Here is a 57,671-nt window from a genome sequence, read left to right as displayed (position 1 = left end):
TTGAAGTTTCTCCTGTCCCGAGATGCGTATCCCGCTTACGAACCGGCTGCGAAATGCAACTCGGCCTCCCCAAGACCGTCGACACTTGCCACAATTCTGGCAGGCCCATCAAGGCCCACACGCGGGGCCAGCGCCCCAAGCAGGATTACGTCGCCGCGCCGATGTTCCCATCCTCTCGCTGCCATGCGATTCACATGATCGGTGAGCAATTCAGACGGCAACGCAACCAACTGCCTGACATCACCCTCCTCCTTCACGACACCGTCAACAATCAGCCGACCCACACGATCACGATCATCTAAGCTATCGGCACCCTCTACGCCCTCTCCGGCAACCGCATAACCTGCTGCACCATTGTCCGCGACCAGCGCCAGGCCGCCATGGATTCCCAGCGCAGAGAAGCGGGTTTCGGGAACCTCGATAGCGGCAATGGTTCGCGCCACCGCGTCCAGCACCTCAGTGCGGGTATATCCGCCGGGCTTCAGCGGCAGGTCAGTCCCCAGGACGACCGCCAGTTCACATTCCGCGCCGGGCTGCCTGAAGTCGGTCATAGGCCGAGTGTTACCGGACGAGATCATGTTCGTCGAAGGGATCAGTCCCGAGAAAGGCCGTGCAAGCCCGAGCCCGTCGCGCGAACCCTGATTGCTTGCGCCCAGCTTCCAGTGGCCGCCTTTCAATCCCAACGCCCTCAGATAGGAGTCCTGCACGTCTTCGGCGGACTCGTAATCGGCCGGCAACTGGTGCGTTGGGAAGGAACAGATGGTGCCCGTTCGGGCTGCTGAGACAAGCGCGTCGGAAAGATTTTCGAAGTGTTTCATGAAATCAGAATGCCTGAATGAGTCATGCCGTTTGCTCCTGCATTACGCCTTGTTCTAGGGGAGCAACTACCCTATCAAAAGCCCCTCAGGTCAGGGAACACCTCACGGCTTCGAATTCCGTACCGAATTGATACGCGAGTAGATAATCCAGCTATGTCCATCGTGATCAATTACGAACTCTTGCTGGCGAGCGCCAAGGCAAGCGGCGACTTCCTCCGCTCACGATTCGCAGACGCCGCAATAGACACCGCGCTGGCGCGAGATGTGAAACTTGCCGAAGATCGCCAATCAGAAGAAATGGTGGCCGCCGGACTGCTTTCCGATAGTCCGTGGGGCGTCATGTCTGAAGAGGGCGGATGGCTCCGAGAGCCAGCGAGCCCGGATGACCCCTATTGGGTGATCGACCCCTTGGATGGAAGCTACAATTTCATGCGCGGAATCCCCTTGTGCGCTGTTTCCATTGCGCTTTGTCAGGGAATGACGCCGCTAGCGGGCGCGGTATATGATTTTGTCCGGGACGAACTTGTCCACACGAATGAGACAGCCGGGCTGTATCGCAACGGCGAACGCATTGACCGCGCGGCCCTTGGCGGCCCGTCGTCCCTCTCAACAGGTATCCCCGCCGCCACACGCTCCAATGCCGAAGCCGCGGCAAAGAATGCCGAGGCACTGAACGCCTGGGGCAAGGTGCGGATGATTGGCTCGGCCGCCCTGTCCCTCTCATGGGTCGCTCAGGGGAAACTGGACGGATACCAAGAAAAAGGGATCAGATGGTGGGATGTCGCCGGCGGCCTCGCATTGGTGCGGGCCTCTGGCGGAAATTTCACCGTTGCAAACGACGATATATGGTCACCGCTGGAAGTTTCGGCCAATGGCCGTTAGCGACGCCCAGCGTAGAGTTTTAGGAGTGAAGAAATGTCAATGAATGTTGGAATTTGCGGATTCGGCAAAATGGGACAAATTCGTGCCGATGCGATCGAAACGCACGGCTTCGCCCAGATCAAATCCGTCTTCGACGTCAACATCCCCGATGACTGCAAATACCCGGTCGCCAATTCCATTGACGAGATCATCGAAGACCCGGACATCGACATTGTCTTTCTTTGCCTGCCCAACTATTTCAACAAGCCGAAAACGATCATGGCACTGAAGGCTGGCAAGCACGTCTTCTGCGAAAAGCCCCCCGCTTTCAGCGCTCAGGATGTGCGCGATATTCAGGAAGTCGAACGCGCCAGCGGCAAAGTACTGATGTACGGTTTCAATCACCGTCAGCACGGTGCAATCGACAAGATGAAGAGCATCGTGGACTCCCGCAAGTTCGGCTCCATTCTCTGGATGCGTAGCCGCTACGGCAAAAGTGTGGATGGTGACTATCTGAACACATGGCGAGCCAAGAAGGAACTGGCTGGCGGCGGCATTCTGCTGGATCAGGGCATCCACATGCTCGACCTCCTGCTCTACCTGACCGGCAAGCCGTTCGACGAAGTTCACGCCATGGTCTCCAACATGTACTGGAAAACCCCCGGCATCGAAGACAATGTCTTTGCGATCATGCGCAACACGCAAACGGGCGTCACTGCGTCAGTCCACTCCACCATGACGCAATGGAGACACCTGTTCTCGCTCGAAGTCTTCATGGAGCGCGGCTATATGGTGCTGAACGGTTTGAAGACGTCGTCAGGGACCTATGGCGACGAGATCCTTACCATCGCTCAGAACCGCACAACGGCGCCAGCGGCAACATGGGAAGACGAAGAACGCCTGACCTTCCACATCGACCAGTCATGGGCACGGGAGATCGAGCTCTTCTTTGACAGCGTCCAGAACGGTGCCCCGGTTAAATTCGGGTCCTCTGATCAAGCCCTTGAAGTCATGTCCCTGATAGACATGATTTACGAACATGATCTGCATCAGGCACCAAACCTCGCAGACCAACTCAACATGACCGTCAAGGAACTGACCTAGCCCGGACGCTCCGGCTTCGGCGTCTTTTCTGCCGCTTTCAGCATCTGATGGAGGGTGTCGATCAGTACGGCGTAAATTTCGGCGGTTTCCACCAGTCTCTGAATCCACTCACCCATTGTGAGCGGTCCGTTGACGGGATCATAGGTTGCCTCGTTCGGCATCGAGGTCAGATGGCGTTTGTCTTTCCAGTGCCGGGCGTAACCGTCCAGTGTGAGCGGGTCATGTGAACCGCCGATACGCGCCACAAACCGGCGCGCTGGCTCGTGATGGCGGGCAATTGCCGCTGCCGGGGGAACATGCCGGTCTGGCGTGCGCGCATCCCACTTGTTTATATCCACACGTCCGTCGATCGCCTGATCCAGCACATAACAGCTCAACAATGCGTTATCATCATATAGAGCCTCGGCGTTGATCGTGCCGGCGCCCTTGTCACCGCCGGTTGGCGACCCGGCAACGATGCCGCCGGCAAGAACATTCAACCGCGCCGAGGGATTTGATGTCCCTATCCCGACCTGGCCATCCGCATCGATCAGAGCCCGCCGTGTAGAACTGCGTGTTGTCGCCAGTGCGTGCGAACAGGATCGGACCATTGCCAGTTGAAGTGGTCGTGTCATCCTGCATCTGAAACACAATGGTCGGATCGGTTCCCTCGAGCTTGAAGGCAACATTCGCCAAGCCCGCATTGACATGGAAAGGTGTCGCTGGCGCATCCGTCCCGATACCGACGAAGCCGGTATCCTTGTCGACCGAAATTGCATCCCGCCACACGCTTCCATCATTGCTGACCTTTATGTGGAAATCGTCATCACCCGTCAGACCAATCTCCGCGCGCCCTGATGCGCCCGATTGCATGAGAAGAGAGGCAGTCGCGGCCGGGGCACTCTTGTTGACGTTTAAGCGACAATCTCCGTTACCGGGTGTGACGTCATCATGCTGCAACAGGACAGAGTCAGATTTCACAGACAAGCGATTGGAAAGGTCGGCTATCGTGTTGATCCCCAATACCGGGCTCTCTTCCGATGGCGCGGCGCCCGCCATAGCCACCCAGTCAGCGCCATTGAAAACGCGCATCACCGCTTCATCCAGAATGTAAGCCCGCATACCCGCCAGTGCCTGGAATACGGCCCATGCACCATCCTGGAATGTGGCGATTGTATTCACGGCATAGCCGGACCAGTTCTCGCCCGTCGCGCTGGCAGGAATGATGTAGGCCTCGCCGTCCAAAGGCGCCTCGGGCTGGATCGAAATTGCTTTCGATTGCACGCACAGCTGAACCATCTGGTCCAGCTTGCGGAACGCCTCGTTTACGGTGACATGTTTCTGGGCCTGATTGGGTATCAGGTATGGCAGACCAAGACGTGCAGACTCGTCCATGTGGAGCTCCTTTGATGCTTTTCAGACATCTATAGCTCCGTGCGGTTACGGTCGGATTGGCAGAGTTTAGTCCTCGGGTTGGGAGTTGGACCGCAGTTGTTCAACCAATCCTTTTCCGATCACGCGACTGTGCTGAATCTGGCACTCCTCCTGCAAATGCTCACGGGAATCAAAAAAGCATGTGTACGGATATTGTAAGTTGCCCTTGAACTCCAGGAAGCCTCCCTTTTCTGCCATCCCAAACCAAGCACGCATCTTGTCGAGCGCCTCCGGAGACAGCTCGCCCGAGTCAACGGAAGGGCTGAGCAAACCATATACGGTAATGTCATTGGCGTTGGCCCACTTGATGAATTCCATCAAGCCGGCAGGAGGTTCGACCATCTCTGCAATCCTTCGCGTTTCCGCTGCAGAAGATCCGGCCGTTTCGACTTTCTCGCGGTATTTGGCAGCGACCTCCGCAGTGTGTCCGCGATAGTCCCCCTGCAAAGTCATACGTCCTTCCTTGTCGAATCCATGGCGTTTGCCACCGACATAGTTCTCAGTTTCCAGCAGGGCGGCGAACAAATAATCGAGGTCGAAATAGAATAGCGCGTCCAATGAACGCCTGACACCCAGCCCCTTCAGAAAGCTTTTCTCATGACGCACAATGTAGGGATATGAAATGCGAGCCCGCATATCCTCGGCATTCAGGAAGTAGAGCCGGTACTCCCACGGCAGCAGAACGATATCGCCAGGTTCTGCAACTTGCTTTACTTGCTGAAGAATTGTCTCGCGCCCCAATGCCAGCGCAATGGACAGATTCACACATGGTATTCCGGATTCCTCGGCAATCGTCTCGCAGCGGTCGCTGTAAAATCCGCTACTCCCGGCAGCGAGGACAATTTTCGGCTTGTCCAGCGCTTGGCCGTAAGCTCTCTTCTGTGAATATACGCGGTCGAAAATCCCGACCGACAATGGCTTGTCGATAACCACACCGAACAGGCCAAAATACAGCACAAGTCCCAGAAGGCTGGCGGCAATAACACTCAGGATAGGTTTCATTTACGCGCCTCCCTAAAACTGGAAGTAGATGAATTCTTCAGACGCTGTTCCGAAGAACACCGCCTGAATGACGAAGCCGATTACCAGCGCAACTCCCACGAGGCGTGCGCGCTGACCGCCCCGTTCCTTCGTCTGCGCGAATGCCACGACAAGCCCGAGCAGGGAGAAACAGAACGCCTGCACCAAGCTGGTCCATTGGGCCGGATCGGAGAAGAGGGTCGAACCGGCAGGGGTCAAGGACGCATACTTCACGGGGAGCCCCAGCAGCGCATTGAGATGAGGCGGCATATGGAATCCATTCATGCCGAGGAAACCGGCCAGAACATTGTTTGCCGCTTCCAGGCTTTCTGCGCGGAAATAGATCCATGCCACACAGACCGCAAAGAACGTGACAGCCCAGCCAAACACCCTGCCCGGCAGGCTTCCAACGGCGGCCTCAAGCCCGCTCCCCTTGATCACCGAGTTGAACAGATGGTTCACCGTCAGATATGCTCCGTGCAGCCCTCCCCAGATCACGAAAGTCCATGCCGCGCCATGCCAGAGACCGCCAAGCAGCATGGTTGTCATCAGGTTGATATCGGCGGTTACCGCCGAGAGGGATGTACAGATAGTCGCGCAGGAAGTCAGACAGTGTGATGTGCCACCGGCGCCAGAAATCGATAATACTGGATGCGCGATAAGGGGCTGCAAAGTTCTCAGGCATCTTCAAGCCTACCAGCAAGGCAAGCCCAATGGCGATGTCCGAATAGCCGGAAAAATCAAAATATATCTGTCCGGCAAATCCAAGCGTTGCCAACCACGCCTCGATCAAAGTTAGTTGCGCACCCGCAGCAGCTTCACCGAACAGCTGGTTCACCGCAGGTGAAATGCCATCTGCCAGGACGGCCTTCTTGAACAGGCCGATGATGATAATTGCGAGCCCGCTTGCGAACATGGCGGCGGTGGGGCGCGCAAACAGCCTGGTCTTGAACTGGGGCACCAGATCCTTGTGATGAACGATCGGGCCCGCAATCAACTGCGGAAAGAATGAGATGAACAGGGCATAGTCTACAAAGCTGTATTCTTCACCGAGCTTGCGTTTGTAGGCATCTACCAGGAACGCGATTTGCTGGAATGTGAAGAACGAAATTCCCAGCGGCAGGATGACCTTGAACACCTCGATATCGAAACCGAACAAGAATTCTATATTGCCGATGAAGAAGTTGAAATATTTGAAGACAAACAGCAGGCCGAGATTGAACGTCACGCTACAGATAAGCAAAAAACGCCGCTGTCCAGGCGGACGGTCGTGCGCGGAAAGCGCCCTGCCCACGAAGTAATTGACAATGATAGTTCCAAACAACAGGAACAGGTACCGCCACTCCCAATACCCGTAGAAAAACGCAGAGGACAGCAGTAGCCAAATCTTAACGGCATCCTTCTGTCCGGCACGTCCAAGCAGCAAAGCAACAACCAGCACGACCGGTAAAAAATAGGCGAGGAACGGGACAGAATTGAACAGCATGGCGCAGTGAGCCCTTTATGACGAGCGCAAGCCGCGCCGCTTTAGCAGTGGCGGGATTACTTCATGAAAGAATTGGCGCCATGACAACAGGCGCAACTTTCTGAGCCGTGTTCCTGCCGACCCCTTGATTTGGTCGTGCTTGATTCCCAGCCCACGCGACGGCCGGTCGAATATGGCCAAGTTCACATGGCCCACACCCAGTTTCCATAGCTTGATGCTCAATGCGTGCTCATTGAGTATGTTGCGCACCTTGTTCTTGAAGAGCGGAAAGGTTGTTTCGTTCAGGACATAGCCCCGCTTGTCTCCTCGTCGCCAGACTTTGGTCTGGTGCGTGTAGAGAAACTCCTGATAGTTCTGCGAAAGCGGAGCGCTTTCCCGAAAAGGTTTTTCTGGACAATAGCGCGTGAATACTTCGTTTGCCGTCGAGAAACTGGTCACAGGGTATAGCTTCTCAAATACGGATCTCGGCGCCATGAAGAAGGTCGTGCACAACCATTTCCGACAGGCCTCCCCGCCGATACGCATTGGCTGGGCCAGCGTATCAAGCGGAGCCGGATTGACTCTGGAGAATGTATCTACCCATCCCAACACGGTATTCTGTGCTGGCAATTGGCGAATAAGGTCGCCGTCGATCGCTGCCAGCGCCTCCAGCGGCTTTGAATTGGCCAAGGCATCATTGACCATCAATACGACGTCGAAAGTTTCCGGCAGCCTCGTCCGCACTTCCCGCCAGCCGCGATCCCAGCCGGTAAACTCATGAGCGGTATTATCGCCGCCGACCGCAAAGGCGCGGCATGGCCAGCCCTCATTCGATACCGATTGCCACTCGCGTTGTTCGTTCGCATTGTCGATCTCGACAACCGTGAACTCTATGCCTTCGCGCGCCCTGAAGAAATCTCCGAGAACTGCACGCACGCCTTTGGTTTTCTCTGGATCGAATGTCAGGAACAGGACAAGCACCCTGAAGGCACGTTCCCCTGCCCCCTGCAGACGGTCGTCGCGGCTGGGCACACCATTAGCGCTCATTGAGCAAGACCTTGAACATACTCAACTATTCTTCGTCTCTTGAAATTCCTCAGCAATCTGAGAGACGGAAACTGCCTCTTTCTCGCGAAGGCTGGCCAACACTTCAGGTAACAGTTCCTGCGCTTGTGGTGAGAGCATGAGATGCTTGAGGAATCCTGGGTTACGCCGAATAGCCAGCGTAAGCGCTTTCCTGTTCTCGAACATCAGCGTCGCCATCGCCCGATCTTCCAGAAGAAGAGAAAGATTGTGATGGGACAAAATCGCCTGACCGAACAGTTTCCTCAGGACAGGCACACGGCGGAATGTTCCAGCAAGCAAGCGGACGAAGTTCTGCTTGATCCTATGCTTCAGCGATGGCGTACCGCTGCGTCCGACTGGTTTCGCAGTCGCTTGGTCGATGGCGACGAGTGTTTTGCATGTTGCCTGCAACTCGTCTTCGGAGGTCACGTTCGCCTTGGGTGCATACTCGGCCTCGCGTCCGAGCAGGTCGTCGATCAGGCGGACATAAGCATCAAAGCCCAAGCTGGAATAATCATGCTGCCGGATTTCGGACTGACGTGCAGGCAGATTGTCGAGCACATCGGAGATAATGGGCGCAAGCTCTTCTGGCTCGTCCATTGACGCGTAAATCAGCTTGTCTCCGCTGACCTCTCTCAACACAGGAAGATCGTACACGACACACGGTACACCACAATAGAGCGCCTCGACCGGCGGATAACCAAACCCCTCAAACCTCGACAGAAAGAGCATCAAATCTGCTTCGTACAGCAATTTGAACTTCTCGACATCAGTCACACGATGCTGGAAGTGGACCTCCACATCGTGCTCTTCGCCCCATGCATGGTAAGCTGAAGCAATGGATTCATCCATCGTCGCTGTTCCGACAATAAATGTCAGCCGGCATCCCGACAGGGCGGGTCCAGCATGATCGAGCAATTCCATACCGCCCTTGTATCCGAACGCGCCCCCGAAACGCGTGATACAGATGACGGATCGGCGATCATCGGACTTTACTGCAAGGGCTTTGGCCTCCGCAGCGGCCAGATCATTGATGGGTGGATTGATGTGATGAAAGCGGGCACCTGTATCAGCAAAGTATTCTTCCGCATGCGTCTCACCTTCCAGTGTCGACGCGAGAACCACATCCAAGTGCGGCCCAATAGCCTTCCACGCGTCCCAGGGCTTCTGGTTTGTGCCGTGTTCTGCGGTCTTCGCAATCCAGTTGGGGGTCTCGAAACTCAGCATTCCGAGCTTCGCCTTATTCGCGACGGAAATGTCCAGCGCCCGCCGGAACACTTTCACTGGCGGATGCTTGTGCGGAATAATCCAGACAAAATCCCACGGCCCATCGGGTGTGTCCGAAAAATCCCGCGTCAGCCGCAACGCAAACCGGTCGCCGAAGTCGAAATCCTCGAAGTCGTCAATGAAAATCGGCGTATTGTTCGTCCAAAACGTGACCTGGTGACCAAGCGCGGCAAACGCCTGTGCCATCATCCACGCATGGTAGCGCCCGCCCGAATAGGCACCTTGAGGCATGATGCTGCAAATAAGGATTTTCATGCCAGCCCCTGAACAAGCACGTGCGGACAAGCCTACTCTTCAGTCGACTTTTTCTTGCGCCGAAGCCAGATACTGGCCCCTTGGTTCTTCAGGCACAATGGCATGCGCTCCTCGAAAAACTCGCGGTGGAACCTCTGCATGAATGTATTCGTGTAGACGATTTCGAAGTCGCTATTGAATTCGAGAAACGCCCGAAGGAGATAGGTCTCTGTCCACCAGCGGCCCTGATACACCCAATGCTCGGGATACTCGAACGGATAGTGGATATCGTGGAAATGAACGTACACCCCCTCATTGATGTGCGGGAGTATCTCGAAGAACATGTGGTTCACATCACTGCCCACGCGAGAGACGTGTGTCGAATCGACAAACAGAATGTCGTTTTCCTGCAGCGAGGTGAAGACTTCGATATCGACGTCCTGAACCCGCTTTTCGATGATTTCACGGGTCTCGAGATCGGAAGGACGCACCAGCGATTTCAACAATTGCGGATAGGGTTCGACGAAACGGATATCGATATCACCATTGAAGAATGCGTCATTGGTATCGAGCATACAGCACGAGGAATACCCGGACCCGACCTCGACGATGCGCTTGGGTTTGACGCGGCGCATCATGCTGTAAAGCGAGATGGCATCGGAGTAGGAGTAGCCCCCATTCAGGAAGCCGTAGCGCATCTTGTCAGAAGGCTCGTCGCCAAATGGAATATCGTCATAGAAGGACGCAAACTCTTCAAGCACGGCCAATTGCTTGTCTTCGTTCAGGCCGATGCCAGGCAGGGTACGCCGATCACGATTGAAAATTCGCGCTTCGTCGGCCTTGATGTCTTCAATGTTGGCGACCGGAGAATAGAAATGCCCGAGTGCGCGCCACAGTGGGCTCTTCTCCTCATCGACGCCGACCTTGTTGATCTTGTCTTTCAATGAGCGGACTATCTTTTTCAACGCAGCATTTTCCTTCTGCAGCACCTCAAGTTCATCCTTGTTGTCTTGTACATCCGTCACTGGATACCCCACTTGGTTCAAGCCTTAGGAACGTGCGCCTGCCATCATCTTGTCGAGCAGGATGGCAGCACTTTCTCCTATACGTGTCGTCTCATAGTCTTCGCGCGCTTTGCGGCGAGCAGCAATTGCAAAAGCTGCTTTTGCCGCGTCATTCGCCAGTATGCTTCGAACGGCGTCGGCCATGTCAGCTGCGCTGAAATCATCCAGCACAATCCCGGCATCATCCAGCACGAATTCTGCCGCGCCGCCTGAACCCTTGAAACAGATAATTGGCGCGCCAAACGCAGCCATTTCCATGACCGAGCGTGGAAAGGGGTCATCGCGCGATGTCATCAATCCAATTTCAAACAGTTTCAAATATGGATAGGGGTTCTTGCGCGCGCCCGGGAAGACGACCCGACCGGAAAATCCCGCATCTTCCACTTTCTTCAACATATCCTGCCGCATACCGCCATCACCTATCCAGACGAAGTAGACGGGCCGCCCCTTCGGTTCGGAACGCAGGACATCCAGGGCGGTATCGACGAAATAATCGACCCCCTTCCGGCTATCGACTGACCCCAGACCGCCAATGATCACAGCATCTTCAGGCAGTGCGAGTTCCTTGCGCATCTCGCCGACGGTGAGATCTTCAGCCTTCTTGTCGAAAACTTCCGGCTCCATGGAGCCGGGCACGATCCCGATGCGCTCATGTGGGATGGAGAATGTATCTTTCAGATAATTCCGAACAAATTCGGAAACGGCGAAATATTTGTAATCCGGCTGCTTGAACGCATTCAATTGGACCTGATTGTACAGCGCGATCGTCGTCCATAATTCCCGCACATGGATGAGCGTCGGTGCCTTGATGCCTAGCTTGGCCAGCAAGTCCCCGTTCACAGTCGTGTTGGAATACACAAGATCAGGCTTGAATTGACGCAGTTTCAGCCGCAGGCGCTGTTCATGTCGCCACTGGCGGAATTTTCGCCGCCGAACGTCTTCTGGCAGAGGCGGTCGTTTCGCCCCTTCCGGGCGCATATCGGCCGGATCCAAAAAATGCTGGTAGTAGACATGAGTTGGCGCGAGTTTTTCAAACTCACTGCGCAGCGGACCTTCCTTGCGCATCAGAACCTGGAATTCCCAGTCCCGATTGGCGGCAAAATGCTTCATCAGCGTAAGCAGGCTTATGGGCGCGCCACTCATCGTGCCGTGATGCGATATGAACAGGATGCGTTTCTTTTCGGTCATGTCTACTTTTTGAAAATGCTGTCAAAATCTGTTCGGGGAAATGCATCAAGGAAGCTGTTGACGCCGGCATTGTAGATTTCGCGGCCAGCCTGCTTGTAGGCGTCGGCGGCCACTTCATAAGCCTTGTCCTGAAGTGAGGTGTTTGGCACGCCGATCACGTCTCCGATCTGGTAATAATCGGGGTTCATGTGGCACTGCCGAACGAGTTCGTAGTTCTCCTTGGTCACCTCGATCTTGCCGGGCGGAAAATTCTTGGCCAGCGCACCATAACTGTGATCGACGCCAATCAGGTAGACCGGATTGCAGCCCAGATAGTAGGCCAGCTGCAACGCGATATAAGTGATGGTCGAGCCCAGATACACGATGTTGGAAAAGTCACGGGAGAACTGGATTCCCATTTCGTCGAAATAGTACGGGTCTCCCCGGCGCGCATTGAAAAACAGCGTGTCGTTGAAATTCTTGAAACAGTACGCGTTGTAGATCGCCGCCATTTTGGTCGGCCCCACAACATTGTGGATTTCCTTGCGGCGCAACTCGGTCTGCTCTGTATCTTCGAACAGGAGATATTTGGTGTGGAAGCCCCATTCGTCGAACATCTGGTAGATGCCATTGGCCCCGAACGTGATCTGGTCGCGCAGCGGCGTCAGGTCCATTTCCTTCAGGCTCGGACCATTCCCGATAATGAATCCCGGCTTGCCCTGGTGCTTGTTGCGCATGTGGCGCAGCGTCGTCTGGAATCCCGGCCGGCGATAAAACCCGAACTTGCCAGCACCGTTGCGACCCGGCTTGATCTGGTCAAAGAAATTCATGCGCGCCCGCACGAGACGCAAATAACCGGCAGCCTTTTCCTTTTCAGGAAACCTGTTGGTCCAAACAATCATTTTCTCGGAAACTCCCACCGACGTAAAACGTCGCTCAATATGCACGAAACAGCCCCGCACGTGTCTTGCCAGTCAAAGGCAAGCAATTAGACTCCCTTAGGCAATAAACTCTAGACGGACAACATTGACAGCGGTCATTTCTTGGCAGCGACCTCATGAGACCGTACCAAGACTTGAAGCCAGCGAAACAAAGAAATCATATGAAGCGAACATATCTTCCTGCGGTTGACGGACTGCGTTCCGTCGCCGTCATGTCTGTGCTGTTATTTCATGCCGGATTCTCAGTATTTTCCGGCGGTTACGTCGGTGTCGACGTCTTCTTTGTAATCTCCGGCTACCTGATCACAGGTCACCTTCTTACCGACCAGGAGAGGGGCGAATTCAGCTTCGGGAAGTTCTATCTTCGCAGGGCAAGGCGGCTCTTGCCGGCGGGATTCTTTACCTTGGCCGCATGCCTTCTGATAGGATCTTGGTTGCTCTCGCCTGAGCACCTTGAAGAATTGGGCATCTCATCAGTCTATTCTTTATTCTCGCTCCCGAACATATATTTCTGGCTGCAAACAGGCTACTGGGATGCTGCGGCAGAGACTAAGCCGTTGCTTCATTTTTGGTCGCTGGGTGTTGAAGAACAGTTCTACCTTGTCTGGCCTGCAATGCTTGCCGTATCACTGCGATTCGGAGGACGTCGAACGGCGCTGAGCATTATAGCCATTCTGTCGATTGGCTCCCTCTGCGCGTCCGAAGCGATGCTTCCGGATCATCCTACAGCTGTGTTTTACCTAACCCCGTTTCGAGCTTTTGAGTTCTGTATCGGCGCGGTTTTGGCATTCTTTCCTGCTCCGTCCGCTTGGAACCGGTGGGTAAGAGATATCATATTTGCGCTCGGGCTGACTGCCGTCACCACCGCCATCTTCTTATATAATGGTAGCACAAGATTTCCTGGCCTAAACGCCATACTCCCATGTTTGGGGGCGGCGATGATTATCCACATCGCACGTGCACCGGGCCGGCTGGGATTTATTTTGGGAAATCCTGTAGCTGTTTATCTTGGGAAAATATCCTACTCAGTTTACTTGGCTCATTGGCCTATCATTGTGTTCTACACATACTGGCGATTTGTAGAGCTCAGTCCGACGGAAAGCGTCGTACTTGTGCTCGCGGCAATGGCCGCCGGCGCCCTAATGTACCATTTCATCGAACAACCATTCCGGCACCCATCTCAATCCCAGCCCCAGAGAAGCAATCGTATCTTTATTGCTGGTCTTGTCGCCAGTTTGGCTCTGATTGCACTACCTTCTACCGGCGCATGGTTGTCAGGCGGCTGGACGTCGCGGTACACGAAGCCCGAACTTGAGCTGATGAATGTGGATAAACTTGCAATTTTTGCAACTTATCGCTCAAGCGTTTGCTACTCAGGTGCCGTAGGTTTCGAAAACAAGATCAGTCGCGAAAAATGCCTTACCACTGTACCAGGGAAGCAAAATATTATTCTTCTCGGAGATAGCCATGCCGCCCACCTGTATCCTGGCCTGATTGCGACCTTTCCAAGCATAAATATAATGCAGGGTAATTTTTCGTCATGCTCGCCGATTATGGGGCATGAACCGGCGGACACGCCCTGCGCCTCATTCATGGACCACATCTATTCGGTCGACCTGCCGCGCATACGCCCTCAAAACGCAATCCTCGCCGCGAGATGGAGCAGAACCGACATTAAACCTCTTCGTGAAACCATACGTCATCTCAAGGCGCTGGGTGTTAAGCCCATAATTTTCGGCCGAAGCGCGGAGTACCAACATTCGCTGCCGGATATTGTGCAACGCCGCGGTGTTACCGCCAATCAGATGAACACGTCTCGTTTCATGTTGCGCGGCCTACGTATCGTAAACGGAGAATTGGAAGCACTCGCAAGAGAGGAAGAAGTTGCCTATTTTGATCCCCTTGATATCTTCTGTACGGAAGGCGACATTTGCCTCATAGCAGAGGAGATGCCGCTGCTGTTTCAATGGGATTCGGGCCACCTCACACCCGAGGGCTCCGCCTTTCTTGCAAAGCGCTTCAGCGAAACTGGCATGCTTGCCAGCAGTGGCTTGGGAGCAACCAGCAGTCCGTAAAATTCCGCAACGCGTACCAGACGTGCAAGACATTGCCGCCAGGAACCAATCGGGGTAGACGAGCGCGAAGCCGAAGTGAGAAGCGGGACGACAGGATGAGTGCCTTCGAAAAGGTCGAACACACTGCACCGCCTCCGGCCTCCCCCCGTAGTGTCGGATACACATTCGCAGCCGTTTCCGCGATCGCGGCCGTCCTGCTGCGCAACCATGTTCAGCTATCATTGGCCCTCGCGGGCGCAGCCCTGTTGTTTGCGCTCGTCGCCTTCGTCGCGCCGCGTTGGCTGAAGGGACTCGCATATTTGTGGGGCTTGCTTGCACTGGGTCTGGCCAAGATCGTCAACCCGCTTGTGATGGGCATCATGTATTACGGCTTCATTACGCCCTACGGCCTGCTCTTGCGTATGGGGCGCGATCCATTGCGCATTCACAAGAGGCCCCAAACCGGCTCATACTGGTGCGAATCGACGGATCCTCAGGACCGGGCCGCAATGGAGAGACAGTTCTGAGATGAAAGAGATTCTGAAAGAGCTGGCGTTATACTTTTCGCAGCGCAGGAAATTCTGGTTGTTGCCTGTATTCCTGTTCGTTTTGCTGATTGGCGGGGCGCTGGTGTTTGCACAAGGCTCACCATTAGCCCCGTTCATTTACTCCCTGTTCTAAGTGATGCCGACATATATCCTGGGCATTTCAGCCTACTTCCATGACAGCGCGGCCGTTCTGCTGTGCGACGGCAAGATCGTCGCAGCCGCCCAGGAAGAACGCTTCACCCGGGTCAAGCATGATGCAGGCTTTCCGGCAAAAGCGACGCGCTATTGTCTCGACGAAGCGGGCATCGAGCTCAGCGACGTGCAACACATCGCCTATTTCGAGAAACCGCTGCTCAAGTTTGAGCGCCTGATCGAGACCTACCTGACCAGCGCCCCGCGCGGTCGCAAGACATTTGCGATCGCCATGCCGAGTTGGATCAAGGGAAAGCTCTTCCAGAAGTCGAACATGGCAAAGATCTTCCGGGATGATTTCAATGATCCTGATGCGGGCAACCGTATGGTGTTTGCCCAGCATCATGACAGTCACGCGGCATCGGCATTTTATCCCTCGCCTTTCGACGAAGCGATTGTCCTGACAATGGACGGGGTCGGCGAATGGGCCACCACGTCGGTCTCTGTCGGCAGAGGCAAGGAATTACGGCGCATTCGGGAGATCCGCTTCCCGCACTCACTGGGCCTGCTCTATTCCGCGATCACGGGGTATCTCGGTTTCAAGGTCAATTCCGGCGAGTACAAGGTTATGGGGCTCGCACCATATGGCGAGCCGCGATTTGCAGACCTCATGGAAGAGAAGCTGATCTCCATTGCCGATGATGGCAGCTTCTGGCTGGACATGCGCTATTTCGACTATGTCACCGGCCTGCAAATGACCAACAAGGCTTTCCACGACCTGTTTGGTGAGCCTGCGCGCACGTCTGAGAGCCAGCTGACGCAGTTCCACTTCGACATGGCTGCATCGATCCAGAAAGTGACAGAGAATGTGATGCTGCGCATGACCCGCGCGCTACACGCTGAGTTCGCCATCGACAATCTCTGCATGGCCGGCGGCGTCGCCCTCAATTGTGTTGCCAATGGCAAAATCCTGCGGGACGGCCACTTCAAGAATATCTGGGTCCAGCCCGCAGCAGGTGATGCCGGCGGCGCGCTCGGCGCGGCCTTGCTAGCCCACCATCGTTATCTGGACACCGATCGCCTCCTGACGGGTGACGGCGATGCCATGAGCGGCGCCTATCTCGGCCCGGACTATTCGCAGGAAGATATCAACGCAGCCTTGACCTCAGCTGGCGCTGTATTCGAGGTCGTGGACGAGGACACGATGATCCAAACCACCGCCAAAGCGCTGGATAGCGGTATGGCAATTGGCTGGTTTCAGGGGCGTATGGAATTTGGCCCTCGCGCATTGGGCGGCCGGTCGATCATTGCCGACCCACGAAATCCCGAAACCCAGCGCAACCTGAACCTGAAGATCAAGTTTCGCGAAAGTTTCCGCCCCTTTGCCCCGTCCGTACTGGCCGAAGATGCAGCAGACTATTTCGACCTGAACAGCGACAGTCCATACATGCTGCTCGTCGCTGATGTTGTCGATCGACTGCGCGTACAGCCTGAGTCAGACAGCTCTTCCAAACATGGCATCGATCGCGTGAACGACATCCGCTCGACGCTCCCGGCAATAACCCATCTTGATTATTCCGCGCGCGTGCAAACGGTGCATGCCGAGACGAACCCGCTCTACCACAAGCTGCTCAGCGCGTTTAAGCAGAGGACCGGCTGCGCAGTTGTTGTGAACACCAGTTTCAATGTTCGCGGGGAGCCCATTGTGGAATCTCCTGGCGACGCATTCCGCTGCCTGATGGGAACGGAGATGGATCTACTGGTCTGCGGCCGCGCCATACTGCGCAAGTCGGATCAGGATCCTGCCCTCGTGCTTGACTACAAGAACGCTTTCGATCTCGATTGACACGATCACCAAAGACAACACCGAGCGGTGCCTGAGACATGAACGAACAACCACTTTCGGAAACACCGCATAGCGTTGTCTTGAGCCGACAGGCAAAGATCGTGCTCGGTATCCTCACAATCTTGGCAACGCTGATTCTGTTGTTGGCTACCGACCTGATGGCGAGAGCGTATCTGGGCGCAAAGGGTGCACCTCAATACTCACTGGTCTGGCAGTCTTCCGACAAGCAGGGCAAAAAGGAAACCGTCGTAGACCGTCGGTTGTCGCAGGGACTGAACGTACTCGACCCGCAACTTGGATATGCGCGACCGGCAGGCGGCCCTACGTCTGAGCCCGCTTGGCGCCGGCCCGGTTTCCGGACGTCAGGCGACGAGACGAGTGGCGCTGCGCTGCGCTTGGTTGTGCTCGGTGGCAGTACGAGCGATCCCTACTATGAGAGCGATTGGGGGGCCTGGAGCGAAACCCTTTTCACGCGCCTCAATGAAGGCCCGACAGGACCTGCGGTCGTCTACAATGGCGCGGTATCCGGATACTCGACCAATCAGGAACTGCTAAAGCTTATTCGCGATGTCCCGGCGCTTGCGCCAGATGTTGTGGTCTCACTCAGCGGCGTCAATGATCTGAACTTCTCACACAGCCTGCGCGAGCACCCCATGGTCAGCCCCTATCAGCTCGTGATGCTCAGAACACTCGCCGGCAAAGGACACCAACCGCCACGCTTCATGCCGAACCTGGTGGCCGCCATGAAATCAGGCGGCGAGAAAGATACTCAGCTCACCGTGACAGCAGGCTCTAGCTACGAAATGACAGATGCAGAAATGTGGCGCCGCAACGTTGAGCTGATGAATGCGGCCAGCGCGCAAATGGGCGCACGCTTCCATGTATTCCTGCAGCCAGCCATGGGAATCGAACCAGGTTACATGCCGACCGATTCGGAAGCCGAGCTTTACGCCGCAATGCTCAGCTCAAAACCTGACTACGCTGAAAAAGCGGCAGCTTTTTACACGGCAGCACGTCGCCATTGCGAAGAACTTATGTACTGCACGGACATCAGCGACGTATTTGCAGGAAAAACAGGACTCTACCACGATCCCCGCCACCCCAACCATCAGGGAAACAAGCTGATTGGCGATACGGTATTCGAAACACTTTTTGCGCTGGATTCTTCACCGGCACTTGCCGAGTCCGCCCTAGGCCAGACACCAGAACAATAGCTCTGGTATCTGAATTTTTTGCCGATCAATTCGGCGGATACTCGGCCTTGCCGATGATCATGTCGATAACGGCCATCATCCAGAACTGGTGAACCGTCTCGACGATATTGTAGGCGTGACTGTCGGCCCAGAGGTTTACATCTCCGAGTTTGCGAAGCGGGTTTTCCGGGTTCATTGCAGAACACGTCGTAACGGAGATCCCCATTTTGCGGGCCTGCTCGACAGCATTGAGAATATTCTTTGAGCCACCGGACGAGCTGATCGCAACCAGCGTATCTTCTGGCTTGCCCTGAATCCGCAGAGCGTGGGCAATCCAGTTCTCGAATCCGTAATCATTGGAGAGACAGGTGATTTGAGCGCCATCATTGAAACATGCCGCCGGAATGTGGCCGTTCTTGCCAAGATCAATCGCGAGATGCGATGCAATTCCTGCAGACCCACCATTGCCGATGAAGATCACCTTGCCACCTGCGTTTTTCGACCGGACCCACAGGTCACGCACCTGCCCCAATTGCTCGAATACCGCGTCATTGGGGCGCGCGAAGGTTTCCAATCTGCCGAAATAATCGTTCAGGAACTGGGTATCTGCAGCCACGATAGTCTCACTTTCAATCTGTAAGTTGCGCCCCCAGAAGAGGTCAGGGCTCGTCCGGGCCAGCGATAGGCCGTGTCCCTCAAATTATCAAGTATGATGGCCGACTGCCACAGCGCTTGAACACTTCAACCACCAGCGTTGCCTGAACACACGCAGCCGCCTTACCTGCTAGCAGATTGAAACGGGGATCGGAGGCGTCTAGCGTGCAGGTGCTTTCGCCCTGACCGATTCGCCAAAAGATCGCTTTGAGTTCATGTGTATTAATCCTGATCATGAACGGCCCCTATCAAGGATCATGCGTCACCTTCACGCCGATCGCACAAGCCAACCTGCTCCTCTCAGTACCAAAGCGGTCGCCCAATGATCAGCTGGTCCCGCAACTTTCCGAAATGGAAGTACCCGCTGGGGTATCTGCGCCTGCGCGCTGCGCGCCAGCGTTATTATGATCGTATCGGCCTGAAACAGGATGCACGCGGTCTTCGCATCGGCATCGTGCCGGGCGACGAGCGCAAGCTTGCGGCACTGAAGAATTCGGGCAAGGGCCGCCGCGCCTTCGTACTGGGCAATGGCCCCAGCCTTCGCAACATGGACCTTTCCGCGCTGAAGGACGAGATCACGATTGCCTCAAACGGCGCCTACAAGGCGTTTCAGGAATGGGGCTTTACCCCGGATTACCTGTTGTTCGAGGACATTGAGCAGACCGAAATTCGTGGTCAGGATATTCGAAATATAGATGGGCCGCTGAAGATTGCCGCCATCTATAATGCGCATGGGATCGCGCGCCCCTGGAACAACCTTCTGTTCATGAATGCGCGGCTTGCCGACGAAGCCTATTGGACAGATCCCGGCATTCAGTTCTCGCGTGACTTTTCTCATTCGGTCTACCTTGGATCCACGATCAGCTACATCGCGCTCCAGCTCGCCTACCATCTTGGCTGCGATCCGGTTTATCTGATCGGCGTAGATATGGACTATGGACCGCTGGCGGAACAATTCCCGCCGGGTAAGATCCACGTGTCGGAAGAGAATATCGATCTGGTGAATCAAGCGCATTTCACGAAAGACTATTATCAAGTCGGGGATGTCATCGGCATACCAAATTTTGACCTGCAAAATCAGGCCTTTGGCGTTGCCCGCGCTGCATTTGAAGACGCAGGACGTCATATATACAATGCAGGTATCGGGGGAAAGCTGGACGTGTTCGACAGAGTCGACTTTCACTCACTGTTCCCTGACAAGTCATAGTCATGCGCATTCTCATGATTTCCCATGCTGCCGATCGTACCGGCGCCCCGATCAGTGCGCTGCAATTGGCACGGGAGATGATATCGCTGGGCCATGAGTTGACGATCATCCTTCGGCGCGGTGGCGAGTTGGGCGAGGCCTATCGCGAAACGGCCCCAACCCATATCTGGCGTGAGTCACCGCAATTCGACCTGTCCGACGGATTGAGCACAGCCCTGCGATTCGACCCACTTATGGCAATAAAATGCGTGCGCTCCCCGGACAGACCCTATTGTCTCGGACGGCAAGATCGGCAGCGCACCGCAAGACTCCGACAGGAGATCCGGAACTGGAAGCCCGACATCATCTACGCAAATACAACGCATTGCGGCGATGTCGTTGACGAGCTTGACCTCGACACCCCAATCGTCACGCACGTGCGTGAAATGGGGCCGACAATCCGCGCGCTTGATGCGCGGCGTCTCAAGAGCACGATGAACAAGACGGACATGTTTCTGTGCGCGTCCCGCAGCGTCATGAGGGACCTGTCGCAGGACTTCTCCGTGCCGGACGAAAAACTTCGGGTCGAACCTCCGGCCGTTAAAATACCCCCGGAGCAAATGGCTGCTGCTGATGCAGCGCGCGGCGACGTGAATGACGACCTGAAACTTGGCGAGCTGGACACACTCATTATTGGCGCTGGAAGCCTGATCCCTCGCAAGGGACCCGACCTGTTCGTTGAGGCTGCCAAAACAGCCCTCAACATGCATGACGGCGCTGGCCGGCTGGTCTTTGCGTGGCTCGGCGATGGCGACATGATGCAGAGCCTCAAACACACCGTCCATGAGGCTGGCCTTGAATCAAATGTGCTGTTTCCAGGCGTCAAAGCTCACCCATATGCTTACTTTCGCAGAGCGTCCGCCGTGCTGATCACTTCGCGCGAAGACCCCTATCCGCGCGTCGCCATCGAGGCCGGTATGCTTGGGGTGCCTGTGCTGGCCTTTGCAGATGGGGGCGGCGCTGCTGACCTTGTGCGGAATTATGAAGCCGGACATCTCATTGCCGACTTCGACGCAAAGGCAATGGGGCGCGACGTCAGCGCTCTGGTGACGGCCAACGGGACCGTTGATGAGAACTTGTCAAAGCGCGTATCGCGGGGGCATAACCCGTCAGCAAGTGCGTCACGGATCGTGGCGCTGTTTGAATCTGTGGCGGGCACAGCCCATCAGACGGAACCACACAAAAAGGCCGTAAAACCTTGAATTCTATTTTATTTTTCATGCTTGACCGCCTTGCCTGCGACTCCAAACCAGCGAAAAATACCCTAAACTGGGCCAAATTCCGGTGTCCGCATTTCGAGCCGTAAAAATACATCGGCCCATTGCGTCAATGACGATAATGGAGACGAAGGAGTAGTGCAGTTGAGTTCAGCGGCTTTCAGCAAGGCAAAGCAGACCCTCGCCGACATGTTCGGCGGAGTCTCCAGCGCACCACGACAGGGTTGGAACCTTGCCGCCCGTGATATTCGCATCGAATATGTTCACACGAAGATGGGCCTGTTCTGGGCTTTTATCGAGCCCCTCGCGATCGCTGGCGTTTTCATCGCCCTGCGCAGCAGTGGGTCGCTGGAAGTCAGCGGGCTCAACATGCCGTTTTCCCTCTTTGCTGTCAGTGGCATCCTGATCTGGCAAACATTCTTCGACGGCATGATGATGTCCCTGACATCGCTTCAGCGCGCGAGTGGACTTATCGGCAATTATGCCATGCCGCCTGAAAGCCTGATGATGGCCATGGTGTTCAGATCCCTGTTCCTGCTCTGCATGCGTGTCCCAATCGTGCTCGGCCTCGCGGCCGCTCAGGGATTGCTGGAATGGCAGAATGCGTTGCTGTTTATTGCCATGTCGCCAATCTGCGCCCTCGGCGGAGTCGCGGTAGGTCTGTTTTTTGCGCCATTTACGCTCGTTTCCGGCGACTTGAAGCTGGCCGTTGGCGTGATTGCCCGGCCGATGCTGTACCTCTCGGGCGCGGTCTTCCCGCTCACCGGAGGGCTCGCCATTTTCAAGCATGGCAATCCGGTTGCTCTGACGATCGAGGAATTGCGCTTTTGCCTGCTCTCGCCCAGCCTGTCCCACATCCTGCCGCTTTTTTATGTTGCCCTCGGCATCATGGCGCTCTTCTGCGTCAGCTGGTTCGCTTATCATCGTACCATGAGAGCTTATGTCTGACGTGAGTACGCAACGCCCCATCATCTCCGCCTCGCAGATCGGCCGTAGTTTTCCCAGACGGCGGCAGAACAATGTGTCGCGCAATTTCAACGACATACTGGGCAACATCTTCTGCCTCCCTCCAAAGCATGACCGCGATGAAGAAGAATTCTGGGCCCTGCGTGATGTGAGCCTGGATATCCGCCCCGGAGATGCCGTGGGCGTGATCGGCCGAAACGGCAGCGGAAAGACAACGCTCATGAAGCTGTTGTCGGGCCTTCTTGCCCCGACAAAGGGACACGTCTCGATCAATGGTGAGATTCAGGCACTGATCAATCTGGGGGCGGGATTCAATCAACGGCTCAGCGGTCGTGAAAACATTCTCAACGGCATGCGCATGCGCGGAATCAGTCCAAAGCGCAGTCCAGAGCTTGTGGAACAGATCATAGACTTTGCCGAGGTCGGCGCCTTTATTGATGGACCAGTGGAAACCTATAGCTCCGGCATGAAATCGCGGCTTGGTTTCGCACTCTGCATATTCCTGCGGCCCGATCTCATTGTGATCGACGAAGCCTTGTCCGTGGGAGACCTGGCCTTCCAGAACAAATGCAAGCTGCACTTGCAGGCCATGAAACAGCAGGGCGTTGCCATGCTGCTGGTGTCACACTCGATGACGAGCATCAGGCAGTTCTGCGACCGTGCACTCTGGATTCATGCGGGCGAACTGCAGGCTGACGGCCCGGTCGACCAAGTTACGGCGCAATATCTCGAATTCATTGATCAGGAGATGTCGCGCAATGAAGAGCCGGCAGCGGCCCTGACCGAGGCCAGCCCCCCGATGCAGCACGCTCCAACACAGCCTGCCCGGCCACTTTCGGCGAAAGTCGCGCAGCGTTGGAGCAATCTGACGCCGAAGGACAACAAGGTCATCGACGATCCAGACAAGAGCTTCCTGGCCCAGAACCCACAGCTTCAGTGGAAACGACCGACCATATCCGAAAATCAGGTCGAAGAGCTTTATGGTGGGCACATAGAACCCACGGGCTTTCAGGATTTTCGCGCTGTCGTGCTTTCCGATGGCCAGCCGACCAATACGCTTCAGGTAAACAAGCCATTCGCCATTGAATTCGGCTTCACGCCACAACGACCCATCAACGACCTGAACGTCTCTCTCGTCTTCCACACCAAGGACGGCAAACGCCTTTCAACCATCTCTACCTTGAACGGTGACCTATTGAAGCAGAATGGCGACAGCAGGGTCCTCTGTCGTGTGAATATTGCCGACATTCCATTTGCCGCTGGGTATTATGTTGTCACGATATCCATCCACGAAGGCAATGCATATCTGTGGCGCGACGCGATCCTTGAATTCAAAGTATCGCCCAACCGCTTCATGGTGTGGAACCCGATCAGCATGCAGTATCAATACAATATCTTCAAAGTGTCGAATTAACGCCCCCAATTGTACGGGCGGGTCAGATACACTGCCGCCATTCCTCATCGCAAGTAGCCAAAGCGCCCGATTATGAAGAGACTGATTTCCAAACTCTGCCGACTGCTGTTGAAAAGCAGCAGGTTCAGGCAACTCCTGCTGGCTGAAGTCAAACGCACGACATCTGTTGAAGAAAAGTCCGATCTTTTGAGCGCGTTCGTCGATGATTCGCCGGAGCTCTTTGATGGCGTAGCCAGCCGACCCAGTATGCGCGATCGATTTCTTGCCCTGCCCTGGATTCGGGAAAGGCTTGGAAGAGATGTCGAGTTTCTGATCAATTCAGTCTTGGCCGACAAGAACCGCAATGCGTTCTTCGCGGATGGCCGTATCCGAACCATTGCATCGAAGCAGACCGGCATCCGCGACAAATTTGGCAAAGATGTCCGTTTTCTTGTGCAGTCCGCTTTATCCGACGAAAATCGCAAAGCGTTCTTCGGAAATGGAGAAATTCAGGCCGCCGCAACCGCGACCACATCTATCCGTCGCACGCTTGGGAATGACGTTCGATTCCTTACCGAATTTGCCTTGAGCGATGAGAACCGAAAAGCCTTCTTCGGGAAGGAAGAAGTTCAGGTTGCGGCCACGGCGACGACGTCAATCCGAAGCGCACTCGGAAACGATCTCCGCTTCCTCACTGAGTACGCTCTGAACGATGACAACCGGAACGCCTTCTTTGGAAACGGAGAAGTCCAAACCGCAGCTATTGCGACTACTTCAATCCGAAACGCGCTCGGAAGCGATCTCCGATTCCTCACCGAGTACGCTCTGAGCGATGACAACCGAAAGGCTTTCTTTGGAAACGGAGAAGTTCAGGCCGCTATTGGTGAACTTTCCTCCGTCCGGAATTCCATCCTGACCTCTCAACTCAACGAGAGAGAAGCAGTGGGCATCCTGTCCGGCGCCTGGCCAATGAAGCAGCGCCAGTTGGACGGATTTTCGAAGTACCTGGACATGATTTCCAGACTGAAAGTGTATTACGGCGACAGCCCGGTCCTGAAAGATTTGCAGACAGCTCCCATTCCCGATGGTGGTTTTCCAAACGACATCGTACTGCGAGATTTCTTCACCGAGCATTTGTGCCGCGGGCAGGAATTCCTGATGCGCGATTCAACGCTGACCTATGTTGACAAGCATGCGATCTGGACACTGATCCATGAAATCCTCATGGATCAGGAATACTATTTCGATACCGATCAGATGAAGCCTTACATTATCGACGCTGGCGCCAATTTCGGGATGTCGAGCGTGTACTTCAAGGAACTTTATCCGGATGCAGAGGTTCTGGCATTCGAACCTGTCCCCTTCCTTCACGATCTGGCGTCGAAAAATATCGTCCGCAACAAGCTGAGTGACGTAACAGTGTTGAAGAAAGGCTTGGCCGCAAAGCCGGGCATCGCCACATTCTTCATGTCCGGCGACTACAGTATGGCAGGATCCCTTACCGAGCGACGCAAGACATTTGGCGATGAAATTGAGGAGCTGACAATCGAAACAGTACCTCTGGCAGATTATCTCGATCGCGAAGTGGAATTCCTGAAACTGGATATCGAAGGCGCTGAAGGAGAAGTCCTAATGGCCGCCGGGGATGCTCTCGCCAATGTCAAACAAATGTGCGTGGAATGGCATCTGGGCGCAAACCCGTCAGATATTGCCCTGGACGATGTTCTTTCGACCCTCACGCGCCTCGGCTTCCGGTACCAGATCGGGAAGTCTGGCAATTATGCCAAGCGCAGCCGCAGCAAACCCATGTCGCACTTGGGAGAGCTGGGAACTTTGAACTTCTGGGCAAAACGCGACACCTAGCCTGCCCGCCCGCGACGCAGTATCAACAAGATTGCCCGCTCTGTATCGCAACGACCAACTGGATTGGTCCCTGCCCTCACCTGAACCATCACGGAATTCGATTAAATGCCCTCAGCCACAGATAGCAAAACCTACCTGGTCACCGGCAGCGCAGGGTTCATCGGATTTCATGTGGCAAACACGCTTCTGAAACGGGGCGTGCCCGTCGTGGGGTTCGACAATCTAAATACGTATTACGATCCCGCCTTGAAACGCGCGCGCCTGAAAGAGCTGGAAAACACATCGGCAAAAGAAGGCGTTTCGTTCAACTTTGTCGAGGGAAATCTAGAGAACGCAGCAGAGCTGAATGCCTGCTTTGCGTCACATGAATTTCATCGCGTGATTCATCTGGCCGCTCAGGCTGGGGTGCGCCATTCGATCACCCATCCTGAAGAATACGTATCGTCGAATCTGGTCGGCTTTGCCAACATGCTGGAAGCTTGCCGAACAGCCAAAACGCCCCATCTGGTCTACGCGTCGACATCAAGCGCCTATGGCGCGAATACGACATCTCCCTACAGTGAATCTCACGGGGCGAACCATCCGCTACAACTCTATTCCGCCACCAAGAAGGCAAATGAGTTGATGGCACATGCCTACAGCCACCTGTATCGCCTACCCACCACAGGATTACGATTTTTTACCGTCTACGGACCATGGGGGCGGCCCGATATGGCGCTGTACCTGTTTACGGACGCGATCGTCCGCGGTGAGGCAATAAACATCTTCAACAATGGAGAAATGTCTCGCGATTTCACCTATGTCGATGACATCGTTGAGGGCGTCCTTCGAATTGCAGAAAAGGTCGCGGAGCCTGATCCGGACTGGGACGCGAGCGCGCCAGACCCGGCAACGTCAAATGCTCCGTACCGGATTTACAATATCGGCAACAACCAGCCCGTAAAACTGCTCGATTATGTGGAGGCTCTGGAAAATTCCCTGGGGCGCAAGGCCACACGCAACTTGATGCCGATGCAGCCGGGTGATGTGAAAAACACCTATGCCGATGTCACCAAGCTGACGGAAGCCGTCGGGTACCGGCCCTCCACATCCGTCAAGGATGGCGTCGAAAGATTTGTCGCGTGGTACAAGGAGTATCACGGTATCGATTGATCAGCCCTGATACACAAATCCCGTGTCAGTGTCCTGCAGACTGCCGGCCTGTTCATCTTTCTGGGAGAGTTGCGGCACGGCGCCGTCCAGAGGCCATTCAATTCCAATTTCCGCATCATCATACCGAATAGAGCGATCATTGTCCGGGGCATAGGGCGCCGTGACCTTGTAGATGACATGTACATCTGGCGTCAGCGTCAAGAAGCCGTGCGCGAAGCCCTTCGGTACCAGGATTTGATTTCCCGCTTCCGCGGTCAGTGTGACCCCCGTCCACCGGCCGAAGTCCGGTGATCCCTTGCGAATATCCACGGCCACATCGAATACCGCACCGGTAACGACGCGCACAAGCTTATCCTGGGCGAATGGAGGGGTCTGGAAGTGGAGACCTCGCAACACGTGCTTCTCTGCAGAGAAGGAGTGATTGTCCTGAATCCAGTTCAGTTCAATTCCAGCGTCAACAAAACGTTGGTGATTGTAGGTTTCGCTGAAATAGCCACGGGCATCGCCATAGCGCGCCGGGACGATTTCCTTGACGCCATCAAGGCCAAGGTCACGCACATTCATCAGTCACTGTCCTCAATTCTGATTTGCAAGTGTACGCAGGTAAACGGCGTATTCTGTCTTGCCGAGCTGGTCTGCGGCATGAAGCAATTCTTCGCGCCCGAGATAGCCCTTTTCGAAAGCAATCTCCTCCGGACAGGCGATCTTGACGCCCTGCCGGTGCTCGATCGTACGCACAAAGCTGGATGCCTCGTGCAGACTGTCATGTGTTCCGGTGTCCAACCAGGCATATCCCCTGCCCAGCTGCTTCACTTTCAGCTTGTCCATTTCCAGATAGGCGCGGTTGACGTCGGTGATTTCGAGCTCACCTCGTTCGGAAGGTTTCAATTCGCGTGCGATATCGACGACCTGTTCATCATAGAAATACAGGCCGGTAATCGCCCAGTTCGACTTGGGCGCGCTCGGCTTTTCTTCCAGCGTCAACGCCTTGAAGTCCTTGTCAAAGGACACAACACCATAGCGCTGCGGGTGCGCAACCTTGTAGGCAAAGATCGTCGCTCCGTCGGCCTGTGCAGCCGCCTGCGCGCACATCAAGCCGAGATTGGCACCGTAAAATATGTTGTCCCCAAGGACCAGCGCTGACGGGCCGCCCTTCACAAAGTCCTCGCCGATAATGAACGCTTCAGCCAGACCGTTCGGTTGCTCTTGAACGGCAAACTCGATGTTGATTCCGAACATCGACCCATCTCCCAGCAGTCGCTTGAACTGGGACTGATCCTCGGGCGTTGTGATGATGAGAACGTCTCGAATACCGGCCAGCATCAGCACGCTTAGTGGGTAGTAGATCATCGGCTTATCGTAAACCGGCATCAGTTGTTTTGAGACAGCCTTGGTCAACGGGAACAATCGAGACCCCGTCCCGCCTGCCAGAACGATGCCCTTCATCCGCCAAAACTCCACATAGCAATTACCCACTTGGTTTGGACCATCTCGCCGAGGCTGGTCAACCGCTAACTGAATTTAAGCTGCACTGCCATCGCCCGGCCGCGCGTCTTACGTATAGACATGCCGATTTTCATCGGGGGCCGGCGAAGAAGATGAGAATTCGACGCCGAATGTGCCGCTGAAAAGTGTCTTCGCACGGGTCAAAAGCCTTATCGTGCAGGTTCCGCAATAATCGCGGAAACCGTCTCGGAAAGGCCAATATTCCAGTCCGGCATTTCAATCCCGAAAACACGCCGGGTCTCAGACATATCAAGCCGCGCATTCAGGGGCCTTTGCGCCGGCGTAGGATAGTCCGCCGTCAAAATACCGTTCACATCGGCGACCGGTCCGCCCAGTTCCTTGCTGACCTCATAGATCCGCCGCGTCATGGACGCGCGGTCGGTCTCTCCCGCCCCGGCAGCATGGTAAACACCCCAATTATCAAAGCCAGGCTTAGTCGCCTGTTCAGCGATTGTGATCAGAGCCCGTGCGAGATCGGGCGCATGCGTTGGACAACCAACTTGATCACTCACAACACTCACTGCGTCGCGGGTCTGTGCCACCCTCAACATGGTCCGCACGAAATTGCCACCAAATCGCGAAAATATCCACGACACCCGCACGACCAGGGATCGTTCAGCCCGTTCGCGGACAGCCACCTCCCCCTGAAGTTTCGTCTTGCCATACACGCCCAACGGATTCGGTGCATCATTCGGCGTGTAAGGGCCGTCCTTCGCGCCATCAAACACACAGTCTGTCGACATGTGGATGAGCGGCACGCCACGCCGCGCGCACGCAACCGCCAGGTTGCCCGGTCCTTTAGCATTCAGAGCATAAGCGCCGTCAGCATCTGCCTCGGCGCCATCGACTGCGGTAAATGCCCCAGTATTGATCACTGCCATGGGCTCATAACGGTCAAGCGCGCTGAGGTGCGAGTCTGCGTCCAGCAAGTCCACCACCGGACGCCCCGGACAAATGATCCGCTCACCCCCTACTGAAACTAGCGCCTGCGCGACTTGTCCCGACCTTCCAACAACAAGAATGCGCGTCATGCCTTAACACCCAGCCTCTCGCCACTATAGTTTTTGTCGCGCAGGGGCCGCCACCAGGCCTCATGCGTCAAATACCAGTCAATTGTCTCTTCAAGACCAGCTTCGAAATCCTGCCTTGGAGTCCAGCCCAATTTCGTATCGATCTTGGACGCATCAATCGCATACCGGAAATCATGCCCCGGACGATCGGTTACAAACTCAATCAGATCTGCATGAGGAGCACTCTCCGGACGCCGGGCATCCAGAATTCGGCAGACCTCGTGCACGATCTGCAGATTTGTCCGCTCGCTGCCACCGCCAACACAGTAGACCTCACCAGGCACACCCTGTTCAGCCATCATCTTCAGGGCGCGGGCGTGATCTTCAACATGCAGCCAGTCGCGCACATTGGTTCCTGTGCCGTACACCGGAAGGGCTTTTCCTTCCAGAGCATTCAGGACCATCAAAGGTATGAGTTTCTCGGGGAACTGACGCGGTCCGTAATTGTTTGAACAATTCGAGACCACAACCGGCAATCCATAAGTGCGCTGCCACGCCCTTGCCAGATGGTCCGACCCGGCCTTGCTGGCAGAATAAGGCGATGACGGATCATACGGCGTCGTCTCGCTGAAATGGCCTTCCGCACCCAGAGAGCCGAATACCTCGTCAGTCGAAATGTGTACGAAGCGAAATTGTTGATTTGCATCGCCCGGCAGGTCAGACCAATATGTCCGAGCCGCTTCGAGCATAGCATACGTGCCCACAACATTGGTCGTGACGAATTCAGCAGGCCCATCAATCGAACGATCAACATGCGTCTCAGCGGCCAGATGAAAAATGACGTCTGGTTTGACCGACTGAACGATCTCCGTCATGCGCGCAACATCTCGAACATCAGCGTCTATGTGACGGAAACCGGCCTGGGAGCTCAATTCGTCAAGCGTGACCTGATTGGCCGCATAAGTCATGCGGTCCACAGCCACGACTTCGGCGTCGCTTTCCGACAATAGCAGGTGGCAAAGCGCAGATCCGATGAATCCGGCGCCACCCGTCACGACATATCGTTTCATTTAGCAAATCCTGTAATTTCGCAAAAAGGGATTGGTTTGCGACTCCGTATCAGAGCAAACTGCCCGACATGCCCGCAACCGAGATGAAAAAGCGACGCCCTATCGGCTTTTGCCAGTCGTTCAATTCCAGACATTACGCCCCTGTCATGGTCGCCCCGGCCCGACTTCCGGGCTACACCAAGTCCGCTGTCACAGCAACCAATCGGCACATTATTCGGTAGCATTCGGTCACAATCCCTCGCGCCATGACTTCCCGGAGGCGTGAGTGTGAAAGCATTCGCGGAATTAGTCTGTAACTGCTCGTGACTTGCACCCATTTTGGGTTGATCGTATTCGGCCAACATCAGATCGCAGAACAGGCAGGTTCCTCGTGTCCATTCCCTTCATTGACCTTCAAGCACAGCGCAAGCGCATCGAAGCCGAAATCAATACGGCCATTCAGGGCGTGGTGGAAAGCGGGCGATACGTCCTTGGCCCCGAAGTCACCGAGTTGGAAAACCAGCTTGCGGCCTGGTGTGGCGCTGCGCATTCCGTCAGCTGCGCCAACGGCACAGACGCCCTCGCGCTCGCGCTGATGGCGTGGGAACTGAAGCCCGGCGACGCCGTTTTCTGCCCATCCTTCACCTTCGTCGCGACGGCGCAAGTCGTGCCTTGGCTTGGTGCTGCGCCGGTCTTTGTCGACATTCTGCCAGAGACCTACAACATCGACCCGGCACATCTGCGCAAGCAGATCGAGGCCGTGAAAGCCGAGGGCAAGCTGACGCCGAAAGTCGTAATCGCCGTCGACCTGTTCGGCCAGCCCGCCAACTATCCTGAAATCAAGGCAATCTGTGACGAGTTCGGCCTTAAACTGATCGCCGATACGGCGCAGGGCTATGGCTGTACGCTGAACGGCAAGCACCCGTCCGATTGGGCCGATATTGCCACGACCAGCTTCTTCCCTGCCAAGCCGCTGGGCTGTTACGGCGATGGCGGCGCGATTATCACGAATGACGCCAAACTCGCCGAGCGGATCGAATCGCTGCGCGTCTATGGCAAAGTCACTCCGACCGACGCGGCCGAGCGCAATTTCCATCATGATCCGAAATACCTCTCCCTGCGCGTCGGTATGAACTCCCGCCTCGACACGATCCAGGCCGCAGTCCTGCTGGAGAAACTGAAAATCTTCGCTGACGAGATCGAGAAACGCCAGATCGTGGCAGATCGCTATGCCGCGGGCCTGACCGGCCATGTCAAACGCGTGCCGAGCGTCATTGAGGGCGGCAAGAGCGTCTGGGCGCAATATGTCATCGAGCATGAAAACCGCGACGGCCTTCAGGCGCATCTCTCGGCGCAGGGGATCCCCACCGCCGTCTACTATCCGGTGCCGATCCACGAGCAGGATTTCTGCGCCCGTTTCAAACCCGCCGACGGCACCCTGCCGGTAACCGAAGCTGCGAGCGAACAAGTGATTGCGCTGCCGATGCACCCCTATCTGGAAGAGGCGGACCAGACACGCGTCATAGATACGATCCGGGCATTCAACGGATAAGCCGTCCGCGAAATCAGAACTCAGTACGGGTAACGCGCACTTCGCGCGTTGCCTTTTTTTGTGCGTCATGTTAGCCGCGATACAAACATATAAAGGATCATTGATATGGCTGAAAACTACCGCGTCGCCGATATTTCCCTCGCCGAGTATGGTCGCAAGGAAATCGCCATCGCCGAGACAGAAATGCCGGGTCTGATGGCCGCGCGCGAAGAGTTCGGCCCGTCGCAGCCGCTCAAGGGCGCGAAGATCGCTGGCTCCCTGCACATGACGATCCAGACGGCTGTGCTGATCCAGACGCTCGAAGCCCTCGGCGCCGACGTTCAGTGGGTGTCGTGCAACATCTACTCAACGCAAGACCATGCCGCCGCCGCCATCGCGGCAAATGGCACGCCTGTCTTCGCCTATAAAGGTGAAACGCTGGAAGAGTACTGGGAATTCACCGACCGCATGTTCCACTGGCATGACGGCACCGGCGCAAACCTGATCCTCGATGATGGCGGCGATGCCACCATGTACCTGATCCTCGGCGAGCGTGCCGAATCCGACCCGGCCTTCCTAGAGAAGCCGGGCTCGGAAGAAGAGAAATTCCTCTTCGCGCAGATCAAGAAGCGTCTCGCCGCTTCGCCGGGCTGGTTCGCCAAGACCAAGGCAGCGATCCGCGGCGTGTCGGAAGAAACAACGACCGGCGTGAACCGTCTCTACCAGCTTGAGAAGAAGGGTGAGCTGCCCTTCCCGGCCATCAATGTGAACGACTCCGTCACCAAGTCGAAATTCGACAACAAGTATGGTTGCAAGGAATCTCTGGTCGACGCGATCCGTCGCGGCACGGATGTGATGATGGCTGGCAAGAAAGCCTTCGTCGCCGGTTATGGCGATGTTGGCAAAGGCTCGGCTGCGTCGCTGTCCGGTTCCGGCGCGCGCGTTGCCGTTTCCGAAGTTGACCCGATCTGCGCCCTTCAGGCCGCGATGGACGGCTATGAAGTCCTGACGGTCGATGAAGCCGCACCGAAATTCGACATCTTTGTCACCGCGACTGGCAACAAGGATATTCTGACCGTCGACCATATGCGTGCGATGAAGGACATGGCCATCGTCTGCAACATTGGTCACTTCGACAATGAAATTCAGGTCGAAGGTCTGCGCAATTTCGAATGGACGAACATCAAGCCGCAAGTCGACATGATCACCTTTCCGGATGGCAAGCGGATCATCCTGCTTTCTGAAGGCCGCCTCGTGAACCTCGGCAATGCCACGGGTCACCCTTCCTTCGTGATGTCGGCATCCTTCACCAACCAGACGCTGGCGCAGATCGAACTGCATGTGCGCGGTGAGCAGTATGAGAACAAGGTCTACACGCTGCCCAAGCACCTCGACGAGAAAGTCGCCCTGCTTCATCTCGAAAAGCTTGGCGTTCAGCTGACAGAGCTTTCCGGCGAACAGGCTGACTATATCGGCGTTCAGACGACCGGTCCGTTCAAGCCTGAACACTACCGCTACTAGGGGAAACCTTCTTCCGTGGCACGTCCCTATATCCTCAAATTTGCCTGCCCCGACCGCGTTGGACTGGTCGCAGGGCTGGCAAAACTGATGGAGCGTCATGATTGCTTCATCGCCGCGTCGCGTACATTTGGGGATACGGAAACCAGCCGCTTCTTTGCACGACTGGTCTTCCACGGGACGACCGACGCCCTGCCAGCTGGACTTGAAGATGATCTAGCTGAAATGGCTCACGAGTTGGGTGCTGACTGGACAGTCCATCCCGAAGGTGAGGCCGTACGGACACTGTTGATGGTGTCGAAATCAGAGCATTGCGCAAACACGCTCCTCTACGCGGCGCGTCGGGGTGAGTTGCCAATCGATGTCGTCGGTATCGTCTCCAATAATGAGACGCTCAAGGATGATTTTGCCCATTGGGGCCTTCCCTGGTTTCATGTTCCAGTAACAAAGGACACAAAGCCGGAAGCTGAAGCTCGACTGTTCAACATCGTTGAAGACACGCAAGCTGATCTCGTCGTACTCGCCAGGTATATGCAGGTACTGAGTGATGAAGCCTGCCGTCGTCTCGAAAAGCGGTGCATCAATATCCATCACTCCTTCCTGCCGGGATTCAAGGGCGCACGCCCCTATCATCAGGCCCATGCCCGCGGCGTGAAAATGATCGGCGCGACGGCGCACTATGTGACGGCCGATCTGGATGAAGGGCCAATCATTACCCAGCTCACCGAAGCCATCGACCATACGTTCAGCCCGGCTGACATGATCGAGAGCGGACGGCATCTGGAGGGCAACGCCCTGCTTCGCGCGGTCAAGGCTCATGCAGAGCACCGCATCTTCATAAATTCCGGAAAGACGGTCGTTTTTGCCCGGTAAAAGAACACTGATAGAGAGCCAGACATGAAACTTGCCAGCCACGAATTTACCAGCGAGAGCGTTTCCGAAGGCCATCCGGACAAGGTGGCTGACCAGATTTCAGACGCAATTGTCGACCTGTTCCTGTCGCGCGATCCAACAGCGAAAGTCGCCGTCGAGACCCTTACGACGACCAATCGTGTCGTCCTTGCCGGTGAAGTGCGCACCAATAACGGCGCCGTCATCACGCACGACCAAATGAACCAGGCGGCCCGCGATGTGGTCAAACGGATCGGCTATGAGCAGGACGGCTTCCATTGGGAAAACATGGAAATCGCCAATCACGTCCACGGCCAGTCGGTTGAGATCGCGCAAGGTGTCGAAGCTGGACAAGGCCTCTATGCTGAGGAAGGTGCAGGCGACCAGGGCATCATGTTTGGCTATGCCACGAACGAGACCCCGGAACTGATGCCAGCCACACTGGTCTATTCGCACCAGATCCTTCAGCGCCTCGCGCAACTTCGCCATGATGGCACACACCCCGAGCTCGAGCCTGATGCAAAAAGCCAGGTTACGCTGCAGTATGAAGGGTCAAAGCCTGTCGGTGTAAACGCGCTTGTCGTATCCCATCAGCACAAGGATAGCGCCACGCTGGAACAATTGCGTGAAATCGTCCGCCCTGTGATCAAAGATATCCTTCCCGATGGTTGGTTTCCGGACGAAGACAAGTTTTTCGTGAACCCCACCGGACGCTTTGTCATTGGCGGACCTGACGGCGACGCCGGCCTGACCGGCCGCAAGATCATTGTTGACACGTATGGTGGCGCTGCGCCCCATGGCGGCGGTGCATTCTCCGGCAAGGACCCGTCCAAAGTGGACCGGTCGGCCGCGTACGCCACGCGCTACCTTGCCAAGAACATTGTGGCCGCTGGCCTCGCTGATCGCTGTACCATTCAGGTCAGCTATGCGATCGGTGTGGCGCAGCCGCTCTCAATCTATGTGGACACGCATGATACGGGCAATGCAGACGAGGACCGTATCGCCGCGGCGCTGCGCGAATTGTTCGACCTGTCGCCCAAAGGCATTCGCACGCACCTCAAGCTGAATCAGGCGATCTACGGCCCGTCCGCGGCCTACGGGCATTTCGGCCGGACCCCAACCGAAAATGGTGGGTTCAGCTGGGAAAAGACGGACCTTGTAGACGAACTGAAGCGCCTCGCGAATTAGCGCCGCCTCAATACGCGACAGTGATTTTGTCAATGAATGCCACGGTCTTGCCGTGGCATTCTATTTTGACTCGCTGGGGCAATGGCTTCCGCGACTGCTGGTAAGCTGCCGTTCCGGGAACGGACGGCCCACCTTCCGTGAGGTTGAGGATCAGCAAGCCCTCATCCTCAGTCGGAACAGAGCCAAGCCGCCAGGACTGCTCATCCGCAACACGGACAACAACGTGCAATTTGCCCCCGGACTGACCCGGGCCCGGCATACGATTGATCCATGCCGACGTGTCCGTGATTTCCGGGCACGCGGTTTCGCCAAACGGCAGCCAGGCGCATCCGGTCAGGATGAACCCACTCGCGACTGCCAGCAATGACCTGCGGCCTACCATGGGGTCGACAGCCGCATCCACAGCGCCTCTTGGTCTTCAGCACTGCTGATATGGTTGGGCGACGTGGAGACCACAGCTGCGGCCTCGCCAGACCACGTGTCGGTCAGTCCGAATGTGTAGCGCGTTTCAAAATCGATTTGCCGACCGCTGGGGGTCAATTCAGCCTGCACCAGATCCCGGATCAATTGACTGTTCATATCCACACCAATCGGCGCATCAAGGTTCAAGAATCCGGTTTCGGCTCGCCGTGGCTGCGCCATGATGAAGTGTACCCGCCCTTCACCCAGTGATCGGTCTGCGCCCACCGACCAGCGGCTCGTCCAGATGCCTTCCACATCAACACCTGGCAGGTCGACGCTCGCCATTTCCACTCCTGAAGACAGGACCCAGTCGGAACCAGCGAACCATGCTCCCTCCAGCGAATATGCCGTCATCTCGGTCTGGTCTCGCGCGCCAAAGCGCTCCTGCAGTGTTCCACCGAGCGCCGTACCCTCATCCGAAATGAAGGATGCGCCTGCACGAATTGACCAGTCCTGGGCATCGCGGCCGAACATGAAGCCGGACTGACTGCGACCGCCCTGCTCGGCAGAGAATATGTCCATGACGAGGTCATCCGTAACGGCATGACTGAATTTCGCCCATGCACCGCCGGTCGAAAAAGCGTTCCCGACACCGGGTTCGTTGAGCAGGGAAATATCTGGCGCCAGATGCGTCAATGATCCACCTCGTCCCAATTCCACCTGGCTCTCGCCGAAACTGTAGCGCATCTGGAATGTTGATTGCGGGTCTTCCTGATAAGGGGCTGTCGGATCATCCTGCAACCGCGCCTGGGACCAGCTGAACGACATGTTTCCAGCATTAACGGCATAGGATTCGCCCGCCGCCCAATCAGCGCGGGTTTCAAAATTCACCAGGCGTGAGCCGAGCGCATCTGACGGCAGGGTCGCAGCAATGGCATCGGCATTCAGGCGGAAACCGCGTTGGTACTGGTCCTGAAAGACGAGGCTGTTGAACGCGCCGGAATTGGTGGCCCAATCCCCAAACGCGCCACCGCTGGGCGCTAGCGCGTCGGTAAAGCTGACTTTCTCGAGACCGAAGTCCAGATTCTGCTGGCCTTGTGGGCGGAATGCTTCTTCGAGGTTCAAGAGGCCCACACCGGAAACGCTGTCAGTACCAGCACCCGCGATCTCACCCGTGATCAGGTCGGGTGATGTGTCTACATAGTCTGTCGCGGTATCCAGCAGGATCTGGAGAGCGACTTCAGGTTGGGACTGCAAGTTCGGGAACGCGTCCAGCAAGAGCGCCAATGCGCCGGCAACATAGGGGGCTGCAAATGATGTCCCCGAAATGCGATAATAGTCTCCATCACTGTCGGCATCATTCGTCGGGTCGCCCGGGAATGCAACATCATCGTCCGGGCCAGTCGAGATTACGTCCTCACCGGGTGCGAGCAGGTAGAAGTTCTGCGCCGCACTGCCTGCCCTGTTCGAGAAGTCCGACAGAATGCCATTCGGGTCGACCGCGCCCACGGCGACAACCCGCCCGAGTGAAGATGTTTCACCTGCGATATACGCAGGCTCGGTTGGGCGTTCCCCGACCGCCTCGGTGTCATTGCCATCTTCATCTGTCCCTGCCGGTTCAGCTTCATTGCCGGCAGAGATGACGACCAGCACACCCGCCGCGGCCGCAGCGCGGACGGCGTTCTCCAGTCGCGGATCATTGTCGATCTCGCCACCGAGAGACATGTTGATGATCGAAGCACCCTGAGCCACGGCGTATTCGATCGCACGGACCAGCGTATCATCGTTGTAGACGCAACCTTCATCTTCCCCGGTGCGCGCACAGCTGCCGGGCGAGTCAGCCCGGATATCGAGTATGGAAGCCTCATATGCGGCGCCCTGAATGCCGTTCGGCGTGTCGTCGTCCAACACGCTGTTGAAATTGTCCTGCCTACGCGCAGCAATGACGCCCGTAACCAGTGTGCCATGGCCTTCAGTGTCGATATCGCCATCCTGACGAGTGATGGTGACCCGGTCTCCCGCAGCGTTGAAGCCAGCACAGGCGGTGTCCGCACAGACATCGAACATCTGCACAACAGCCCCTTGGAGATCGGGATGATCAGAATCCGTCCCCGTATCGATGACCGCCACAGTCTGCCCCTGGCCTGTCGCGCCAAGTGCATAGGCTGCTGACGCACCGATGATGGGCAGGCCTACTGTGGCATTATACTCGCGTGTTTCAAACTGTTCCGGCTCGGCAATCGAGTCAGGAAACGGATTCGAAGGCGGCGGCGGTGGAGGCGGCGGCGGTGGAGGAGGCATCGGCGTGACAGCGGAACTGCCGCCGCCTCCACCGCCGCCTGCGCATGCCCCCAGCACAATGGCCGACGCACCCAGCATGGCAGCCGCCAGCATGGACCGCGGAATGGGCTTCGCTGACTTTACATTGCGATACCGGTTCATGCAGATTCCTCCCATAGCGGCATCCAACTCGTCCTGCGGCCGGTGCCTTCCAAGCAATATTCCACCCCAAAGATAACCACGGGGCAAACACTTCGCTCAGCTTGTCAGGAAAATTCGACACGTTCTTGCGAGAAGTAGAACAGCGAGCGCGTCTCCTCATCAATTGTGTCATTGTGGGCTTCCAGCAATTTGTGCATGGCGTTTTTGCGATCCTTGAGCGCGTGATCGAAATCACCCTCAATCATGCGGTCAACACCGGTCCGAACCATCGCATCGCGCACTTCCATATACAGCGTCAGCGATCCGCCGAGAAACATGGACTCATAGGCAATCTTGCTGGCGATTTTGTCATGGATGTCAGAATACTGGAATTGCCGCTCCATCACCGATTTGCGCTTGCAGATGAAATCAATCTCGTGCCGGTGTTCAGGATGGCGCAAGTAGAAATTCTTCAGCGCGGTCATCTCCGTGTCGATCCGGGCCTGCACATCTTCCGGCAGGGATTCACTGAGAATGATGATGATATCGATATCCGAGCCCTTCACCATCTCCCCGCTCGCGACGTGTTCCCGAGGCTCATTGTGCGCAAGATAGTAGGCGAGATCGCCTGCGATAAAGGCGCAGAGTTGGCTGCGAATATCGCGTCCCAGAGTGACGAATACCTGCTTCATCACGGCTTGGGCAACCGACAACTTTTCGCGGCTGATCTCCCGATGCATGTTCGACAGGGTGCCCTGCCGCTCGATCATCTTGTCGCGTTGGCCCGGCAAGCCGAACAAGGTGAAGGACAGAAAATCCCGCAGGATGGACGGGCTCAGCCGCACCTGATCGTCGCGCGTGATATCAAATCGCAAATAGTAGCTGGCGAAATGGGACACGTGCAGCTTGCGGCTCTGATAACAGGCTTGCCACAAGGCCAGATGTGGAACGCCATAAAGATCGTCAGCCAACTCCTTGCCAAGCCGGGGCCCCTTCTCCGCCAGGACCGTCTCGATCCGGGCTTCAATATCTTTCAAATCATAGGTTGGCACGCACGAATCTCCTACATTCTGCAGGAGTAAGGCAGGCCAGGAAGACGCTGTCCAGCAAGGTCAGGTGGTCACGATCCGCATTTGATACGATCAGGCGCGTCTCATCACTCAACGGTCACTGACTTGGCGAGGTTGCGTGGCTGGTCGACATCAGTCCCTTTGGCAACAGCCACATGATAGGCCAGCAATTGCAACGGCACTGCGGCCAGCACTGGCAGGCTGATATCATCACCATCCGGCAAGCAAATCACATGATCAGCCCGGTTACCGGCAGCTTTGATGCCGGCTTCATCCGAAATGAGGATGACACGCGCGCCACGTGCGCGGATTTCCTCGACATTTGAAATGGTCTTCTCGAACAGCTCGTCTTTTGGCGCGATTACAACGACCGGAAGGTCTTTTTCGATCAGCGCGATGGGGCCATGCTTCAACTCGCCGGCGGCATAGCCTTCGGCGTGAATATAGGACACTTCCTTCAGCTTGAGTGCACCTTCCAGCGCCAGCGGAAAGTACCGCCCCCGCCCAAGAAACAAGACATCCCGGCAAGGGGCCAACGTCTTTGCGATCTCGCGGATATCATCTTGTGCCTCAAGTGCCTCGGTCACCTTGCGTGGCAACGCCATCAGACTTTTGACCGCCATTACCTCATCACCAGGCAAAAGATGCCCCCGAGCCTTGGCTGCATTAAGGGCGAGCACAGCCAGAACAGACAATTGCGCGGTGAAAGCCTTCGTGGAGGCTACGCCAATCTCTGGCCCGGCATAGGTTGGCACGATCGCGGCCGCTTCACGGGCAATCGAGCTTTCCGGCACGTTCACCACGGCCACGGCTGGCGTGCCGTTCTGACGACAGTACCGCAGGGCCGCCAATGTATCTGCTGTCTCTCCGGATTGGCTGACAAACATTGCTGGACCGGTCTGCGGCAGTACAGGTTCACGATAGCGGAATTCCGATGCGATATCGGTCTCGAACGCCAGTCTGGCTTTCTGTTCAAACCAGTATTTCGCTGTATGGGCGGCATAATACGCTGTGCCACAGGCAATCGCGACAGCCCGATCAGCCTTGGCGAACATCGTATCGGCCACTTCGCCCAGATTGAGCGTCTGCGTTGCCTGATCGATATAAGGCAGGATCGAGCGCGCGAGAGATTCCGGTTGCTCGTGAATTTCCTTCAGCATGAAATGATCATACTCACCACGCTCAATCAGGCCTTCGTTCACAGCAGATTTCACGCGGGGACGGTTTACGCGGTCCCCATTGGCATTTCGGACATCATGACTATCGTGTGTCAGAACGACCCAGTCGCCCTCTTCCAGATAAGTGACGTCGCGGGTGAGAGGCGCCAGCGCGATAGCGTCTGAGCCAAGAAACATTTCGCCTTGCCCGTATCCGAGGACCAGCGGGCTGCCCTTGCGCGCACCCATCAGCAAGTCCGTCTTGCCGGAAAAGATGGCAGCGATGGCGAAAGCGCCCGATAGTTTCTTGAGTGCGGCCTCGAACGCATCAACCGCGTCCATGCCTTCGGCCATGTTCTGATCGATCAGCTGTGCGATGACTTCACTGTCCGTCTCGGATTCGAATGTCCGTCCGCGAGCCTGCAGATCTTCACGCAACTCGCGGAAGTTTTCGATGATGCCATTGTGCACAATCGCGACCTTGCCCGACATGTGGGGATGAGCGTTGGTCTCGTTCGGCTTACCATGCGTGGCCCAGCGCGTATGGGCGATGCCAGTCGGGCCATCTGCCGGTGCGTCGTCGATAAGGGCTTCCAGATTGACGATCTTGCCCTCGGCGCGGCGCCGCTCAATCGCATCTCCGGCCAGCACAGCTATGCCGGCGCTGTCATAGCCACGATACTCCAAACGCTTCAGGCCATCGACGAGACGCCCGGCAACGGTTTCCGTACCTGTGATCGCAACAATTCCGCACATACTCTACCTCCATTCGGGTAAAGCGTATTTAGACCGCCTGAATCCGCCAGGATAATGACACTTTGTGTAGGAATGCGACAACAGACGGGCAAAACCGTCTCATGGCGGGCATATTGCATGCTTTAGCTCTGCTGAACGATCAAATTATGGATGTCACACACATTCGGGTCTATCGCCCACGCAAGCCCGCTATATCTGGGATATCAAGAACTTACATATACCGATGATGCTTGAAGGACTGTACGCGTTTTGAAAAACCTCACCCACCTCGACAGGCTGGAGGCTGAAAGCCTGCACATCATCCGCGAAGTGGCCGCCGAGTGCGAAAATCCGGTCATGCTCTATTCCGTTGGCAAGGATTCGGCGGTGATGCTGCATCTTGCGATGAAGGCGTTCTATCCATCGCGCCCTCCCTTCCCGCTGATGCACGTCGATACAACCTGGAAATTCCGGGAAATGATCGAGTTCCGCGACCGGAAAGCCAAGGAGCTGGGCTTCGATCTGCTGGTACATGTGAACGAAGATGGCGTCCGCGATGGCGTCGGACCGTTCAGCCACGGATCAGCTGTGCACACAGATGTGATGAAAACGCTCGCCCTGAAACAGGCGCTCGACAAGTACAAGTTCGATGCAGCCTTTGGCGGTGCCCGACGCGACGAGGAAAAATCTCGCGCCAAGGAACGCATTTTCTCCTTTCGCTCAGCCGAGCACCGGTGGGACCCGAAACGCCAGCGGCCAGAGCCGTGGAACGTTTACAATACCCGCATCAATCAGGGCGAAAGCGTTCGAGTCTTCCCGCTGTCCAACTGGACCGAACTGGACATCTGGCAGTATATACGCCGCGAAAACATCGAGATTGTCCCGCTCTACTTTGCTGCCCCGCGTCCCGTCGTGAACTGGAATGGTGTGGACATCATGGTTGATGATGACCGAATGCCGGAAGAACTGCGCAGCACGGCGGTCACCAAATCCGTCCGCTTCCGTACACTTGGCTGCTACCCGCTGACCGGCGCGGTCGAAAGCACAGCCGCAACCCTCGAAGACATCATCCAGGAAATGCTCCTGACCACCACATCCGAACGCCAGGGCCGCGTTATCGACGCCGACCAGTCCGGATCCATGGAAAAGAAGAAACAGGAAGGCTATTTCTGATGCGCCTCAATGACGACCTGATTGAATCAGATATCGCCGCCTATCTGGAGAAGCATGAGCATAAATCCCTGCTTCGCTTCATCACCTGTGGATCCGTAGATGATGGCAAGTCGACGCTGATCGGCCGCCTGCTCTATGACGCAAAGATGATCTTCGAGGATCAGCTGGCGTCCCTCGAAAGCGACTCCAAGAAAGTCGGAACTCAGGGCGAGAATATCGACTTTGCCCTGCTCGTTGACGGACTGACGGCTGAACGGGAACAAGGCATCACGATCGACGTGGCCTATCGCTTTTTCGCCACCGAGAAACGTAAATTCATCGTGGCCGATACCCCTGGACATGAACAGTATACGCGCAATATGGCCACCGGCGCATCAACTGCAGATGTGGCCATCCTGATGGTGGATGCGCGCAAGGGCATCTTGACGCAAACCCGGCGCCACAGCTTCATCACGTCTCTGCTGGGCATTCGCAAGGTCGTGCTGGCCATCAACAAGATGGACCTGATCAATTATAGCCAACAGGCCTATGACGACATCGTAGATGATTTCTACGCCTTCGCAGACGAGTTGGCGACGGATTTGGAAATCCAGCCAATCCCGATGTCTGCCCTCGAGGGCGTGAATATTACCAGCAAATCCAACGAAACAGACTGGTATGATGGCCCAAGCTTGATGGATTATCTGGAAACCGTGCCGGTTGGCGATCGCCGACTGAACACGCCTTTCCGTATGCCTGTCCAATGGGTCAATCGCCCCAATCTCGACTTCCGGGGTTTCTCCGGACAGATTGCTGCGGGCACGATCCAACCTGGTGACCGCGTCAAATCCATGCCGTCCGGGAAGCAGTCCACCGTCCAGAGAATTGTCACGGCGACGGGTGACCTTGAGCAGGCAATCGCCGGACAATCCGTTACGATCACACTGGATGACGAAATCGACTGTTCGCGCGGCGACGTTCTCGTTTCAGCCGAAGACCCTTCCGAAGTGTCTGACCAATTTCAGGCTCGCCTGCTTTGGATGAGCGAAACGCCACTCCTGCCCGGTCGCCGCTACCTGCTGAAGATGGGGGCGAAAACTGTCACGGCCACGGTCAACGCGCCGAAGTATGGCATTGATGTCAATACACTGAACGATGTTCCAGCGAAGACGCTGGAGCTCAACCAGATTGGCGTTACAACCCTGTCTCTAGACCAAGCCATCCCGTATGATCCGTATGATGTCAATCGTGAGATGGGCGGCTTCATTCTGATCGACCGGATGACGAATGACACGGTTGGTCTCGGCCTTGTCGACTTCGCACTCCGCCGCGCATCAAACATCCACTGGCAAGCCATGGATGTTGATCGGTCTGCGCTTGCGGAACAGAAGGGCCAGAAGCCAGCCGTGCTCTGGTTTACCGGCCTGTCTGGATCCGGCAAGTCGACCATCGCCAACGCCCTGCAGAAGCTGTTGTTTGCCCAAGGCAAGCACACTTTCACGCTGGACGGGGACAATGTCCGTCACGGCCTGAACCGCGATCTCGGATTTACCGATGCTGACCGCGTCGAGAACATTCGCCGCGTCGCCAATGTCGCACGCCTGATGTCCGACGCCGGATTGATCACACTGGTCTCGTTCATCTCGCCGTTCCGGTCTGAGCGTCAAATGGCGCGCAACCTGATGGCTGATGGCGAGTTTATTGAAGTCTATGTCGACACACCACTCAGCGTCGCGGAGGACCGGGACGTGAAGGGCCTCTACAAGAAAGCCCGCGCTGGAGAGATCAAGAACTTCACCGGCATCGATAGTCCGTACGAGCCACCTCGGGCGCCTGAACTGCGCATCGACACGGTGAACAATTCTCCGGAAGAAGCCGCTGAAGTCATCCTTGGTTTCATGCGCGAAAAGGGTCTGCTGAACGGCGGGTGATCCAGTATTGATGGCGCCGCGCCCACCTGACCGGGCACGGCGCCGATCATTGCCTCCTTCCCCAACGTACCGGCTCGCCTTGCCGAATTTCGCACGCTAGGTGTCGTTCCACACAACGATAAGGGAGCGTGTCATGGCAAAAGGTGATCAGCCGGTTCTGGTTGGCGTGGGACAAAGCCTCAGCCAGTGGGATGGAACAAGCGGACCAGACGGTGCGCCGTCGCCCCTGTCACTCATGGTCGACGCGTCCAAGGCGGCTCTCTCTGACAGTGGTGCAGACCTCGCCAAGGCCATCGACACGATTGCGGTTGTTCGCATCTTTGAAGATTCAGTCGGTGGCGCACCACACCCGCACGGACATAACACCAATCTTCCCGGCACACTGGCGCGCGATATTGGCGCTGCACCTGACACGCTGATCTATGAAACCGTTGGCGGTCAAAGCCCGCAGGCCCTTGTCAATGAGATGGCCGCACGCATCCATGCGGGCGATGCTGACTGCGTGCTGATTTCCGGTTCGGAGGCAAATCGGGCCTCAAAGGGCGCGCGCCGGAATGATGTGGAAATTGACTGGGCCGACAGCGCTGATGCGGATTACGAAGATCGCGGCATGGGTCCGATGATGCTGTCGCGTGAAGAAATCAAGCACGGCATCGTCGCGCCAGCTTATTTCTATGGCCTGTTCGAAAACGCCATCGCCGCCCGCGAAGGCCATTCGCGCAGCCAGCACCGCAAGGCCATGGCCGAACTGTTCCAGCCCTTCTCTGCTGTTGCCGCAAAGAACCCATATTCTCAATTCCCGGAGGAACGCTCGGTTGAGTTTCTTTCAACACCGTCCAAGGCGAATTACGAGTATGCTGATCCCTTCCTGAAATGGTTCATCGCCCAGGACGCGGTCAATCAAGGCGCTGCTGCGATACTGATGAGTAGCTCCAAAGCCGACGCAATGGGTATTCCGGAAGACAAGCGTGTCTATCTTCACGGCGCAGGCGAAGCCGCCGACGATCTGATCTCGCTGCGCCCAAGACTCGACGGCTCATGGGCGATGCAAACCGCCATAGATCGCGCATTGGATCAGGCTGCAAAGACCCCCGGCGATATCAAGCATCTGGATCTCTATTCCTGCTTCCCTTGCGCCGTGTTCTCCTCGACCGCCGCGTTGGGCATCGACTGGAAGAATGATCCACGCTCCCTTACCCTGACGGGCGGCCTGCCCTTCTTTGGTGGCCCCGGAAACAATTATTCTCTCCACGGCATCGCCGAAATGGTGTCAACACTTCGCGCCGATCCCGGCAGCTATGGCCTTGTCCTCGCCAATGGTGGCTGGATGACAAAGGAAGCGGTGGGTATCTATTCGACCCAGAAGCCGACCCGTTTCACACCCGCAGAATCCTACGCAACACCGACCGAGCAAGTCACGCTTTGCGGCGAGGATTGCGAGGGCGTGCTGGAAACCTTCACGGTTACGCATGGGAAGGAGGGGCCGAACAAGGGCATCGCGTTCGTACGCCTCGAGGATGGGCGCCGGGCACTTGCCGTCGCATCCCCCGCTGCGCTCGCGACGTTACGTGAAGATGCCTCGCCGGTCGGCCGCAAGGTTGCCGTCAGCGTCGACTCTGAAAAGGAGCGTGGCACGTTCAGTTTCATCTGACCGAGGCGCTTGCCCCGCCCCCCGGTTTCGACCAATCTCCGGCGCATGACGAAACACTTCAAGACATTCGGCGTCATTGGCGGCGGCGCATGGGGCACAGCGATTGCCCAGATGCTGACCCGTGAGGCCCAGGACGTGCTGATTTGGTGCCGCGAAGCGGAGGTGGCTGAAGCCATCAATACGCACCATGAGAATACGGTCTTCCTGCCGGGCGTATCTTTGAACCCCGCGCTCAAGGCAACATCGGACCTTGCAGACCTGCACTTGATGGACGCGCTTTTTTCTGTCGCCCCTGCCCAGCACACGCGCGCAACCTTGCAGGCGCTGAAAGAGCATATCCGCCCCGGCACACCGGTTGTCCTGTGTTCTAAAGGCATCGAACTGAAGACTGGCGAATTCATGACGCAAGTGCTCGCCGACGAACTTCCCGAAGCGGTTCCGGCCGTGATGTCCGGCCCGAGCTTTGCCATCGATGTGGCCAAGGGCCTGCCGACGGCTGTGACCTTTGCCATCGAAAATGAAACCCTCGGCGCCGAACTGATCGCCGCTGTTGCGACCCCGAATTTCCGCCCGTACCTAGCACACGATCTGCTGGGCGCGGAGATCGGCGGCGCGGTGAAGAATGTGCTCGCCATTGCGTGTGGTATCGCACTTGGCAAGGGCCTGGGCCGCTCGGCTCATGCAGCGCTGATTGCCCGCGGCAGCGCGGAAATGACCCGGCTCGCTCTTGCCCTGGGCGCCGAGCGCGAAACCCTTTCCGGCCTGTCAGGGCTGGGCGACCTCGTCCTGACCTGTTCTTCCGAGACCAGCCGCAACATGAGCTGCGGACTGGCTTTGGGCAGAGGTGAGCCGCTCGAAGACATCATGGGCGCGCGAAACGCCGTGACCGAAGGCGTCGCAACGGCGCCGGTTCTGAAACGGATCGCAGCAGATTACAGCGTCGACATGCCGATCTGTGATGCAGTTGCGGATGTGATTGAAGGCGCGATCAGCGTCGATGAAGCGATTCAACGCCTGCTGATGCGTCCGAACAAGGTTGAAACAGTCTAGGACGCGTTTACCAACACCAAGCCCGTCACACCGGGGTTTTCACCAGTTCGAAATGAGACCGGACGGTGGGTTTGTCATCCGGCGAGACCGCAACACCGGTCTTGATAAGCTCGATCATATGACCGAGCACAGACATGGCCGCCGCGGGATGCAGGCGCTTGTCGACCTCGGCGTACATCACCTTGACCATTTCAGGGATCGAGGACTGACCCGCCCGAAGCTGGTCCAGAATCGCAGCCTCGCGAGCCCGGCGATGATTGGCGTACTCAGTGATGAAGTGGTCGACGAATTCACGGCCACGCACCGGATCACCATGGGTTGGCCAAAGCGTGTCGAATTTCCTAGCTTGAATCTTGTCGAGGCTGCGCATGTAGTCACCCATGTCACCATCGGGCGGCGCGACAACGGTCGTCGACCAGCCCATGATGTGATCACCCGACAGGCAAGCATTCTCTTCGCGCAAACCAAAGCAGAGATGGTTGCAAGTATGACCCGGCGTCTCAATCACATCGAGTGTCCAGCCGGGGCCCGAAATCACGTCGCCATCGCCAACTTTGACATCCGGCATGAAGCCAAGGTCGTCTGCACTGCCAAGCTCGCCCTTGGCGGTCGGCACGCCGCAATTTTTCGCGTAAGTCTTGCAACCAGCCCACTCGGCCAAAGGCGTCGCCAGCGGGGAATGGTCGGAATGGCCATGAGTGACCAGAACGTGGGTGACCGTCTCCCCCTCCAGCGCCCGCTTCAGGGCTTCGAAATGCTCAGCATCTTCCGGACCGGGATCAATGACGGCCACTTCGCCATGACCGATGATGTAGACGCCGGTGCCAACATAGGTGAACGGCCCGGGATTGTTCGCGATTACACGGCGGATGAGCGGGGAGACCTGCTCTACAATGCCGTATTCAAACTCGATTTCGCGAACGTAGGGAATTGCCATATTATTTTAGTCTCTTGCAGCGATCCTGGCCTGCCGGAGCGATCAACGCTTCTTCGAAGCAAAGGCGACGGCAAAGGCTTGCGCCATGCGGCGTGTGGCCCTCAGCTTGGCGCCAAGCTTCAGCGCCACTGGCGGACCCATATCCGTCTTGTTTGCATCGACGATGTAGATTCGTCCGGATGAGCGGTCACGTAGGACGTCAACGCCGCCCCAGTCCAGTCCGATAGATGCAGCAAACCGCTCAATCACGGCAATTTCATCGCTCGTGTAGCAATTGCGAGGCTCGTCGAGCAAAACCTGAACATTCTCATTCAGGAAACGGCGCTCCAAGGGCCGACGCTTGCGGAACACGATGACGGGTGAGCCGGCCACGATGCAACAGCGCAGATCCTCGACCAGACCGCCTTCGATCTCATTGTCGACGAGGCGCTGATAGGTCTTGCCCGGCAGCGGCGTATCCAGCGGACCTTCCAGAATTCGGCCATCATGCGCGGCGTTCAATTCAGACTTTTCGACCATGCGGCCCTGGTGAGTCGTAGGATCAACGGAGAGAGAATATCCCGCAGCCTGACCAAAAGCGGCTGCGACAGTCGATTTTGAAATATCGTCGCAGGTGAAATTGACCAGTTTCGCCCCATCACGAACCATCGGGACCGTATTGTCGGTTTCGGTGGAGTCATCAAACTGCATGACAATGTCGGCCGTCGCGACGTCATCAATCAATTTGGCACCTGACACATGTGTCACGGGCCAGATGAAATACCATGGGCGTGGCTTGTCAGGATAGAATGCAATCGTGGGGCGCTTGTGTCCGGTGACCCGGCGCCAGGTGCGCCATGTCTGCGCAAAGAAATAGAAACAGAACCAGGTGAAGATGTCGTGCGCGAGCGAAAATGTGAGCGGAACGCGGTGCCCGGTCTTCTTCACCAGCATGGCGCCGTCATCGTATTTGAAATCGGTGATCCACAGACGATCGCTCATCCATTCCACTCCTCTTGCGCATACAGCCTCATGGCCAGCGCCTCCCTGTCTTGGCCTTCGCATGACCGGTCATCACTGACAACACACATAATGCGGCGCAAGTGTGACCACTTGCTCACAATGCCTGCTGGGAGGATGATCAGAGCAGCGATTGCAGACTCGACAGATCATAGCCCGCATCTGCGGCAGCATCGACGATTTCCTGACCTGTACCCTGCCCGGCATGGGTCAGGGCCCACGCCGTAATGCATCGTGTCCCGGTGCGGCAATACGCCAACACTGGCTGAGGCGCTTCGTTCAGGATATTGCTCATCCGCTCGACGACTTCTGGGGTGGGTGCGCCTGAGAAAGGCAGCGCCACAAAAGCCAAACCCAAGGATTCGGCTTTGGCACGAATAGCGCCCATCCGGGGCTGGTCCACGCCGCCTTCGCCATCTGGGCGGTTCGCGACGATGGTTTTGAAGCCTGCAGCCTGAATTTGCGCAACATCCTCCTCATTAATCTGGGGGGCGACAGCAAAAGCTTCCGTAACGCGGCGAATATCGGCCATATTTTAGTGTCCCTGCCTGAGTCTGCGGTCTTGATCGGCTGTCGCTACAAGCTAAGGATTGCAGATCGTTATGCCAAGCGTCGGTGACGGCAGCATGATCAAATTCCTACTACCAGCAGCGGAATAACTTAAGTACGTGTCCTCATTTCAACGTGTCATCAGCCGAATTCCGTGGGCCTATACGTTCAGGCGTCTGCTAATTGCAATCCCCACAATGCTCGCCATCATAACGATGGCTTTCCTGATGATGCGCGCCGCTCCGGGCGGTCCGTTCGATGGTGAGCGGAAACTGCCGCCTGCGACCGAAGCTGCCATTGCAGCCAAGTTCGGTTTCGACAAACCACTTCACGAACAATATCTGAGCTATGTTGGCGGCGTAGTCACAGGTGATTTCGGACCGTCCTACAAAACGCTCGGCAAGAGCGTGAACGACCTGATAGCCGACGGGCTTCCAATCTCCCTTACCATCGGGTTTCTCTCCATGGGCCTGGGCATAGCGGTGGGCACATTGCTGGGTGTCTTTGCGGGACTCAGGCAGAATTCAGCGGCCGATTACGGTGTGATGGGCATTGCGATGGCAGGGATTTCGATCCCTACCTTTGTTACCGGCCCGATCCTGATCCTGATCTTTGCCCTTGGTGCCGGCATCTTCGCGGTCGGCGGTCTCGGAACCTATCCGAATATCGGGATGAACTGGCATAACATGACGTTGCCGGTGATCACGCTGGCCCTGCCGCAGATTGCGATCATCTCCCGCCTGATGCGCGCTTCGATCATCGAGACCATGCGCTCCAACCATATTCGAACGGCGCGTTCCAAGGGTCTGACCGAACGCCAGGTAATTGCCCGTCACGCCCTGCCATCGGCCCTGCTGCCACTGATCTCGTATGCCGGTCCCGCAATGGCACGCGTCATGACCGGGTCAGTGGTGATCGAAAAGATTTTCGGCCTGCCCGGTCTGGGCTCTTATTTTGTCGATGGCGCCCTCAACCGGGACTACACGCTCGTGATGGGCGCAATCATTGTCTATGCGGGCCTGATCGTACTGCTCAATCTTGTAGCAGACATTCTCTACGCCCTGCTTGATCCGAAAGTGAAGTACGATTGATGACGGATCTTGATCCTCTCCTCGACCCGACTGGTCGCATCGAACCGGTCCAGAATGCCATTATTGGGGGGCGCTCGCTATGGGAAGATGCCCGGGCGCGCCTGTTCCGCAACCGCGCCGCCGTCGTCTCCATGTGGATTCTCGGCTTCCTCATTCTGTTTGCAGTCGTCGGGCCGTTTGTCTGGGTCCACAAATACAGCACCATTTCTGACCTGCGCACCATTGCGCCGACGCTGGAAGGCCTGCATCCGCTCGGAACCGACCTGCAGGGACGAGACCTGCTTGCGCGCCTGATGATCGGCCTGCGTATCTCGCTCATGGTCGGCATTGTCGCCACGGCTGTCAGCCTCGTGATCGGCGTCAGTTGGGGTGCCACGGCAGGTTATCTCGGTGGTCGCGTCGATAATTTCATGATGCGCATTGTCGACGTGCTCTACGCTCTGCCCTTCATCTTCTTCGTGATCCTGCTGCTCACCGTATTCGAGCGCAATATCGTACTGATCTTCGCAGCCATTGGCGCCATTGAGTGGCTGACCATGGCGCGGATTGTGCGTGGCCAGACGCTCGCCATCAAGGGCAAGGAGTTCATTGAAGCGGCGCGCGCCTCTGGCGTCAGCCGCATGGACATCATTGTGCGCCACATCCTGCCGAACGTGATCGGCCCGGTCGCTGTCTATGTCACACTGACCATCCCGGTGGTGATCCTCGCCGAGAGCTTCCTGTCCTTCCTCGGCCTCGGTGTGAACGAGCCCCTTACCTCACTTGGCGTGCTGATTTCGGACGGCGCACACCGGATGGAAGAAAAGCCCTGGATGCTGCTGGCACCCGCCGTCACGATGGCAGTCACCTTGTTGTGCCTCAACTTCATCGGCGACGGCCTGCGCGATGCGCTGGATCCGAAAGACCGCTAGACAGTATTCACCCGGCACCTGGACAGACTGGACCAAATGCCCGTCACACAGGGAAAATCTTGGTGTTCAGGGTGGCCTTTGCTGGTGCGCTGAGGCAAGAGATTCGCGGGTAATTTGAAAGAGCAAACGATGGCAAAATCGATGACCAGCATCGTTCCGGTACTGATGTGCGGTGGAGCAGGCACGCGGCTCTGGCCGCTGTCGCGAAAGAGCTATCCCAAGCAATTTGTTCCACTGATCGGCGATACATCCCTGTTCCAGGCATCCGCGCTGAGATTGACCGGAGGCGCCTTCACGCCGCCGCTTGTCCTCACCAATGCGGATTTCCGGTTCATCGTGCAAGAACAGCTCACCGACATCGAAATCGATGACGCTTCCATCATGATCGAGCCAGACGCGCGCAACACGGCCCCGGCAATCCTGGCTGCGGCTCTGCATCTGCAAAAGACCCAACCAGATGCCCTGATGCTGATCGCACCATCCGACCATGTCATCCCGGACAGTGATGCATTTCTGGAGTCAATCAATGCGGCCGTCGATGCGGCCCAAAAAGGCCAGCTCGTCACGTTCGGAATCCAGCCCACACATCCCGAAACCGGATACGGATATCTGGAGCTCAGCAAGCCGGTGGAAGACAATAGTCTGTCCCCCATCAAGTTGAAGCGTTTCGTGGAGAAGCCCTCTGCGACCAATGCCCTTAAAATGGTGAATAGTGGTGACTACCTCTGGAACGCAGGGATCTTCCTGTTCAGCGTCAAAAGCATTGTCGAAGCTTTCCAGAAACATGAACCGGGCATGGTTGAATGCGTGAGCAAGTCTGTCGATGACCTGCAGATGGATCTCGGCTTTATGAGGCTCGATCCGGAGAGCTGGAACCGGGCCCAGTCGATCTCGATCGACTATGCAGTCATGGAACGCACCGAAAATCTTAGCGTCGTGCCATTTTCGGGCGGATGGTCAGACCTTGGCGGCTGGGACGCCGTATTGCGCGAAACCGGGCCGGACAAGCATGGGGTTTCGACCAGCGGACATGTCACGGTCATGGATTGCCAAGACTCCCTGATCAGGTCCGAAGACAATGGACTGGAAGTCGTCGGTATCGGTCTGAAGAACATCATAGCCGTTGCCATGCCGGATGCGGTGCTGATCGCGGATGCGTCCCGCGCACAGGACGTGAAACTGGCCGTTACCGAGCTCAAGGCCAAGCAGGCACGCCAGGCCGAGCAATTTCCGCGGGACTATCGCCCCTGGGGCTGGTTTGAGTCCATTGCGATGGGCGAACGTTTTCAGGTCAAGCGCATCCAGGTAAAGCCAGGCCAGTCGCTGTCCCTTCAATCGCACCATCATCGCGCCGAGCACTGGATTGTCGTATCCGGAACAGCCAAGGTCACGATCAATGAGGACGTCAAGATCGTCACCGAGAACCAGTCCGTATACATCCCTGTAGGATCCGTTCACCGGCTGGAAAATCCGGGGAAATTGCCCGTCGTCCTCATCGAAGTTCAAACTGGCAGCTATCTCGGTGAGGATGACATCATACGATACGAAGATAAATACGCGCGCGATTAGAGTCTGCGGAGTCGAACTTATTTGAATTCGAATGAATCTGCACCTTGCGGTACGCGGTGCGGCACTCTTATCTAAAGAGTTCCCCCATTTCAGACCCGAGGATGCCCGTTGGAACTCTTTGTCTTCCTTTGCAGCCTCATCATATTTGTCAGCTTTGCGCTGATGCCGCTGGCAAGGCGAGCAGGAGCTCCATTTCTCTTGATCGCACTTCTCATCGGCATGCTGCTGGGAGAAGATGGTCCCGGCCGTATTCAATTCAGTAATTTCAACTTTGCGTTCGACCTTGGCAGCGTGGCCCTGGCCGTCATCCTGTTTGCTGGCGGATTGGAAACTGGACGCAGCGTCTTCCGTTCCGCTGGTGCGCCGGCATCCCTACTCGCAACCATCGGTGTGCTGATTACAGCAGGCATCACGGGTGTTGCGGCCTGTCTATTCATGGGCCTGCCCTGGCAAGTTGGTCTATTGCTTGGCGCAGCGGTCGCCTCTACCGACGCGGCCGCGACCTTCCTTCTCGTTCAGCAAAGCGGCATAGCCCTGAGACAACGCCTGAAGGATACGCTGCTGTTGGAATCCGGCCTGAACGACCCGATGGCCATTTTCCTGACAGTGTCGCTTACCACGCTGGTCGCCTCCATACAGACCAATGCGCCGGCGGACCTCCCCGGCATGGCTCTGTTTCTGCTCATGCAAGCCGGTATCGGCATTTTGGGCGGCGTCCTTGGCGGCAGGCTTCTGGCCCGCATTCTTGATCGCCTTTTCCTGCCAATGGGCACGTATCCCATCATGACGCTTGCAGGCGCCCTCGTCATCTTTACCGGCGTTTCGCTGGCTGGGGGCAGCGGCTTTCTCGCGGCATATCTTGCCGGCCTCAGTCTCAAGGCCAAATTGAAGCGCCCCATTGATCGCATTGTTGACTTCAACGAAGCCTTCCAGTGGCTCTGTCAGATGGTGCTATTCCTGACTCTCGGCCTGCTCGTCACACCGAGTGCGTTGTTGGAGGACATCTGGCCTGCCATCGGATGCGCCGCCGTATTGATGCTGATCGCTCGACCGCTCGCCGTATTTGCCAGCGTGGGATGGATGGGCTTTTCTTTCCGTGAGAATGTCTTCCTGAGCTGGGTCGGCCTGCGCGGCGCCGTACCGATCCTTCTCGCGATCTATCCTGTGATCGCACCAGGACCCATTTCCATTGGCTTTTTCAACGTCGTGTTCGTGATCGTGGCAATTTCGCTGACCATTCAGGGCTGGACCATTGCCCCGGCGGCACGACTCCTCCGCCTGGGCCCGGAAGCCCAGGCAAAGGAAACAACCGATACCTAGCGCAGCGTGATCTCGATATCGTCGAGCAGATTGCGGACCCGTTTGGCATTCGCACCAAGGTCAGACAGGCCCACCCGACTGGTGGAACGCACATCAATGCGTGAACCGCCCTCTTCGGTCGGCTGGATACGGATCATGACGTCGTCCTTGAAATCAAACCAGAAGCTCGTTTCGGTCGCCTCGATGCGACCGGTCGCCTCATCACTGGTAACGATTGCCCAGCCGCGCTCCTTCACAAGCGTGAGGATGGCCTCGAATGCAGCTTCCGAGGGAGCTTGAGTGATATAGGAGTCGAGTTTCGGATAAGGAGCGTCCGCACGGTCTTCCTGCTGGGTCGGATCGAATTCGGCTTCTTCCTGCAATTCGGACACGAGGCGCCCCGGTGTGCCCGGCCAACGGTCTTCAGCATATTCCGGAACAATCGGTGCAGCTTCGACCGGGTTCATGGCCTCGGTCTCGGCCCGGACGGCCAGCAGGGCATCGCTCGGCATGATCGGATTGGACCAGTCAGTCTGAACGTCGTGGATCGGCGGCAAGCGGGACGCTTCCCCGCCAAACGCTGCGACACGTCCAAAGCTGAGCCCGGCAATCAAGAGCGAGGCGAACGCCAGAATGAAAGCGCGTTTGCGAGGGGCTTTGATCAATGACAAGATCACCGCAATAACCGAGACACCGAGCGCCACGAAGATCAGCTTGAGGCCCCAATTTATCGTCATCAGACCTAGCCCGACCTGCCAGTTCCACAGGCCCAGCTTGGTGCCAAGCGCTGCGATGATGAACCAGAGAATGGTAAAGATGGACAAAGCAAGCGACGCCTTGGCAACCATACCGCGCCATCCGGCATCCTGTGTCTGTTCTGTCGTATCCATTGTATTTTCAACCCTCTCCGGATGATCCCTGTCACCTGACATAGATCACACTGCCCAGCTCAACCAGTCTCATGAAACAGATTCGTTCGGAACAGCGCCCGCTGCTTCACGTTCAAACTGAACCTCCTGAGCGTTAATTCGAAAGGAAAGACCATGGACCATTCCGGCAGCTATCTTCGCTTCGGCCTGATGATCACGACCTCCGCCATTGTCATGTTCGGACTTATGTATCTAAACACTTACGCCCTGCCTCATGTGCATTGGAGTGAGACCCGCTTCTACATGACCCTCATCATGGCCGCGTCGATGGCGATCGTAATGTTGGCCTTCATGCTCAACATGTATCAGGATAGCCGCAAGAACCTCGCTATATTCGTCGGCAGTGGGCTGCTCTTTGTTGCTGCCCTGCTTCTGGTGCGCTCGCAAGCAACTGTAGGCGACCAATCATACATGCGCGCCATGATTCCGCATCATTCCATCGCCATCATGACCAGCGAAAGGGCGGGCATAGAAGACGTACGCGTTCGGCAATTAGCCGATGACATCCTCAAGGCTCAGAAGGTGGAAATAGCCGAAATGGAATGGCTAATCGATGACATCTCCAGAAATGGAAAAGCGGCCACTCCCGAAGAAGCGGCCGCCCGTCCTGTTCCCGAGTTCAGCCCAAACTAGGCCGTCGGCAGCTTGTAGTCCTTGAACTGGTTGCGCAGGGCCAGCTTGTTGATCTTGCCCGTGGCGCCAAGCGGAATTTCATCAACAAAGACGACATCGTCCGGTGTCCACCATTTGGCGATCTTGCCTTCCAGTTGGGCCAGCACATCTTCCTTGCTCGGCGTTTCGCCCGGCGCAGCTTGAACCACCAGCAGTGGGCGCTCGTCCCATTTCGGGTGATAGATGCCGATAGCGGCCGCATTGGCCACTTTCGGGTGGCCGACTGCGATGTTCTCGATGTCGATGGAGGAAATCCACTCGCCGCCTGACTTGATCACATCCTTCGCGCGATCGGTGATCGTCATCGTACCGTACTCATCGATATTGGCGACGTCGCCGGTATCGAAATAACCCTCATCATCCAGCACGTCCCCGCCGACGCCCTTGAAGTATCCGGCTGCAATCGCAGCGCCGCTCACCATCAACCGGCCAGACGTCTCGCCATCATTCGGCAGCACCTTGCCTTCGTCATCGACGATCTTGAGCTCCACGCCGAATGGCGGGCGCCCCTGCTTGAGCTTCTGCTCCATACGCGTGTCGATGTCGGCATTCACGAGATGGGGCGGCAAGGCGCCCAGCGTTCCTAGCGGCGAGGTTTCGGTCATGCCCCAAGCGTGGACAACGTCCACTTCATAATCCTGCTCGAAGGCACGAAGAATCTTTTCCGGAATGGCTGAGCCCCCGATGAGTACCTTCTTCAAGTGCGGCAGCTTCAGGTTGTTTTCCTGCAAATGTGTCAGCAGCATCAGCCAGACGGTTGGAACCGCGGCGGTGATCGTCACCTTTTCCGTATCCAGCAATTCATAGATGGATGCGCCATCCATCTGTGCCCCCGGCATTACCATGTTCGAGCCGACAGCAGGACAGGACAGTGCGAGGCCCCAGGCATTGGCGTGGAACATCGGCACAACCGGCAGCACCACATCGTCAGCGCCCATGCCCATCACATCCTTGCCCATCGTGATCAGCGTGTGCAACACGTTCGAGCGGTGGGAGTAGAGAACTCCTTTCGGATCGCCTGTAGTGCCCGACGTATAACAAAGGCCACATGCGGTATCTTCCGGGAAGTCGCCCCAGCGGACCTCGGTCGAGCGACCATCAATCCAGATATCAAACGGGATTGCACCGAGAGAGTTTTCCGGCATCGTGTCAGCATCAGCGTATATGACGAAAGTCTTCACCGTCTGCAGATGGTCCTTGATGGCCTCCACAATAGGCAGGAAGGTCTTGTCGAAGATGAGCACCTTGTCTTCGGCGTGATTTGCGATCCAGGCGACCTGTTCAGGGTGCAGGCGTGGATTGATCGTGTGGAGCACCGCGCCAATGCCCATGGCGCCATACCAGGAGGCCATATGTCGTTCAGAGTTCCAGCCCAGCGTCGCCACGCGGTCGCCCAACTGAATGCCGCTATCGATAAGCGCATTCGAGACCTGCTTGGACTGGTCAAAGAGATTGGCATAGGTCGTGCGGACAATATGGCCTTCCACGCGCCGAGTGATGATTTCTCGTGTAGGATTGATGCGCTTGGCGTGTTCGAGGATTTTGTTAACCGTCAGCGGCCAGTCCTGCATGATACCCAGCATGGTAAGTCTCCCTGTAATGTTTTTGTCTTCGGCAATAATTGCCTGATTTAGAACCGGTTTATGCGTGCGATTGCTGCAGCGCAAGAAGAGGACCACCCGAATGAACCACTCCGCACTGCTTGTTATCGCTCTCATCCTGCTGTCTGGCTGCGGCCCGTCAAGCGATA

Annotated in this window: 53 protein-coding genes (2 of these 53 only partly in view); 27 read left to right on the top strand and 26 right to left on the bottom strand. The window is 56.5% G+C overall.

All coding sequences use genetic code 11. The features are described from left to right. Position 1 carries a 1-nt sliver of a phosphoglycerate dehydrogenase gene (locus tag L53_RS01640; protein WP_034810946.1) on the bottom strand. Its footprint begins 959 nt before the window's first position, so a 1-nt sliver of its 960-nt coding sequence is all that appears in the window; the start codon is cut by the window's left edge — 1 of its three bases falls inside, at position 1; its stop codon lies off the left edge, out of view. A 34-nt stretch (positions 2-35) separates the two neighbouring features. Further along, positions 36-818 carry a 2-keto-4-pentenoate hydratase gene (locus tag L53_RS01635; RefSeq protein WP_034810943.1) on the bottom strand — a complete coding sequence of 261 codons (783 nt, stop codon included), beginning with the start codon at positions 816-818 and terminating at the stop codon, positions 36-38. A 153-nt stretch (positions 819-971) separates the two neighbouring features. Between L53_RS01635 and L53_RS01630 the strand changes: the two genes are divergently transcribed. Together L53_RS01630 and L53_RS01625 are read left to right on the top strand one after the other, a co-directional pair. Continuing rightward, entirely contained in the window at positions 972-1,700 is a 729-nt protein-coding gene (locus L53_RS01630; RefSeq protein ID WP_034810941.1) for an inositol monophosphatase, read from the top strand. Positions 1,701-1,733: 33 nt separating this feature from the next. Continuing rightward, positions 1,734-2,783, top strand: coding sequence for a Gfo/Idh/MocA family protein (locus tag L53_RS01625; protein WP_198019709.1), 1,050 nt, complete (start codon positions 1,734-1,736; stop codon positions 2,781-2,783). On the opposite strand, the gene L53_RS01620 is transcribed toward L53_RS01625, so the two are convergent. The 10 genes from L53_RS01620 to L53_RS01580 form a co-directional block, all read right to left on the bottom strand. After that, the gene (locus L53_RS01620) at positions 2,780-3,262 is read right to left on the bottom strand and encodes a hypothetical protein (RefSeq protein WP_034810937.1); all 483 of its coding nucleotides are present in this window, start codon (positions 3,260-3,262) and stop codon (positions 2,780-2,782) included. The genes L53_RS01625 and L53_RS01620 overlap by 4 nt on opposite strands. Further along, complete coding sequence (locus tag L53_RS01615) at positions 3,213-4,157, bottom strand: DUF2793 domain-containing protein (RefSeq protein WP_051607445.1); 945 nt, start codon at positions 4,155-4,157, stop codon at positions 3,213-3,215. Before L53_RS01615 ends, L53_RS01620 begins: the two co-directional genes overlap by 50 nt. A gap of 66 nt (positions 4,158-4,223) precedes the next feature. Continuing rightward, complete coding sequence (locus L53_RS01610) at positions 4,224-5,198, bottom strand: hypothetical protein (RefSeq protein ID WP_034810935.1); 975 nt, start codon at positions 5,196-5,198, stop codon at positions 4,224-4,226. Positions 5,199-5,210: 12 nt separating this feature from the next. Beyond that, complete coding sequence (locus L53_RS16090) at positions 5,211-5,678, bottom strand: hypothetical protein (protein WP_156947780.1); 468 nt, start codon at positions 5,676-5,678, stop codon at positions 5,211-5,213. Next, positions 5,635-6,702, bottom strand: a complete 1,068-nt coding sequence (locus L53_RS01605) for an MBOAT family protein (RefSeq protein WP_051607443.1) — start codon at positions 6,700-6,702, stop codon at positions 5,635-5,637. Before L53_RS01605 ends, L53_RS16090 begins: the two co-directional genes overlap by 44 nt. A 15-nt stretch (positions 6,703-6,717) precedes the next feature. Continuing rightward, the gene (locus L53_RS01600) at positions 6,718-7,728 is read right to left on the bottom strand and encodes a hypothetical protein (protein WP_034810934.1); all 1,011 of its coding nucleotides are present in this window, start codon (positions 7,726-7,728) and stop codon (positions 6,718-6,720) included. A 21-nt stretch (positions 7,729-7,749) separates the two neighbouring features. Further along, positions 7,750-9,288 carry a glycosyltransferase family 4 protein gene (locus L53_RS01595; RefSeq protein WP_034810933.1) on the bottom strand — a complete coding sequence of 513 codons (1,539 nt, stop codon included), beginning with the start codon at positions 9,286-9,288 and terminating at the stop codon, positions 7,750-7,752. Between the two features lie 32 nt (positions 9,289-9,320). Then, on the bottom strand, positions 9,321-10,292 hold the full coding sequence (locus L53_RS01590) for a class I SAM-dependent methyltransferase (protein ID WP_198019708.1): 972 nt from the start codon (positions 10,290-10,292) through the stop codon (positions 9,321-9,323). Positions 10,293-10,316: 24 nt separating this feature from the next. Next, positions 10,317-11,519, bottom strand: a complete 1,203-nt coding sequence (locus tag L53_RS01585; protein WP_034810931.1) for a glycosyltransferase — start codon at positions 11,517-11,519, stop codon at positions 10,317-10,319. A 2-nt stretch (positions 11,520-11,521) separates the two neighbouring features. After that, the gene (locus tag L53_RS01580; protein WP_034810929.1) at positions 11,522-12,400 is read right to left on the bottom strand and encodes a 6-hydroxymethylpterin diphosphokinase MptE-like protein; all 879 of its coding nucleotides are present in this window, start codon (positions 12,398-12,400) and stop codon (positions 11,522-11,524) included. Positions 12,401-12,600: 200 nt separating this feature from the next. On the opposite strand from L53_RS01580, the gene L53_RS01575 reads away from it, so the two are divergent. From L53_RS01575 to L53_RS01560, 5 genes are all read left to right on the top strand, one after another. After that, a complete protein-coding gene (locus L53_RS01575; RefSeq protein WP_051607442.1) occupies positions 12,601-14,514 on the top strand; it encodes an acyltransferase family protein in 1,914 nt (637 codons plus the stop codon). Positions 14,515-14,609: 95 nt separating this feature from the next. Next, positions 14,610-15,020 carry a hypothetical protein gene (locus L53_RS01570; RefSeq protein ID WP_051607441.1) on the top strand — a complete coding sequence of 137 codons (411 nt, stop codon included), beginning with the start codon at positions 14,610-14,612 and terminating at the stop codon, positions 15,018-15,020. 1 nt (position 15,021) lies between these two features. Next, the gene (locus L53_RS17100) at positions 15,022-15,174 is read left to right on the top strand and encodes a DUF5989 family protein (protein ID WP_198019707.1); all 153 of its coding nucleotides are present in this window, start codon (positions 15,022-15,024) and stop codon (positions 15,172-15,174) included. Between the two features lie 3 nt (positions 15,175-15,177). After that, the gene (locus tag L53_RS01565; protein WP_034810927.1) at positions 15,178-17,019 is read left to right on the top strand and encodes a carbamoyltransferase; all 1,842 of its coding nucleotides are present in this window, start codon (positions 15,178-15,180) and stop codon (positions 17,017-17,019) included. Between the two features lie 38 nt (positions 17,020-17,057). After that, entirely contained in the window at positions 17,058-18,233 is a 1,176-nt protein-coding gene (locus tag L53_RS01560) for an SGNH/GDSL hydrolase family protein (RefSeq protein WP_034810925.1), read from the top strand. A 25-nt stretch (positions 18,234-18,258) separates the two neighbouring features. On the opposite strand, the gene L53_RS01555 is transcribed toward L53_RS01560, so the two are convergent. Then, positions 18,259-18,828, bottom strand: a complete 570-nt coding sequence (locus tag L53_RS01555) for an SIS domain-containing protein (protein ID WP_198019706.1) — start codon at positions 18,826-18,828, stop codon at positions 18,259-18,261. Positions 18,829-19,188: 360 nt separating this feature from the next. Between L53_RS01555 and L53_RS01550 the strand changes: the two genes are divergently transcribed. The 6 genes from L53_RS01550 to L53_RS01525 all read left to right on the top strand — a co-directional run bounded on the left by L53_RS01550 (position 19,189) and on the right by L53_RS01525 (position 26,703). After that, positions 19,189-20,073, top strand: a complete 885-nt coding sequence (locus L53_RS01550) for a 6-hydroxymethylpterin diphosphokinase MptE-like protein (protein WP_034810920.1) — start codon at positions 19,189-19,191, stop codon at positions 20,071-20,073. A 2-nt stretch (positions 20,074-20,075) separates the two neighbouring features. After that, positions 20,076-21,314, top strand: a complete 1,239-nt coding sequence (locus L53_RS01545) for a glycosyltransferase (RefSeq protein WP_034810917.1) — start codon at positions 20,076-20,078, stop codon at positions 21,312-21,314. Positions 21,315-21,473: 159 nt separating this feature from the next. Then, positions 21,474-22,277: an ABC transporter permease gene (locus tag L53_RS01540; RefSeq protein ID WP_156947779.1), complete on the top strand. Its 804-nt coding sequence runs from the start codon at positions 21,474-21,476 to the stop codon at positions 22,275-22,277. After that, positions 22,270-23,709: an ABC transporter ATP-binding protein gene (locus L53_RS16085; protein ID WP_051607440.1), complete on the top strand. Its 1,440-nt coding sequence runs from the start codon at positions 22,270-22,272 to the stop codon at positions 23,707-23,709. The genes L53_RS01540 and L53_RS16085 overlap by 8 nt, the downstream gene beginning before the upstream one ends. Positions 23,710-23,781: 72 nt before the next feature. Next, entirely contained in the window at positions 23,782-25,551 is a 1,770-nt protein-coding gene (locus L53_RS01530) for an FkbM family methyltransferase (protein WP_034810913.1), read from the top strand. Between the two features lie 105 nt (positions 25,552-25,656). Further along, positions 25,657-26,703 carry an NAD-dependent epimerase gene (locus tag L53_RS01525; protein ID WP_034810911.1) on the top strand — a complete coding sequence of 349 codons (1,047 nt, stop codon included), beginning with the start codon at positions 25,657-25,659 and terminating at the stop codon, positions 26,701-26,703. Here the strand turns inward: L53_RS01525 and rfbC are convergent, their stop codons facing one another. From rfbC to rfbB, 4 genes are all read right to left on the bottom strand, one after another. Beyond that, complete coding sequence (gene rfbC / locus L53_RS01520) at positions 26,704-27,267, bottom strand: dTDP-4-dehydrorhamnose 3,5-epimerase (RefSeq protein WP_198019705.1); 564 nt, start codon at positions 27,265-27,267, stop codon at positions 26,704-26,706. A gap of 12 nt (positions 27,268-27,279) precedes the next feature. After that, positions 27,280-28,149 (bottom strand): glucose-1-phosphate thymidylyltransferase RfbA, encoded by an 870-nt coding sequence (gene rfbA / locus L53_RS01515; RefSeq protein ID WP_034810906.1) that lies wholly within the window; start codon positions 28,147-28,149, stop codon positions 27,280-27,282. A 209-nt stretch (positions 28,150-28,358) separates the two neighbouring features. Further along, positions 28,359-29,240 (bottom strand): dTDP-4-dehydrorhamnose reductase, encoded by an 882-nt coding sequence (rfbD, locus tag L53_RS01510; protein ID WP_034810904.1) that lies wholly within the window; start codon positions 29,238-29,240, stop codon positions 28,359-28,361. Further along, positions 29,237-30,289 carry a dTDP-glucose 4,6-dehydratase gene (gene rfbB, locus L53_RS01505; RefSeq protein ID WP_034810902.1) on the bottom strand — a complete coding sequence of 351 codons (1,053 nt, stop codon included), beginning with the start codon at positions 30,287-30,289 and terminating at the stop codon, positions 29,237-29,239. The genes rfbD and rfbB overlap by 4 nt, the downstream gene beginning before the upstream one ends. Positions 30,290-30,659: 370 nt before the next feature. Here rfbB and L53_RS01500 point away from each other — a divergent pair, with 370 nt between their 5' ends. The 4 genes from L53_RS01500 (at position 30,660) to metK (ending at position 35,396) form a co-directional block, all read left to right on the top strand. After that, positions 30,660-31,820, top strand: a complete 1,161-nt coding sequence (locus tag L53_RS01500; RefSeq protein ID WP_034810900.1) for a DegT/DnrJ/EryC1/StrS aminotransferase family protein — start codon at positions 30,660-30,662, stop codon at positions 31,818-31,820. A 105-nt stretch (positions 31,821-31,925) separates the two neighbouring features. Next, complete coding sequence (gene ahcY, locus L53_RS01495) at positions 31,926-33,320, top strand: adenosylhomocysteinase (protein WP_034810898.1); 1,395 nt, start codon at positions 31,926-31,928, stop codon at positions 33,318-33,320. A gap of 15 nt (positions 33,321-33,335) precedes the next feature. Further along, complete coding sequence (locus L53_RS01490; protein WP_034810895.1) at positions 33,336-34,190, top strand: formyltetrahydrofolate deformylase; 855 nt, start codon at positions 33,336-33,338, stop codon at positions 34,188-34,190. 24 nt (positions 34,191-34,214) lie between these two features. After that, a complete protein-coding gene (gene metK, locus L53_RS01485) occupies positions 34,215-35,396 on the top strand; it encodes a methionine adenosyltransferase (RefSeq protein ID WP_034810893.1) in 1,182 nt (393 codons plus the stop codon). Positions 35,397-35,403: 7 nt separating this feature from the next. Here metK and L53_RS01480 read toward each other — a convergent pair whose 3' ends face one another. The 4 genes from L53_RS01480 to glmS all read right to left on the bottom strand — a co-directional run bounded on the left by L53_RS01480 (position 35,404) and on the right by glmS (position 41,202). Next, complete coding sequence (locus L53_RS01480) at positions 35,404-35,799, bottom strand: hypothetical protein (protein WP_156947777.1); 396 nt, start codon at positions 35,797-35,799, stop codon at positions 35,404-35,406. Further along, complete coding sequence (locus L53_RS01475; protein WP_034810889.1) at positions 35,772-38,240, bottom strand: S8 family peptidase; 2,469 nt, start codon at positions 38,238-38,240, stop codon at positions 35,772-35,774. Before L53_RS01475 ends, L53_RS01480 begins: the two co-directional genes overlap by 28 nt. A gap of 104 nt (positions 38,241-38,344) precedes the next feature. Further along, positions 38,345-39,271 (bottom strand): hypothetical protein, encoded by a 927-nt coding sequence (locus tag L53_RS01470; protein WP_034810887.1) that lies wholly within the window; start codon positions 39,269-39,271, stop codon positions 38,345-38,347. A 104-nt stretch (positions 39,272-39,375) separates the two neighbouring features. Beyond that, positions 39,376-41,202 (bottom strand): glutamine--fructose-6-phosphate transaminase (isomerizing), encoded by a 1,827-nt coding sequence (gene glmS, locus L53_RS01465; protein ID WP_034810885.1) that lies wholly within the window; start codon positions 41,200-41,202, stop codon positions 39,376-39,378. 249 nt (positions 41,203-41,451) lie between these two features. Here glmS and cysD point away from each other — a divergent pair, with 249 nt between their 5' ends. The 4 genes from cysD (at position 41,452) to L53_RS01445 (ending at position 46,965) form a co-directional block, all read left to right on the top strand. Next, a complete protein-coding gene (gene cysD / locus L53_RS01460) occupies positions 41,452-42,354 on the top strand; it encodes a sulfate adenylyltransferase subunit CysD (protein ID WP_034810883.1) in 903 nt (300 codons plus the stop codon). Then, a complete protein-coding gene (gene cysN / locus L53_RS01455) occupies positions 42,354-44,264 on the top strand; it encodes a sulfate adenylyltransferase subunit CysN (protein ID WP_034810881.1) in 1,911 nt (636 codons plus the stop codon). The genes cysD and cysN overlap by 1 nt, the downstream gene beginning before the upstream one ends. A 133-nt stretch (positions 44,265-44,397) precedes the next feature. Further along, on the top strand, positions 44,398-45,915 hold the full coding sequence (locus tag L53_RS01450) for an acetyl-CoA acetyltransferase (RefSeq protein WP_034810879.1): 1,518 nt from the start codon (positions 44,398-44,400) through the stop codon (positions 45,913-45,915). 45 nt (positions 45,916-45,960) lie between these two features. Further along, entirely contained in the window at positions 45,961-46,965 is a 1,005-nt protein-coding gene (locus L53_RS01445) for an NAD(P)H-dependent glycerol-3-phosphate dehydrogenase (protein WP_034810877.1), read from the top strand. 25 nt (positions 46,966-46,990) lie between these two features. Here L53_RS01445 and L53_RS01440 read toward each other — a convergent pair whose 3' ends face one another. The 3 genes from L53_RS01440 to L53_RS01430 all read right to left on the bottom strand — a co-directional run bounded on the left by L53_RS01440 (position 46,991) and on the right by L53_RS01430 (position 49,433). Beyond that, complete coding sequence (locus L53_RS01440) at positions 46,991-47,902, bottom strand: MBL fold metallo-hydrolase (protein WP_034810875.1); 912 nt, start codon at positions 47,900-47,902, stop codon at positions 46,991-46,993. Between the two features lie 42 nt (positions 47,903-47,944). Further along, positions 47,945-48,883, bottom strand: a complete 939-nt coding sequence (locus tag L53_RS01435) for a hypothetical protein (RefSeq protein WP_034810873.1) — start codon at positions 48,881-48,883, stop codon at positions 47,945-47,947. A 139-nt stretch (positions 48,884-49,022) separates the two neighbouring features. Next, positions 49,023-49,433, bottom strand: a complete 411-nt coding sequence (locus L53_RS01430; protein WP_034810871.1) for a TIGR01244 family sulfur transferase — start codon at positions 49,431-49,433, stop codon at positions 49,023-49,025. A 136-nt stretch (positions 49,434-49,569) separates the two neighbouring features. On the opposite strand from L53_RS01430, the gene L53_RS01425 reads away from it, so the two are divergent. The 4 genes from L53_RS01425 to L53_RS01410 all read left to right on the top strand — a co-directional run bounded on the left by L53_RS01425 (position 49,570) and on the right by L53_RS01410 (position 54,341). Then, positions 49,570-50,541 (top strand): ABC transporter permease, encoded by a 972-nt coding sequence (locus tag L53_RS01425; RefSeq protein WP_255341988.1) that lies wholly within the window; start codon positions 49,570-49,572, stop codon positions 50,539-50,541. Further along, complete coding sequence (locus L53_RS01420) at positions 50,541-51,452, top strand: ABC transporter permease subunit (RefSeq protein WP_034810869.1); 912 nt, start codon at positions 50,541-50,543, stop codon at positions 51,450-51,452. Before L53_RS01425 ends, L53_RS01420 begins: the two co-directional genes overlap by 1 nt. 129 nt (positions 51,453-51,581) lie before the next feature. Further along, on the top strand, positions 51,582-53,021 hold the full coding sequence (locus L53_RS01415) for a mannose-1-phosphate guanylyltransferase/mannose-6-phosphate isomerase (RefSeq protein WP_233347468.1): 1,440 nt from the start codon (positions 51,582-51,584) through the stop codon (positions 53,019-53,021). Positions 53,022-53,129: 108 nt separating this feature from the next. Further along, on the top strand, positions 53,130-54,341 hold the full coding sequence (locus L53_RS01410; protein WP_034810867.1) for a potassium/proton antiporter: 1,212 nt from the start codon (positions 53,130-53,132) through the stop codon (positions 54,339-54,341). Here the strand turns inward: L53_RS01410 and L53_RS01405 are convergent. After that, entirely contained in the window at positions 54,338-55,210 is an 873-nt protein-coding gene (locus L53_RS01405; RefSeq protein WP_051607437.1) for a DUF1499 domain-containing protein, read from the bottom strand. The genes L53_RS01410 and L53_RS01405 overlap by 4 nt on opposite strands. A 153-nt stretch (positions 55,211-55,363) precedes the next feature. Here L53_RS01405 and L53_RS01400 point away from each other — a divergent pair, with 153 nt between their 5' ends. Then, positions 55,364-55,882, top strand: a complete 519-nt coding sequence (locus L53_RS01400; protein WP_034810865.1) for a DUF305 domain-containing protein — start codon at positions 55,364-55,366, stop codon at positions 55,880-55,882. On the opposite strand, the gene L53_RS01395 is transcribed toward L53_RS01400, so the two are convergent. Beyond that, a complete protein-coding gene (locus tag L53_RS01395) occupies positions 55,879-57,504 on the bottom strand; it encodes a long-chain-fatty-acid--CoA ligase (RefSeq protein ID WP_034810863.1) in 1,626 nt (541 codons plus the stop codon). The genes L53_RS01400 and L53_RS01395 overlap by 4 nt on opposite strands. Before the next feature lie 100 nt (positions 57,505-57,604). Here L53_RS01395 and L53_RS01390 point away from each other — a divergent pair, with 100 nt between their 5' ends. Further along, a protein-coding gene (locus L53_RS01390) for a glycerophosphodiester phosphodiesterase family protein (RefSeq protein WP_051607436.1) crosses the window boundary here: on the top strand, positions 57,605-57,671 show its 5' portion. 851 nt of this gene lie beyond the right edge of the window; 67 of the gene's 918 nt are visible here — the first part of the coding sequence; its start codon is at positions 57,605-57,607; its stop codon lies beyond the right edge, outside the window.

The sequence above is a fragment of the Hyphomonas sp. L-53-1-40 genome (genome assembly GCF_000682775.1).
Lineage (GTDB): Bacteria > Pseudomonadota > Alphaproteobacteria > Caulobacterales > Hyphomonadaceae > Hyphomonas.
Note: the sequence above shows the minus strand (reverse complement) of the source record. Positions and strands in the feature narration are given on the sequence as shown.

Coding starts and splice junctions, on each gene's coding strand:
- L53_RS01635 (WP_034810943.1), bottom strand. CDS start 818: ATGAAACACTTCGAAAATCTTTCCGACGCGCTTGTCTCAGCAGCCCGA.
- L53_RS01630 (WP_034810941.1), top strand. CDS start 972: ATGTCCATCGTGATCAATTACGAACTCTTGCTGGCGAGCGCCAAGGCA.
- L53_RS01625 (WP_198019709.1), top strand. CDS start 1,734: ATGTCAATGAATGTTGGAATTTGCGGATTCGGCAAAATGGGACAAATT.
- L53_RS01615 (WP_051607445.1), bottom strand. CDS start 4,157: ATGGACGAGTCTGCACGTCTTGGTCTGCCATACCTGATACCCAATCAG.
- L53_RS01610 (WP_034810935.1), bottom strand. CDS start 5,198: ATGAAACCTATCCTGAGTGTTATTGCCGCCAGCCTTCTGGGACTTGTG.
- L53_RS01605 (WP_051607443.1), bottom strand. CDS start 6,702: ATGCTGTTCAATTCTGTCCCGTTCCTCGCCTATTTTTTACCGGTCGTG.
- L53_RS01600 (WP_034810934.1), bottom strand. CDS start 7,728: ATGAGCGCTAATGGTGTGCCCAGCCGCGACGACCGTCTGCAGGGGGCA.
- L53_RS01595 (WP_034810933.1), bottom strand. CDS start 9,288: ATGAAAATCCTTATTTGCAGCATCATGCCTCAAGGTGCCTATTCGGGC.
- L53_RS01585 (WP_034810931.1), bottom strand. CDS start 11,519: ATGACCGAAAAGAAACGCATCCTGTTCATATCGCATCACGGCACGATG.
- L53_RS01580 (WP_034810929.1), bottom strand. CDS start 12,400: ATGATTGTTTGGACCAACAGGTTTCCTGAAAAGGAAAAGGCTGCCGGT.
- L53_RS01575 (WP_051607442.1), top strand. CDS start 12,601: ATGAAGCGAACATATCTTCCTGCGGTTGACGGACTGCGTTCCGTCGCC.
- L53_RS01570 (WP_051607441.1), top strand. CDS start 14,610: ATGAGTGCCTTCGAAAAGGTCGAACACACTGCACCGCCTCCGGCCTCC.
- L53_RS17100 (WP_198019707.1), top strand. CDS start 15,022: ATGAAAGAGATTCTGAAAGAGCTGGCGTTATACTTTTCGCAGCGCAGG.
- L53_RS01565 (WP_034810927.1), top strand. CDS start 15,178: ATGCCGACATATATCCTGGGCATTTCAGCCTACTTCCATGACAGCGCG.
- L53_RS01560 (WP_034810925.1), top strand. CDS start 17,058: ATGAACGAACAACCACTTTCGGAAACACCGCATAGCGTTGTCTTGAGC.
- L53_RS01550 (WP_034810920.1), top strand. CDS start 19,189: ATGATCAGCTGGTCCCGCAACTTTCCGAAATGGAAGTACCCGCTGGGG.
- L53_RS01545 (WP_034810917.1), top strand. CDS start 20,076: ATGCGCATTCTCATGATTTCCCATGCTGCCGATCGTACCGGCGCCCCG.
- L53_RS16085 (WP_051607440.1), top strand. CDS start 22,270: ATGTCTGACGTGAGTACGCAACGCCCCATCATCTCCGCCTCGCAGATC.
- L53_RS01530 (WP_034810913.1), top strand. CDS start 23,782: ATGAAGAGACTGATTTCCAAACTCTGCCGACTGCTGTTGAAAAGCAGC.
- L53_RS01525 (WP_034810911.1), top strand. CDS start 25,657: ATGCCCTCAGCCACAGATAGCAAAACCTACCTGGTCACCGGCAGCGCA.
- rfbC (WP_198019705.1), bottom strand. CDS start 27,267: ATGAATGTGCGTGACCTTGGCCTTGATGGCGTCAAGGAAATCGTCCCG.
- rfbA (WP_034810906.1), bottom strand. CDS start 28,149: ATGAAGGGCATCGTTCTGGCAGGCGGGACGGGGTCTCGATTGTTCCCG.
- rfbD (WP_034810904.1), bottom strand. CDS start 29,240: ATGACGCGCATTCTTGTTGTTGGAAGGTCGGGACAAGTCGCGCAGGCG.
- rfbB (WP_034810902.1), bottom strand. CDS start 30,289: ATGAAACGATATGTCGTGACGGGTGGCGCCGGATTCATCGGATCTGCG.
- ahcY (WP_034810898.1), top strand. CDS start 31,926: ATGGCTGAAAACTACCGCGTCGCCGATATTTCCCTCGCCGAGTATGGT.
- metK (WP_034810893.1), top strand. CDS start 34,215: ATGAAACTTGCCAGCCACGAATTTACCAGCGAGAGCGTTTCCGAAGGC.
- L53_RS01475 (WP_034810889.1), bottom strand. CDS start 38,240: ATGAACCGGTATCGCAATGTAAAGTCAGCGAAGCCCATTCCGCGGTCC.
- glmS (WP_034810885.1), bottom strand. CDS start 41,202: ATGTGCGGAATTGTTGCGATCACAGGTACGGAAACCGTTGCCGGGCGT.
- cysN (WP_034810881.1), top strand. CDS start 42,354: ATGCGCCTCAATGACGACCTGATTGAATCAGATATCGCCGCCTATCTG.
- L53_RS01450 (WP_034810879.1), top strand. CDS start 44,398: ATGGCAAAAGGTGATCAGCCGGTTCTGGTTGGCGTGGGACAAAGCCTC.
- L53_RS01445 (WP_034810877.1), top strand. CDS start 45,961: ATGACGAAACACTTCAAGACATTCGGCGTCATTGGCGGCGGCGCATGG.
- L53_RS01440 (WP_034810875.1), bottom strand. CDS start 47,902: ATGGCAATTCCCTACGTTCGCGAAATCGAGTTTGAATACGGCATTGTA.
- L53_RS01435 (WP_034810873.1), bottom strand. CDS start 48,883: ATGAGCGATCGTCTGTGGATCACCGATTTCAAATACGATGACGGCGCC.
- L53_RS01430 (WP_034810871.1), bottom strand. CDS start 49,433: ATGGCCGATATTCGCCGCGTTACGGAAGCTTTTGCTGTCGCCCCCCAG.
- L53_RS01420 (WP_034810869.1), top strand. CDS start 50,541: ATGACGGATCTTGATCCTCTCCTCGACCCGACTGGTCGCATCGAACCG.
- L53_RS01415 (WP_233347468.1), top strand. CDS start 51,582: ATGGCAAAATCGATGACCAGCATCGTTCCGGTACTGATGTGCGGTGGA.
- L53_RS01405 (WP_051607437.1), bottom strand. CDS start 55,210: ATGGATACGACAGAACAGACACAGGATGCCGGATGGCGCGGTATGGTT.
- L53_RS01400 (WP_034810865.1), top strand. CDS start 55,364: ATGGACCATTCCGGCAGCTATCTTCGCTTCGGCCTGATGATCACGACC.
- L53_RS01395 (WP_034810863.1), bottom strand. CDS start 57,504: ATGCTGGGTATCATGCAGGACTGGCCGCTGACGGTTAACAAAATCCTC.